This window comes from Pseudomonas plecoglossicida NBRC 103162 = DSM 15088 (assembly GCF_000730665.1).
GTDB lineage: Bacteria > Pseudomonadota > Gammaproteobacteria > Pseudomonadales > Pseudomonadaceae > Aquipseudomonas > Aquipseudomonas plecoglossicida.
Genome location: NZ_BBIV01000028.1, coordinates 1 through 56,759, shown reverse-complemented (window position 1 = coordinate 56,759; position 56,759 = coordinate 1). Strand labels below are relative to the sequence as shown.

At 63.1% G+C, this 56,759-nt stretch carries 48 protein-coding genes, 1 tRNA gene and 1 pseudogene (1 of these 50 running past the window's edge); 27 read left to right on the top strand and 23 right to left on the bottom strand.

The window, feature by feature from the left end; translation table 11 throughout:
- Positions 1–973, bottom strand: the beginning of a protein-coding gene (locus PPL01S_RS16510) for a hypothetical protein (protein ID WP_028625761.1). Its footprint begins 1,151 nt before the window's first position; 973 of the gene's 2,124 nt are visible here — the first part of the coding sequence; it begins with the start codon at positions 971–973; its stop codon lies beyond the left edge, outside the window.
- A gap of 68 nt (positions 974–1,041) precedes the next feature.
- On the opposite strand from PPL01S_RS16510, the gene PPL01S_RS16505 reads away from it, so the two are divergent.
- Positions 1,042–1,350, top strand: coding sequence for a 50S ribosome-binding protein YggL (locus PPL01S_RS16505; protein ID WP_016392238.1), 309 nt, complete (start codon positions 1,042–1,044; stop codon positions 1,348–1,350).
- Positions 1,351–1,387: 37 nt separating this feature from the next.
- On the opposite strand, the gene PPL01S_RS16500 is transcribed toward PPL01S_RS16505, so the two are convergent.
- The 6 genes from PPL01S_RS16500 to PPL01S_RS16475 form a co-directional block, all read right to left on the bottom strand.
- Positions 1,388–4,990: an ATP-binding protein gene (locus PPL01S_RS16500; protein ID WP_016392237.1), complete on the bottom strand. Its 3,603-nt coding sequence runs from the start codon at positions 4,988–4,990 to the stop codon at positions 1,388–1,390.
- A gap of 8 nt (positions 4,991–4,998) precedes the next feature.
- Complete coding sequence (locus PPL01S_RS16495) at positions 4,999–5,619, bottom strand: response regulator transcription factor (protein ID WP_016392236.1); 621 nt, start codon at positions 5,617–5,619, stop codon at positions 4,999–5,001.
- Positions 5,620–5,899: 280 nt separating this feature from the next.
- Entirely contained in the window at positions 5,900–7,231 is a 1,332-nt protein-coding gene (locus tag PPL01S_RS16490; RefSeq protein ID WP_016392235.1) for a deoxyguanosinetriphosphate triphosphohydrolase, read from the bottom strand.
- A gap of 100 nt (positions 7,232–7,331) precedes the next feature.
- A complete protein-coding gene (locus PPL01S_RS16485) occupies positions 7,332–7,661 on the bottom strand; it encodes a hypothetical protein (RefSeq protein ID WP_016392234.1) in 330 nt (109 codons plus the stop codon).
- Positions 7,658–8,032, bottom strand: a complete 375-nt coding sequence (locus tag PPL01S_RS16480; RefSeq protein ID WP_016392233.1) for a phage holin family protein — start codon at positions 8,030–8,032, stop codon at positions 7,658–7,660. Before PPL01S_RS16480 ends, PPL01S_RS16485 begins: the two co-directional genes overlap by 4 nt.
- 9 nt (positions 8,033–8,041) lie before the next feature.
- On the bottom strand, positions 8,042–8,356 hold the full coding sequence (locus PPL01S_RS16475; protein WP_016392232.1) for an ElaB/YgaM/YqjD family protein: 315 nt from the start codon (positions 8,354–8,356) through the stop codon (positions 8,042–8,044).
- Positions 8,357–8,680: 324 nt separating this feature from the next.
- Here PPL01S_RS16475 and PPL01S_RS16470 point away from each other — a divergent pair.
- The 5 genes and pseudogenes from PPL01S_RS16470 to PPL01S_RS16450 all read left to right on the top strand — a co-directional run bounded on the left by PPL01S_RS16470 (position 8,681) and on the right by PPL01S_RS16450 (position 11,638).
- Positions 8,681–9,476 (top strand): annotated as a pseudogene (locus PPL01S_RS16470) (ammonium transporter).
- A 71-nt stretch (positions 9,477–9,547) separates the two neighbouring features.
- The gene (locus tag PPL01S_RS16465) at positions 9,548–9,787 is read left to right on the top strand and encodes a glutaredoxin family protein (protein ID WP_016392231.1); all 240 of its coding nucleotides are present in this window, start codon (positions 9,548–9,550) and stop codon (positions 9,785–9,787) included.
- Between the two features lie 107 nt (positions 9,788–9,894).
- Positions 9,895–10,326, top strand: coding sequence for a D-Ala-D-Ala carboxypeptidase family metallohydrolase (locus tag PPL01S_RS16460; protein ID WP_016392230.1), 432 nt, complete (start codon positions 9,895–9,897; stop codon positions 10,324–10,326).
- A gap of 67 nt (positions 10,327–10,393) precedes the next feature.
- Positions 10,394–10,723, top strand: a complete 330-nt coding sequence (locus PPL01S_RS16455) for a hypothetical protein (protein WP_016392229.1) — start codon at positions 10,394–10,396, stop codon at positions 10,721–10,723.
- 30 nt (positions 10,724–10,753) lie between these two features.
- The gene (locus PPL01S_RS16450; RefSeq protein WP_016392228.1) at positions 10,754–11,638 is read left to right on the top strand and encodes a pseudouridine synthase; all 885 of its coding nucleotides are present in this window, start codon (positions 10,754–10,756) and stop codon (positions 11,636–11,638) included.
- A 135-nt stretch (positions 11,639–11,773) separates the two neighbouring features.
- On the opposite strand, the gene PPL01S_RS16445 is transcribed toward PPL01S_RS16450, so the two are convergent.
- Positions 11,774–13,339: a methyl-accepting chemotaxis protein gene (locus PPL01S_RS16445; RefSeq protein WP_016391318.1), complete on the bottom strand. Its 1,566-nt coding sequence runs from the start codon at positions 13,337–13,339 to the stop codon at positions 11,774–11,776.
- A 111-nt stretch (positions 13,340–13,450) separates the two neighbouring features.
- A complete protein-coding gene (acnA, locus tag PPL01S_RS16440) occupies positions 13,451–16,192 on the bottom strand; it encodes an aconitate hydratase AcnA (RefSeq protein ID WP_016391317.1) in 2,742 nt (913 codons plus the stop codon).
- Positions 16,193–16,410: 218 nt separating this feature from the next.
- Between acnA and rlmM the strand changes: the two genes are divergently transcribed.
- From rlmM to pdxB, 3 genes are all read left to right on the top strand, one after another.
- Complete coding sequence (gene rlmM, locus PPL01S_RS16435; RefSeq protein ID WP_016391316.1) at positions 16,411–17,475, top strand: 23S rRNA (cytidine(2498)-2'-O)-methyltransferase RlmM; 1,065 nt, start codon at positions 16,411–16,413, stop codon at positions 17,473–17,475.
- 532 nt (positions 17,476–18,007) lie between these two features.
- Positions 18,008–18,250, top strand: a complete 243-nt coding sequence (tusA, locus tag PPL01S_RS16430; RefSeq protein ID WP_008090850.1) for a sulfurtransferase TusA — start codon at positions 18,008–18,010, stop codon at positions 18,248–18,250.
- 60 nt (positions 18,251–18,310) lie between these two features.
- Positions 18,311–19,453, top strand: coding sequence for a 4-phosphoerythronate dehydrogenase PdxB (gene pdxB / locus PPL01S_RS16425; RefSeq protein ID WP_016391315.1), 1,143 nt, complete (start codon positions 18,311–18,313; stop codon positions 19,451–19,453).
- A 108-nt stretch (positions 19,454–19,561) separates the two neighbouring features.
- On the opposite strand, the gene PPL01S_RS25415 is transcribed toward pdxB, so the two are convergent.
- A complete protein-coding gene (locus PPL01S_RS25415; protein WP_016391314.1) occupies positions 19,562–19,735 on the bottom strand; it encodes a PA1571 family protein in 174 nt (57 codons plus the stop codon).
- Positions 19,736–19,884: 149 nt separating this feature from the next.
- Between PPL01S_RS25415 and PPL01S_RS16420 the strand changes: the two genes are divergently transcribed.
- Positions 19,885–21,648: an ABC transporter transmembrane domain-containing protein gene (locus PPL01S_RS16420; protein ID WP_028625760.1), complete on the top strand. Its 1,764-nt coding sequence runs from the start codon at positions 19,885–19,887 to the stop codon at positions 21,646–21,648.
- Between the two features lie 105 nt (positions 21,649–21,753).
- On the opposite strand, the gene PPL01S_RS16415 is transcribed toward PPL01S_RS16420, so the two are convergent.
- Together PPL01S_RS16415 and PPL01S_RS16410 are read right to left on the bottom strand one after the other, a co-directional pair.
- Positions 21,754–21,830: transfer RNA gene (locus tag PPL01S_RS16415), tRNA-Pro, on the bottom strand.
- A gap of 81 nt (positions 21,831–21,911) precedes the next feature.
- Complete coding sequence (locus PPL01S_RS16410) at positions 21,912–22,133, bottom strand: YgdI/YgdR family lipoprotein (protein ID WP_016391312.1); 222 nt, start codon at positions 22,131–22,133, stop codon at positions 21,912–21,914.
- Positions 22,134–22,307: 174 nt separating this feature from the next.
- On the opposite strand from PPL01S_RS16410, the gene moaB reads away from it, so the two are divergent.
- On the top strand, positions 22,308–22,847 hold the full coding sequence (moaB, locus tag PPL01S_RS16405; RefSeq protein ID WP_016391311.1) for a molybdenum cofactor biosynthesis protein B: 540 nt from the start codon (positions 22,308–22,310) through the stop codon (positions 22,845–22,847).
- Entirely contained in the window at positions 22,831–24,054 is a 1,224-nt protein-coding gene (locus PPL01S_RS16400; RefSeq protein ID WP_016391310.1) for a molybdopterin molybdotransferase MoeA, read from the top strand. The genes moaB and PPL01S_RS16400 overlap by 17 nt, the downstream gene beginning before the upstream one ends.
- Here the strand turns inward: PPL01S_RS16400 and PPL01S_RS16395 are convergent.
- Entirely contained in the window at positions 24,043–25,290 is a 1,248-nt protein-coding gene (locus tag PPL01S_RS16395; protein ID WP_016391309.1) for a glycosyltransferase family 4 protein, read from the bottom strand. The genes PPL01S_RS16400 and PPL01S_RS16395 overlap by 12 nt on opposite strands.
- A gap of 242 nt (positions 25,291–25,532) precedes the next feature.
- On the opposite strand from PPL01S_RS16395, the gene yegS reads away from it, so the two are divergent.
- On the top strand, positions 25,533–26,420 hold the full coding sequence (gene yegS / locus PPL01S_RS16390) for a lipid kinase YegS (protein WP_028625759.1): 888 nt from the start codon (positions 25,533–25,535) through the stop codon (positions 26,418–26,420).
- Here yegS and PPL01S_RS16385 read toward each other — a convergent pair.
- The 3 genes from PPL01S_RS16385 to PPL01S_RS16375 all read right to left on the bottom strand — a co-directional run bounded on the left by PPL01S_RS16385 (position 26,404) and on the right by PPL01S_RS16375 (position 28,724).
- On the bottom strand, positions 26,404–27,063 hold the full coding sequence (locus PPL01S_RS16385; RefSeq protein WP_016391307.1) for a response regulator: 660 nt from the start codon (positions 27,061–27,063) through the stop codon (positions 26,404–26,406). The two genes, yegS and PPL01S_RS16385, sit on opposite strands and share 17 nt — an antisense overlap.
- A complete protein-coding gene (locus tag PPL01S_RS16380) occupies positions 27,060–27,947 on the bottom strand; it encodes a sensor histidine kinase (RefSeq protein ID WP_016391306.1) in 888 nt (295 codons plus the stop codon). Before PPL01S_RS16380 ends, PPL01S_RS16385 begins: the two co-directional genes overlap by 4 nt.
- 330 nt (positions 27,948–28,277) lie before the next feature.
- Positions 28,278–28,724 carry an Hpt domain-containing protein gene (locus PPL01S_RS16375; RefSeq protein WP_016391305.1) on the bottom strand — a complete coding sequence of 149 codons (447 nt, stop codon included), beginning with the start codon at positions 28,722–28,724 and terminating at the stop codon, positions 28,278–28,280.
- A 354-nt stretch (positions 28,725–29,078) separates the two neighbouring features.
- On the opposite strand from PPL01S_RS16375, the gene PPL01S_RS16370 reads away from it, so the two are divergent.
- Together PPL01S_RS16370 and PPL01S_RS16365 are read left to right on the top strand one after the other, a co-directional pair.
- Complete coding sequence (locus PPL01S_RS16370) at positions 29,079–30,014, top strand: chemotaxis protein CheV (RefSeq protein WP_016391304.1); 936 nt, start codon at positions 29,079–29,081, stop codon at positions 30,012–30,014.
- Positions 30,015–30,070: 56 nt separating this feature from the next.
- A complete protein-coding gene (locus PPL01S_RS16365) occupies positions 30,071–30,874 on the top strand; it encodes an MOSC domain-containing protein (protein ID WP_016391303.1) in 804 nt (267 codons plus the stop codon).
- Positions 30,875–30,921: 47 nt separating this feature from the next.
- Here PPL01S_RS16365 and PPL01S_RS16360 read toward each other — a convergent pair whose 3' ends face one another.
- The gene (locus PPL01S_RS16360; protein ID WP_016391302.1) at positions 30,922–32,850 is read right to left on the bottom strand and encodes a transglycosylase SLT domain-containing protein; all 1,929 of its coding nucleotides are present in this window, start codon (positions 32,848–32,850) and stop codon (positions 30,922–30,924) included.
- Between the two features lie 221 nt (positions 32,851–33,071).
- On the opposite strand from PPL01S_RS16360, the gene PPL01S_RS16355 reads away from it, so the two are divergent.
- Complete coding sequence (locus PPL01S_RS16355; RefSeq protein WP_016391301.1) at positions 33,072–35,000, top strand: ATP-binding cassette domain-containing protein; 1,929 nt, start codon at positions 33,072–33,074, stop codon at positions 34,998–35,000.
- Positions 35,001–35,119: 119 nt separating this feature from the next.
- Here the strand turns inward: PPL01S_RS16355 and PPL01S_RS16350 are convergent, their stop codons facing one another.
- Positions 35,120–35,560 (bottom strand): universal stress protein, encoded by a 441-nt coding sequence (locus PPL01S_RS16350; RefSeq protein WP_016391300.1) that lies wholly within the window; start codon positions 35,558–35,560, stop codon positions 35,120–35,122.
- A gap of 109 nt (positions 35,561–35,669) precedes the next feature.
- On the opposite strand from PPL01S_RS16350, the gene PPL01S_RS16345 reads away from it, so the two are divergent.
- The 7 genes from PPL01S_RS16345 (at position 35,670) to PPL01S_RS16315 (ending at position 43,905) form a co-directional block, all read left to right on the top strand.
- Positions 35,670–36,107 (top strand): hypothetical protein, encoded by a 438-nt coding sequence (locus PPL01S_RS16345; protein ID WP_016391299.1) that lies wholly within the window; start codon positions 35,670–35,672, stop codon positions 36,105–36,107.
- A gap of 484 nt (positions 36,108–36,591) precedes the next feature.
- A complete protein-coding gene (gene fadB / locus PPL01S_RS16340; protein WP_028625758.1) occupies positions 36,592–38,739 on the top strand; it encodes a fatty acid oxidation complex subunit alpha FadB in 2,148 nt (715 codons plus the stop codon).
- A 31-nt stretch (positions 38,740–38,770) separates the two neighbouring features.
- Entirely contained in the window at positions 38,771–39,946 is a 1,176-nt protein-coding gene (gene fadA / locus PPL01S_RS16335; protein ID WP_003248768.1) for an acetyl-CoA C-acyltransferase FadA, read from the top strand.
- Between the two features lie 79 nt (positions 39,947–40,025).
- Positions 40,026–40,277 carry a DUF1653 domain-containing protein gene (locus PPL01S_RS16330; RefSeq protein WP_016391297.1) on the top strand — a complete coding sequence of 84 codons (252 nt, stop codon included), beginning with the start codon at positions 40,026–40,028 and terminating at the stop codon, positions 40,275–40,277.
- A gap of 100 nt (positions 40,278–40,377) precedes the next feature.
- The gene (gene topA, locus PPL01S_RS16325) at positions 40,378–42,990 is read left to right on the top strand and encodes a type I DNA topoisomerase (RefSeq protein ID WP_016391296.1); all 2,613 of its coding nucleotides are present in this window, start codon (positions 40,378–40,380) and stop codon (positions 42,988–42,990) included.
- Positions 42,991–43,105: 115 nt separating this feature from the next.
- Positions 43,106–43,621: a DUF6586 family protein gene (locus PPL01S_RS16320; RefSeq protein ID WP_016391295.1), complete on the top strand. Its 516-nt coding sequence runs from the start codon at positions 43,106–43,108 to the stop codon at positions 43,619–43,621.
- Between the two features lie 50 nt (positions 43,622–43,671).
- On the top strand, positions 43,672–43,905 hold the full coding sequence (locus PPL01S_RS16315) for a hypothetical protein (protein WP_016391294.1): 234 nt from the start codon (positions 43,672–43,674) through the stop codon (positions 43,903–43,905).
- Between the two features lie 39 nt (positions 43,906–43,944).
- On the opposite strand, the gene sulA is transcribed toward PPL01S_RS16315, so the two are convergent.
- Both sulA and lexA read right to left on the bottom strand, forming a co-directional pair.
- Positions 43,945–44,421 (bottom strand): SOS-induced cell division inhibitor SulA, encoded by a 477-nt coding sequence (gene sulA, locus PPL01S_RS16310; protein WP_028625757.1) that lies wholly within the window; start codon positions 44,419–44,421, stop codon positions 43,945–43,947.
- A 13-nt stretch (positions 44,422–44,434) separates the two neighbouring features.
- Entirely contained in the window at positions 44,435–45,043 is a 609-nt protein-coding gene (lexA, locus tag PPL01S_RS16305) for a transcriptional repressor LexA (RefSeq protein WP_016391292.1), read from the bottom strand.
- A 225-nt stretch (positions 45,044–45,268) separates the two neighbouring features.
- Between lexA and PPL01S_RS16300 the strand changes: the two genes are divergently transcribed.
- The 3 genes from PPL01S_RS16300 to nagZ are packed head-to-tail and all read left to right on the top strand — an operon-like array spanning position 45,269 to position 47,559.
- Positions 45,269–45,973, top strand: coding sequence for a TetR/AcrR family transcriptional regulator (locus PPL01S_RS16300; protein ID WP_016391291.1), 705 nt, complete (start codon positions 45,269–45,271; stop codon positions 45,971–45,973).
- Between the two features lie 40 nt (positions 45,974–46,013).
- A complete protein-coding gene (locus PPL01S_RS16295) occupies positions 46,014–46,538 on the top strand; it encodes a L,D-transpeptidase (RefSeq protein ID WP_028625756.1) in 525 nt (174 codons plus the stop codon).
- Between the two features lie 22 nt (positions 46,539–46,560).
- Positions 46,561–47,559, top strand: a complete 999-nt coding sequence (gene nagZ, locus PPL01S_RS16290; RefSeq protein WP_171817224.1) for a beta-N-acetylhexosaminidase — start codon at positions 46,561–46,563, stop codon at positions 47,557–47,559.
- Between the two features lie 95 nt (positions 47,560–47,654).
- Here the strand turns inward: nagZ and PPL01S_RS24720 are convergent, their stop codons facing one another.
- Genes PPL01S_RS24720 through mfd form a run of 3 tightly spaced genes read right to left on the bottom strand, consistent with a single transcriptional unit; the run spans position 47,655 to position 55,014 of the window.
- A complete protein-coding gene (locus PPL01S_RS24720) occupies positions 47,655–50,981 on the bottom strand; it encodes a DEAD/DEAH box helicase (RefSeq protein ID WP_016391288.1) in 3,327 nt (1,108 codons plus the stop codon).
- Position 50,982: 1 nt separating this feature from the next.
- Entirely contained in the window at positions 50,983–51,555 is a 573-nt protein-coding gene (locus PPL01S_RS16280) for a CsiV family protein (RefSeq protein WP_016391287.1), read from the bottom strand.
- A 9-nt stretch (positions 51,556–51,564) separates the two neighbouring features.
- Entirely contained in the window at positions 51,565–55,014 is a 3,450-nt protein-coding gene (gene mfd, locus PPL01S_RS16275; protein WP_028625754.1) for a transcription-repair coupling factor, read from the bottom strand.
- A gap of 168 nt (positions 55,015–55,182) precedes the next feature.
- Here mfd and PPL01S_RS16270 point away from each other — a divergent pair, with 168 nt between their 5' ends.
- Positions 55,183–56,646 carry a glyceraldehyde-3-phosphate dehydrogenase gene (locus tag PPL01S_RS16270; RefSeq protein ID WP_028625753.1) on the top strand — a complete coding sequence of 488 codons (1,464 nt, stop codon included), beginning with the start codon at positions 55,183–55,185 and terminating at the stop codon, positions 56,644–56,646.
- The last annotated feature ends 113 nt before the right edge of the window (positions 56,647–56,759 follow it).

The following is a 56,759-nucleotide window of genomic DNA, read 5'->3' as shown; positions in this document are numbered from 1 at the left end:
AAAAGAGGATTTCAACGGCTTCGGCATCGGTCACGTGCAAAGGGATGTTCGTGAGCAACTTCTCTTGAACGAGCGTGCCTTCTTCGTCTTCCGTCACCTTGGTCTCTGAGCCATGCTTGGTATCGGGCGGCGGGCGTCGAATTGGAGAGCTGATGCTTGCCCAGATAGTTGGCTTGCAGAGGCATTGCTCTACAGAGTTAAGGAATCGGTTCCAGTTTTTGATCTGAGACTGAGCGTCCAGCCCGGCTATCTTGGCATTGTTAAAATAGGAAATGGAGAACTCCTGCATGAACTGCTTAAGTCCCACCTCCGTTTTGAACCGGCTCAGTGGCCAGGAATGGTGGTGCTTGGCGAGGTAGTCAAACAGGATGTTCCATTCGCTACGGAATCTGCCCGTACGGTTCCGGAAATACTGCAGCAGCTCTTCGTAAACGTCCTGTACAAAAGTCCGGCCATAGGGGACGACCAGCTGGGCTAGACGCAGATATACAGCTGCCTGCCGTGGCTGTTGGATGTCCCAACCTTTCCAGTACCACTCGTGAAATTCGTTTGTGCGTGCTCGGATTGCAATGCACACCTCCGGGTCTGGTTTGAAAGTCCGGAAGTCCCATTCCAATCGGTGGTGGTCTGGGTATTTTGCTCTGGCTTCATTCAGCACTTGATAGAGGGTGCGGCAAAATTTGATGGGCTCTCTATCCGGCAGGACGATGAGTGCCTCTCCGGCCATTGCGGTAGTGAAGCCTTCCAGGATTTCCCGAATCTCGGGGGAGCGGAGCGTGTCCATTGTGACCCGATGGCCCATCACGTCGCAGTAGGCTTCAAGCGCCATCAGTTGAGGCCTGATGACGAAGCTTTTGAGATTGAGCGACTGACGTAACGACTCGGCAGATTGGAGGATCAGGTCTCCAACCTCGCCATCAATGGCGGTGAGGGGGTGTTGGCGGATGGCTGAGGTATTTTTGATAATTGTCATTTTTTCTAGAGATGATAATGTGGTCTGTAAGCCGCATTCTGTGGGCCTTTAGAGAATAATGACATGGCTTGCTAAGTAGTCAAATCCAGGAGCTGGGTTTCGAACTGAACCTGGGTTTCAAGGAAGACCTGTCTGACGAAGCCATCGATGCCTTCCTCGACGCCTTCCTGGCAGAAGCCATGGATGCCAATGGCCTGGACTACGTCGGCGGCGATGACTTCGGCCTGGTCTGCCTGGCCAACCGTGGCTCGGTCAGCGAAGAGCAGCGCGCTACCGTCGAAGCCTGGCTCAAGGGCCGCAACGAACTGACCACCATCGAAGTCAGCCCGTTGCTGGACGCCTGGTATCCGGAAAAGCCGATCAACCCGGCTTCCTGATGCACGCTTGAGTGCCGCCCGCCTGGGCGGCGCTCGATCAAGCCCCGGCCAGCGCCTTGGCCAGGGCTTTCTCCACGCGGCGCATATGCCGCGCCAATGCCTGCCGACGCAGTTTCAACTGTGCTACTGGCACATTCTCCTCGTTCATCGCCTCGCAGGCCGACATCATGCTGCGCGATTCCAGCATGCGTGCCGCGCTGAGGATCTTGTGCGCCTGTTCGCGCAGGGCAATGGCCTCGCGCTCGGGGTTCAGGGCCATCAGTTCGGTGAAATCCTCTTGCAGGCTCTGGTGCAGGGCCGTGAGCAACCGATCACGCTCGGCGGCATTGTCGCCTACGATGCTGCGCAGACCCTTCAAGTCGAACGGCCGTCGGGGGCCTGCCTGCTGCTCGCGTCGGGCGATAACGGCCAGGCGCTGGCTGAGGGTGCGCAGGCTGATGGGTTTGAGCAGGCAGTCGTCCATGCCGACACTCAGGCATTTCTGCCTGACTTCTGGCTGGGCATTGGCGGTGTAGCCGAGCAGGACGCAGGGTGGGCGTTCGCTACGGCGTTCTTCGGCGCGAATTGCTGCGGCCAGCTGGTAGCCGTTCATGTGCGGCATGTTGCAATCGAGCACCACGACATCGAACTGTCCTTCGCGCCATTGATCGAGGCCCTCGCGGCCGCCGCTGGCGGTGGCATGGCGCAGGCCCAGATAGCCTAGCTGCTGTGCCATCAGCAGCAGGTTGGCGGGATGGTCATCGATCACCAGCACATTCAGCTGCGGGTCGGGCACGTCGACATCGTCCTCCATTCGGGAAAGCAGTGGCGGCGCACCGACGCGCTGCAGGGGCAGGGTCAGGCGCACCTTGGTACCGAAATCCGGCAGGCTCTTGATGCTCAGCCTGCCACCCATCATTTCGCACAGGCTGCGGCAGATGGCCAAGCCCAGCCCTGTGCCTGCGCGGGCACTCTGGCTGTGCGGGTTGGCCTGGACGAACGGGTTGAACAGGCGCTGCAAGTCATCGTCATGAATGCCGATGCCGCTGTCGCGCACTTCAAGTGCCAGGCTTGTGCTGGCCGCAGGGCCTGCGTCGCGAAGGCTCAGGCAGACACGCACATGACCATGTTCGGTGAACTTGATGGCATTGCTGACCAGATTGCAGAGGATCTGCTTGAAACGCAGTGGGTCGAGCAGGGCATGGCAGCGGGCGCTTGGGTTGATGATCACTTCCAGTGCCAGGCCTTTCTGTCGCGCCTGGCCTTCGAATATTCGGCCCACCGACTCGACCAGTGCCGCCACTTCGACAGGCTCCGGTGCAAGGGTCAGATGGCCGGACTCGATGCGCACGATATCCAGGATATCGCCCATCAGCCCCAGCAGGTCTTTCGCCGAATGGTGGGCAACCTCCAGGGACATCGGGTCGACCTGGCCGTGATTGGCGCGTTTGACTGCCAGTTCAAGCATGCCGATCACCGCATTCATCGGCGTGCGGATCTCGTGACTGATGGTGGCCAGGAAGGTGCTCTTGGCCCGGTTGGCATCGTCGGCTTGCTGTTTGGCCTCACGCAGCTCCTGAACCAGCTTGCGGCGATCGCTGATGTCGATCCAGCCGCCGATGATGCCTTGCACCTCACCCAGTGAGTCGTGGTAAGGCAGGATCCAATGGTAGATGGTGATTTCCTGGTCCTTGAGCCGTAATGGGCGGTCGACCACCAGCGGTACGCCTGCGGCCATCACTTGCAGGTAATCGGCGTGGATCTGCCGGGTATACTCCGCGGCCGCGAACAGGCTGTCTTCGAGGCGCTTGCCCAGCACTTGATCGAGGCTTGCCTGCACGGCATCGAGGTAACTGGCGTTGCAGCTTTGCAAGCAACCATCTCGGTCACGCACGTACATGGGATGCGGCGTTCCGTCGAGCAGGGCCCCCATGAACTGCAACTGATCACTCAGGGCGCGTTCGGCGCGTTGGCGTTGCTTGATCTGGCGTCGCAAGCGGGCATTCCAGATCAGCGCCAGCAGCAGAAGCAGGCCGGTGCCCAGCAGCACTTGCATGGCCAGGCGGCGGAACCCTTCCCAACTGCTGTCGTCATGTCGGTTGAAGTCGCGCCAACGGTTGTTGATGCTTCCCATCTCTTCGGGCGAGATACTCAGCAAGGCTTTGTCCAGGATTGAGGCGAGCGCCTTGGCCTCGACGGTCGTGGCCATGGCGAAGTTGGCCGGCTCACTGCCGACCGTGCTGCGAATGACCAGGTCGGCATTGCCGGCCAAGGTAGGGTTGGCATCGATCAACGTGGTGATCACGCCATCGACGGCGCCACTGCTCAGCAATGCCATGGAGTAGAAGGGGCTTTCGGTCTCGATCCAGCCCGTTTGCGGATAACGGCTTGCCAGCCATTCGGCCACGGTGCTGTAGCGGGTGATCGCGATACGGTGCCCGCGCAGTTGTTCGAGCGATGCGTATTCAGCGTCTTGCGCGCGGGTCACCAGTACGTGGGGACTCTCGAGGTAGGGACGGCTCAGGTGCAGGCGTCGTTCGCGCATGCCCTCGACATCCAGGACGGCGATCAGGTTCACGCGCCCGTCTTCAAGGCGAGTGACCATGTCGGCAATACCGTTGGCCCGCTGCACTTCGAAACGCAGTCCGGTGCGCAAGCGAATGAGCTCCAGCAGGTCGGCGGCAATTCCACGGAAATGGCCCGTGCCGTCGAAATAGGACAGGGGGGCGGCCGTCTCGTCGATGGCCACCTGCATGATCGGATGGTCTTGCAGCCATTGGGCTTCGTCCGCGGTCAGGCTGAGTTTGCGATTGCTCAACAGCTGTTCGCCACCAGCACTCCAGCGCTTGAACAGGCTAGAGCGAATGGCGCTTGGCTGGTGGTCGAGGGCGGCGTTCACCAGCTCGAGCAGCAGCGTGTCCTGGGCCCGCATGGCGAAGCCGAAGCCGATATTCTCGTGCTCGCCGAAACTGGCCATGCGCAAGCGTGGCAGGTGGCCGCGGTTGAGTTGGTAGTGGGTCGAGAGGGTATCGCCAAGGAACACGTCGGCCTGCCCGAACGCGACAGCATTCAGGGCCTGGGATGAGGAGCCGAAGGCCAGCAGTTCGGCCTTTGGATAGGCTGCCAGGACGTTTTTGGTGGGCAGGTAATGATAAAGCATGCCCAGGCGCATGCCTTCCATGCCGGGATCGAGCGTGCGCGGCTCGTCCTCGCGGGTGACCAGTACCGGCTGGTCAATGGCATAGGCGTGCGAGAGGGCGAGCCCGTCGCTGGCGGCTTCATAGCCGTTGGCGCTGCCAAGCAGGTCGATGTCACCCCGCTTGAGCGCGGCCACGGCTTCTTGCCGGCTGGGGTAGCGCAGTACCCGGATCGGCAGCTGCAAGGCCTGCCCGATCAGGTTGGCATACTCGGCAGTCAGGCCCTGATAGTCGCGCCCGCCACTGGTGATGTCGAACGGTGGGTAATCGGGTGCCGATGTGCCCAGGGTCAGCTGTTGCCTTCCCTGCAGCCATTGCTTTTGCGGTGGCGTCAGCTGCAACCGTACCGATGAAGCCGCTGAGCGGGCCAGCAGGGAGTAAGGTGTGACCTCTTGCTCCAGTGCCTGGGTTGTGCCAGTGGCCAATGCCAGGCAAACCAGCAGGACGCCAATGAATCGCGCCATCGGCCACCTCAGACCAGTGCGTTGCGTTTGGCCATTTCGATGAGATCGACCAAGGTGTCGACCTGCAACTTCTGCATCAGGCGTTTCTTGTAGGTGCTGACGGTCTTGTTGCTCAAGAACATGCCGGAGGCAATTTCCTTGTTGCTTCTTCCCTGAGCGAAAAGTTGCAGGACCATCAGTTCTCGATCATTGACCTGACGGAATAGTCTGAGCTCGGCCTGCGCTGTTTCATGGCTGTTATGAACAACCTGGCTGGGGAAGTAGTTGTATCCGGCGAGTACGGCTTTTATCGCACTGAGCAGTTCACTGAGGTCTTCCTGCTTGCAGACATACCCGGCGGCGCCCGAGTGCATGCAACGCGGGGCGAACAGTGCGGGTGATTGCGCGGTGAGGATAAGCACCCTGGAAGGCAGGGCCATGGCCTGAAACCGAGACAGCACCTCCAGGCCGTCCAGCCTGGGAATACTGATATCGAGAATGACCAGGTCCGGGAGGGTTTCGCGAATCATCTGCATGGCGTCGACGCCATTGTCCGACTCGCCAACGATCTTGTAGTTCTGGTTCTCGAGCAACATACGGACGGCCAGGCGAATGACCGGATGATCATCGACGATGAATACGGTGTACATGTTCAAGTTCCCTGCGACGGGTGACGAAGGCAGGGCGCACCTTAACCCAGTTGGCTGTCGCCGGGGGTACGACGGGAGGCGAATTGCGCTTTAAGGGAAATTGCCTACAAGAGAAAGCAACTAACGCTACGAAATGTAATAAAACAATTCCGAGTAGACGCTGTTTTAAGGTGGGTTCGGATGAGGTTTGTTGGAAGGTGTTTAATGTTTAAACATCCTTTGTAGGAAGCATCCTACAAGAATGCCGCCGGCAAGTTTGGCCTGGCGGCATCGCACAGTTTCAGGTCGGGCTGGAGCGACCGGTCATTTCCCTGGCCATTTCGCTGGCGTAGCTGTCGGTCATGCCGGCGATGAAATCGATCATCCGCAAGAAGGATGTGTGCAGCGAGTCGTGCGGGCTGGGCGCATTGTTGCCGATCAGGTCGAGCACGCGACGGCTCTTGAACGACGGGGTGCGCCCGCCGTGTTGTTCAAGGGCGGCGGCGCAGAAGGTGTTGAGCAGGATTTCCAGGGTGGTGTAGGCACCGATCTCGTGCAGCGTCTTGCGTTTGTCCTGGAAGATCTTGTTGCGCGCCATGTCCTTGGCCTGCAGCACACAGCGCTTGGCCGGGCCGTGCATGTGCTCGACCAGATCCCCGCTCAACCGCCCAGCAAGCAGTGCTTGCTGTTGCTCGACGAACGCGTGCGCGGCCGCGTTGGTCAGGTGCTCGATGGCCTTGCCGCGCAAAATGGCCAGTTTGCGCCGGCGTGAGTCCGAAGGGCCGAGTTGGCGGTACGTCTCAGGCAGGTCGTCGCCGACCAGGTCGAGCAGCAGCGCTTCGACTTCGGCATAGTGCAGCAGCCCCATCTCCAGGCCGTCTTCCAGGTCGATCAGGGCATAGCAGATGTCGTCCGCGGCCTCCATCAGGTACACCAGCGGGTGGCGTGCCCAGCGTTGCTCTTCGAGCAGTGGCAGGCCCAGCTTGCGGGCGATCTGTTCAAGCAGCGGCAGTTCGCTCTGGTAGCAGCCGAACTTGTGTTTCTTGTAGCCCAGGGCATCGGCATGCCGTGCTGTCCAGGGGTACTTGAGGTAGGTGCCGAGGGTGGCGTAAGTCAGCCGGGTTCCACCATCGAACTGGTGATACTCAAGCTGGGTCAGCACGCGAAAACCCTGGGCATTGCCTTCGAAATTGAGAAAGTCGCCGCGTTCGTCATCAGTCATGCCATCCAGCCAGCCACGCCCCGCAGCCTGGTGGAACCAGTGGCGGATGGCGTCTTCGCCGGAGTGGCCGAACGGTGGGTTGCCGATGTCGTGGGCCAGGCAGGCGGACTGGATGATCATGCCCAGGTCGCTGGGCGCACACCAGTCGGGCAGGCTGTCACGCAGCGTTTCGCCCACGCGCATTCCCAGCGAGCGGCCGACGCAGCTGACTTCCAGGGAGTGTGTCAGGCGTGTGTGGATATGGTCGTTGCTGGAGACCGGGTGGACCTGGGTCTTGCGTCCCAGGCGGCGAAAGGCACCTGAGAAGATGATCCGGTCGTGGTCCTTGTGAAAAGGGCTTCGCCCCAGTTCTTCGGGGCTGTACAGGGCTTTGCCCAGACGTTCGCGGGTGAGCAGGGTATGCCAGTCCAAGGCTCGGTCTCCTATCGATCGAAGGACATAGCATCCTGCGTGGAGCAGGGCCGCGCAAGGGGCAGGTGGGCACCGCTGGCGATGCAGCGGCGCCAGTGGTTCAGGGGCGTCGCCCTGCTTGCAGGTAGAGGCGTACCAGCGGCAACAGGCTGCTGCCCAGGCGCACCAGGCGCGTCAGGTTACCGCTGCGCACGCCTTTGCCGGTCAGGTAGCCCAGCGCGACGACTGCACCGATGCCCCAGAGCGGCGCATGCTTGATGCCCAGCCCATCGTGCAGCGATCCGCCCATGCCGCGCAGCCGCTGCAGCGGTTGCAGCAATTGCCCCGATTCGTGGCGGATTTCCTGGCGATGCATCTCCAGACGCAAGCGCAGCAGGGCCTTGCGCAGCTCTCGTGGGTTACGGGTGTTCGGCAGTTCAGGCAGGCTCATGGCAACATTCGCTCCCGGTCCTTGGCAAGTTCTTCGAGGGTGGCACTGAATGGCGACGATTCGTCGAACACCGCCGCTTTCAGGCGCAGCCCGCAATACAGCGCGGCGAGGCCATAGAACACGCACAGGCCGATGATGCCGGCCAGGCGATAACTGTCCCACAGCAGCACCAGCAGCAGGCCTGAAAGAGCGGTCAGCAACAGCAGGGCGAACACCAGCGCCAGGCCTGCGAACAGCAGCAGGCTCAAGGTGCGTGCCTTCTGCTCCTGCAACTCGATGCCGAACAGTTCGATATGGCTGTGCAGCAGCCCCAGCAGTGCCGCGCCGAGGCGCTTGCCCGAGGCGCCGCTGGCAATGGTGTCATTCTCCATGGGGGCTCCTCAGCGCCGATTGGCCAGCAGGCCGATCAGCAGGCCGACACCGGCGGCGATGCCGATGGCCTGCCAAGGATTTTCCTGTACGTATTGTTCGGCGCTGCCCAGTGCCGCCTGGCCATGTTCTCGCACGGAGTCCTGGGTCAGTTGCAGGGTTTCGCGGGCTTGGCTCAGGCGCTCGTGGATCTGCTCGCGCAAGTCGTCGGCCTGGTCGCCAGCCAGGTTGGCCGTGTCGGCCAGCAGTTTCTCGGTATCACGGACCAAGGCCTGGAAGTCAGCCATGAGGATTTCTTGTGCAGTCTTTGCCGATTTGCTGGCCATGGAGCTCTCCCTGTGTAGGTGTGTGGTCTTTCGAGTTTGCCAAAGCGCCGAAGGTTCACTGTGGCGCTGGTATGGGCCTTGCTAGTCCTTGCGCAAAGGACCTTGCCACAACCCGGGGCGTCATTGCGGGTCGTGCGCCGATGCAGGGCGGAACATGCCCGGCGGATACCGATAAACCTTAACCCAATCCACGACAAACCGAAGAAAAAACCACGCAGGCTTCGCCCGATTCGGCAAGACGGGCTCGTAGGTCGGCACCGATTCGGTGCATGGATGCAGGTTCTTGAACTGTCCTGGTGCCTTTTCAGCAGGTCTGCCTCATTCATGGAAAACATGCACAGCGCGATGGACTCCCTCGTCCACGGTTCCAACACCCTGTTCATCCTCATGGGCGCCATTTTGGTGCTGGCCATGCACGCCGGCTTTGCCTTCCTCGAAGTGGGCACGGTGCGGCACAAGAACCAGGTCAATGCCTTGTCGAAGATCCTCAGCGACTTCGCCATCTCGGCATTGGTGTACTTCTTCATCGGCTACTGGATCGCCTACCGTGTGAGCTTCATGCAGCCGGCACCGCAGTTGGCGGCGGACCATGGCTAATTGCAAGGCGTCAGTGGCCTGGTGGCGATCAACTCGCTGATGGCCATGGTCGGCGGCACCCTGGCAGCCCTGCTGGCCGGGCGCAACGACCCAGGTTTCCTGCACAATGGGCCGCTGGCCGGGCTGGTGGCGATCTGCGCCGGCATCCGATCTGATGCACCCGGTCGGTGCGCTGGCCACCGGGCTGGTGGCGGGCGTGCTTTTTGTGTGGAGCTTCACTGCGGCGCAGAACCGCTGGAAGATCGACGATGTGCTGGGTGTCTGGCCGCTGCATGGGCTTTGCGGGCTGTGGGGCGGGATCGCCTGCGGCATCTTCGGGCAGTCGGTTCTGGGCGGCATGGGGGGTGTCAGCCTGGTCAGTCAGCTGCTTGGCAGCCTGGGTGGCGTGCTGGTGGCGCTGATTGGCGGCTTTGCCGTGTATGGCCTGATCCGCAGCGAGCATGGCCTGCGCTTGAGCCATGAACAGGAGTTCCAGGGCGCCGACCTGTCGCTGCACCGCATCGGTGCCACCAGCCAGGATTGAGCGAGTCAAGGTGCACGGTGGCCGGGAGGGACCTAGAATGGTCTCTCTCCAAGCCAACCGAGCCTTACTCCATGCTGCCTGAATGCCAACTCTTCGGCACCGTCGGCTGCCACTTGTGCGAAGTGGCCGAAGCTGTGCTGATGCCATTCGTCGAACATGGCTTGCTGATCGAGCTGGTCGACATCGCCGATAGCGAGGCGCTTTTCGAGCGCTATGGCTTGATCATCCCTGTTCTGCGCCGTAGTGATACCCGCGCCGAACTGCACTGGCCGTTCGATGCCGAACAGGTGGTGGCCTTCCTCGCGCAGTGATGGCACCAGGGGAGCTTTATCCCTGCTCCAGAGGGCGTGTTGCGTTGTGATGATCGAGTGCCCGGCGTGTTGACGCCGGCATTTTTCATGAATCATCAGGAATCGCCATGCTCATCACTCCTCATTTCACCCTTGATGAAATGACCGTTTCCCAGCTCGCTGCCAGGGAAGGGCTCGACAACACCCCGCCGCCCGAGGCGTACGCCAATCTGCAATTGCTGTGCAGTGCACTGGAACAGGTGCGCTCGCTGATGGGCGCACCGATCATCGTCAGCAGCGGCTATCGCAGTCCCGAACTCAACAAGCGCGTTGGCGGCGGGGTAGCGAGCCAGCATATGCAAGGGTTGGCGGCCGATTTCACGGTGCCGGGCGTGAGTCCGCGCAACCTGGTGCAACGGATCAGCGACAGCCGTGTGCCCTTCGATCAGTTGATCCTCGAGTTCGACCATTGGGTGCATTTGTCGGTTTCCCCGGGCGTACCGCGGCGTCAGGTGCTGACGGTCCGCAAAGGCACTGGCTATCTGCCTGGGCTGCAGTAAGCCACATTGACGGCGCCAGGAGTATGTTCGTATGCTGTATATAAATACAGTACCAAGAGGGAAGTCCATGCTCAACGTCGAGCAACTCAAGTACAGCGTCAACCGCATGCCGATAGCGCGCGTGCAAGACGCCGTGGTGGAGTTGCGCCTTGAAGGTCTGGTCACCGATGACCGAACGCCGTTCGGCAAGGTCCACTTCAACACCTGTTTCGCCGAAATCGAAGCTTTGTTCCAGCGCGCCGGCTATCACCGTGGGCTCGATGTGGTGGGGTACCAGGGCTTGCTGTATGCACTCTATGACCCTGGCCGCTGGGAAGCCGTGGAGGTGTTGCGCTGGCTGAAGCACCGCAGCGAGCGCAGGGGCGAGGCTGGTTGCGCTGTCGGGCTTGGAGGATAATGCCCGGCTCTGATCGATTCGAGTCTCGCCATGACCAGCCCCTTCGACCCCTCTCGCCAGCAAGCCAGCACGGTGTGCCTGCCACCTGGCAACTGGCCCACGGTACTCGATTGCCTGTGTGAGCACTTCAGCGCCATCGGCCGCGACCAGTGGCTCGACCGTTTTGCCCGGGGCCGGGTGCTTGACGCCCAAGGGCAGCCGGTCGCTGCCGACCTGCCTTACCGCCGCGGCATGCGCCTGCACTATTTTCGCGAAGTGGCCAATGAGCGGCCGATCCCGGTGGAGGAGACCATCCTGCACGTGGACGAGCACCTGGTGGTGGCCGACAAACCGCATTTTCTGCCGGTCACGCCGACGGGTGAGTACGTCGAGCAGACCTTGCTCCGGCGCTTGATCCGCCGCCTGGACAACCCGCACCTGGTGCCGCTGCACCGCATTGACCGGCATACCGCTGGCCTGGTGCTGTTTTCCGCCAATCCGCAGACCCGCAGCGCCTACCAGCGGCTGTTCCCGGAGCGGCGTATCGACAAACGATACCAGGCCATCGCCGCGGCCATGCCCCAGCGCCATTTCCCGTTGGTTCACAGAAGCCGACTGGTGCATGGCGAACCGTTCTTTCGCATGCATGAGGTGGAGGGGGCAGACAACAGCGAAACCCTGGCCGAGGTGCTGGAGAAGCACGGCGAGCTGTGGCGCTATGGCCTGTCGCCGGTTACCGGCAAGACCCACCAGTTGCGAGTGCACATGGTGGCCCTGGGGGCGGGCATCTGCAATGATCCGTTCTATCCCGAGCTGCTCAAGGAAGACGACGATTACCAGCGGCCATTGAAACTGTTGGCGCACAGCCTGCGCTTCGACGACCCGTTGACGGGCGAAGAGCGTTACTTTGAAAGCCGCCTGACGCTGGATTGGTAGGCGGTTGCTGGCCGTGATGGCCTCATCGCCGGCAAGCCGGCTCCCACAGAGATATCAGTGCCTTTGAGATCAACGCTGTACCTGTAGGAGCCGGCTTGTCGTGGCGACGAACCGCGGCGATGAGGCCACCCGAGGCTAGCGGTTGAAGCGCTCTACCAGTGAATACTGACCACCGACCGTGGTGCTCAGCGCTTCACTCAGCAGCGCCGAATGCTGCGCCTGTTCGGCGGTCTGGTCGGCCAGTTGGGCGATGGTGCTGATGTTGCGGCTGATCTCGTCCGCCACGGCGGTCTGTTCTTCGGTGGCGGCGGCAATCTGGGTGGCCATGTCGGTGATGTTGGCCACTGCCTCGCTGATGCCGACCAGGGCCTGATCGGCCTGCATGACTCGCTCGACACCTTCCTGCGCCTGGCGATGGCCGCTTTCCATGGTCTGCACGGCATTGTTGGCGGTCTGCTGCAGCTTGGCGATCAAGCTGTGGATCTGCCCGGTGGATTCGGCGGTACGCTGGGCCAACTGACGCACTTCGTCGGCGACCACGGCAAAGCCACGGCCCATTTCGCCCGCGCGGGCCGCTTCGATGGCCGCGTTCAGCGCCAGCAGGTTGGTCTGGTCGGCAATACCCTTGATCACATCCACCACGCCGCCGATCTCGTCGCTGTCCTTGGCCAGCTGGGTCACGGTGGCACCGGTCTCGCCCACTGCGCTCGACAGGCGCTCGATGGCGTCGCGGGTTTCCCCGGCGATCTGCCGGCCCTGGGCGGTCAGGCGGTTGGCCTCCTGGGTGGCATCGGCAGTGCGTTGCACATGGTTGGCCACTTCCTGGGTGGTGGCGGCCATCTGGTTCACAGCGGTGGCGACCTGTTCGGTCTCTACCCGCTGGCGCTCCAGCCCCGAGGAACTCATGTGGGCCAGGTCATCGGACTGGCGTGCTTGATCGCTCAGGTGTTCGGCGCTGTCCTGCAGGCGCGTCAGGCAGGTCTTCAGGCGCGCATCCTGGCTGAGCATGGCCATTTCCAGACGCGCCTGGACACCGCGGCTGTCGGTGTACATCTGCGCGATCAGCGGGTCGGAGGTGGTCTGTTCGGCCAGGCGCAGCAGGCGCTTGAGCCCCCGTTGCTGCCAGCCCAGGCCCAGCAGGCCGAGCGGCACCGACAGGCCGGCAGCCAGGGCGAAGCCCCAGGAATGGCCCAGCCAACTGCCGATCAGGAAACCGACCTGGCTGACCAGGATGAACGGCAGCCAGTCCTGCAGGACCGGAAGCCATTGGTCCCGGCGCGGAATGGCCGTCTTGCCCTGGTTGATGCGCTGGTACAGCGCCTCGGCGCGGCGGATCTGCTCGGCGCTGGGCTTGACTCGCACCGACTCGAAACCGACCACCTGGTTGTTGTCGAAGATGGGCGTGACGTAGGCGTTGACCCAGTAATGGTCGCCAGACTTGCAGCGGTTCTTGACGATGCCCATCCACGGCAAGCCTTGCTTGAGGGTTTGCCACATGTGGGCGAACACTGCCGACGGAACGTCGGGGTGGCGCACCAGGTTGTGCGGCGCACCGGTCAGCTCCTCTCGCGAGAAACCGCTGATCTCGATGAACGCATCGTTGCAGTAGGTGATCACACCCTTGGCGTTGGTGGTGGAGATCAACCGTTGTTGGGCGGGGAAGGTCCGCTCGCGTTGGGTAATCGGCTGGTTGTTACGCATGGGTCGTGTAATCCGCAAGGCTTTCGAAGGGTATCGGCAGGCTGGCGGTTTCATTGAATGAATATTTGCGGGCGCCGGGTGAAAAGGGGCCGCAGGGCAGCCCCAGCGGCGTCAGCTCGCGATCAGTTGGCGCAACACATAGTGCAGGATGCCTCCTGCCTTGAAATATTCCACTTCATTGAGGGTGTCGATCCGGCACAGCACCTCGATCTGCTGCTGTTGCCCATCTTCGCGGGTAATGCGCAGGGGCAGGCTCATGCCAGGTTTGAGGTGCGCGCCAGCGAGCCCCAGTACGTCGATCTGTTCCTTGCCGGTCAGCCCCAGTTGCTTGCGGTCGTGCCCGGCCTTGAACTGCAGGGGCAGCACGCCCATGCCTACCAGGTTGGAACGGTGGATGCGCTCGAAACTCTCCGCCAGCACGGCCTTGACCCCCAGCAGGTTGGTGCCTTTGGCTGCCCAGTCGCGGCTGGAGCCAGTGCCATACTCCTGGCCGGCGATCACCACCAGAGGGGTGCCCTCTGCCTGGTAGCGCATGGCCGCGTCATAGATCGACAGCTTTTCGCCCGTGGGCGCGTGCAGGGTATTGCCACCTTCCTCACCCGCGAGCATTTCGTTGCGGATGCGGATGTTGGCGAAGGTGCCACGCATCATCACCTCGTGGTTGCCGCGCCGCGAACCGTAGGAGTTGAAGTCCCGTGGCTCCACGCCCTTGCTGCGCAAGTAGCGCCCGGCGGGGCTGTCGGCCTTGATGTTGCCGGCCGGGGAAATGTGGTCGGTGGTCACCGAGTCGCCAAGCAAAGCGAGGATGCGGGCGCCCTGGATATCGGTGATTTTCGGCAACGGGCCGGCGATCTCGTCGAAGAACGGTGGATGCTGGATGTAGGTGGAATCGTCCTGCCAGACATAGGTGGCCGCTTGTGGCACCTCGATGGCCTGCCATTGGGCATCGCCAGCGAACACCTCGGCGTACTCCTTGTGGAACATCGCGGTGTCGACCCTGGCCACTGCAGCGGCAATTTCCTGTTGGCTGGGCCAGATGTCGCGCAGGTAGACCGGTTGGCCATCCTTGCCGATGCCCAGCGGTTCGCAGGTCAGGTCCAGGCGCACGCTGCCCGCCAGGGCATAGGCCACCACCAGCGGCGGCGAGGCCAGCCAGTTGGTCTTGACCAGCGGGTGTACGCGGCCTTCGAAGTTGCGGTTGCCTGAAAGCACCGAAGCGACCGTCAGGTCGGCGCTGGCGATGGCCTGCTCGATGGCCTCGTCCAACGGCCCCGAGTTGCCGATGCAGGTGGTGCAGCCATAGCCCACCAGGCCGAAGCCGAGCTGGTCCAGGTAAGGTGTAAGCCCGGCAGCCTCGTAATAGTCGGTGACGACCTTGGAGCCGGGCGCCAGCGAGCTCTTGACCCAGGGTTTGCGTTGCAGGCCCTTTTCCAGGGCTTTTTTCGCCACCAGGCCGGCCGCCATCATCACGCTGGGGTTGGAGGTGTTGGTGCAGGAGGTGATCGCCGCGATCACCACGGCGCCATCGCGCAGGGTGTAGGTCTGGCCCTGGTAGCTGTAGTCGATCTCGCCGGCCTGGTCGGCATTGCCGACGGCCACGCCACCGCCACCTTCGCTTTCCAGTCGGCCGACCTCCTTGGCCAGCGGTTTGGGCTGCAGTTCGATGAAGTGGTCGAAGGCTTGCCTGACCTGACCCAGGGCAACCCGGTCCTGTGGCCGTTTCGGCCCGGCCAGGCTGGCTTCTACGTCGTTCATGTCCAGCGCCAGGGTATCGCTGAACAGCGGCTCCTGCCCTGGCAGGCGCCACAGGCCCTGCGCCTTGCAATACTGCTCGACCAGTTGCACCGTTTCGCTCGGCCGTCCCGACAGGCGCAGGTAATCGAGGGTGACCTCATCGACCGGGAAGAAGCCACAGGTAGCGCCGTATTCGGGCGCCATGTTGGCGAGGGTGGCACGGTCGGCGAGGGGCAGGTCGGCCAGGCCGTCACCGTAGAATTCGACGAACTTGCCGACCACGCCCTTCTTGCGCAGCATCTGCGTGACGGTCAGCACCAGGTCGGTGGCGGTGATGCCCTCTTTGAGCTTGCCGGTGAGCTTGAAGCCGATCACTTCAGGGATCAGCATCGACACCGGCTGACCGAGCATCGCGGCCTCGGCCTCGATGCCGCCCACGCCCCAGCCGAGCACGCCCAGCCCGTTGATCATGGTGGTGTGCGAGTCGGTGCCGACCAGGGTGTCGGGGAAGGCGTAGGTGCGGCCGTCCGCTTCACGGGTCCAGACCGTGCGCCCGAGGTATTCAAGGTTGACCTGGTGGCAGATGCCGGTGCCTGGCGGTACCACCCGGAAGTTGTCGAATGCGCTCTGCCCCCAGCGCAGGAAGGCGTAGCGTTCACCATTGCGTTGCATCTCGATGTCGACGTTCTCGCTGAACGCCTGGGGCGTGGCGTAACGGTCGACCATCACCGAGTGGTCGATCACCAGGTCCACTGGCGACAGTGGGTTGATCCGCTGCGGGTCGCCACCGGCCTTGGCCATGGCGGCGCGCATGGCGGCCAGGTCGACCACTGCCGGCACGCCGGTGAAGTCCTGCATCAGCACCCGTGCCGGGCGGTACTGGATCTCGCGATCGGAACGGCGCTCCTGCAGCCAGCCGGCGAGGGCGCGCAGATCGTCGGAGGCAACGGTTTCACCGTCTTCCCAGCGCAGCAGGTTTTCCAGCAGCACCTTGAGCGACATGGGCAGGCGCTGCAGGTCGCCAAGTGCTCGCGCGGCCTCGGCGAGGCTGTAGTAGTGGTAAGTGTGGTCAGCCACCTTCAAGGTCTTGAGGGTGTTCAGGCTATCGAGCGAGGGCATTGCCAACTCCTTCTGCACCGGTGCCCGGCATCTGTGGATGGCCGGTGTCACCGCTCTGTTTCGGCCCGCACGGCACGGACCTGGCTGAAAGGTCAGGTTAGACCGCTTTGGTATCCCTGACCCTTTTCTGGACCGGCGGGGCGTGTCGCGGGTTCCGAACTTCCTTTATCATCGCCGCCCTGCCGGCGCCCGTGGCGCCAGCCGTAGTGGAGTGAGAAATGAGTACCCTGTTCATGCATTGCCGGCCCGGCTTCGAGGGCGAGGTCTGCGCCGAAATCAGCGAACATGCCGCACGGCTGGGGGTTGCCGGCTATGCCAAGGGCAAGGCGCAGAGCGCCTGTGCCGAGTTCGTCTGTGCCGAAGCCGACGGTGCCGAACGGTTGATGGTGCTACTGCGCTTCGGCCAACTGATCTTCCCGCGCCAGTGGGCGCGGGGCAGCTTCATCGAACTGCCCGAGAGCGATCGCATCAGCGTGCTGCTCGAGCACCTCGCCGGGCAGCCGCAGTTCGGCAGCCTGTGGCTGGAAGTGGTGGACAGCAACGAAGGCAAGGAGCTGTCGACGTTCTGCCGCAAGTTCGAGGTGCCATTGCGCAAGGCCCTGGAAAAGGCCGGGCGCCTGGTCGATGACGCCAGCCGTCCCCGCCTGCTGCTGACCTTCATCAGCGGTCGACGGGTGTTCGTCGGTGTGGCCGAGGCCAACAACAGCGCGTTGTGGCCGATGGGTATCCCGCGCTTGAAGTTCCCGCGCGAAGCGCCCAGCCGCTCGACCCTCAAGCTGGAAGAGGCCTGGCACCAGTTCATCCCGCGTGAGCACTGGGAGCAGCGCCTGGGTGACGACATGACCGGTGTCGACCTGGGGGCATCGCCTGGTGGCTGGACTTACCAGCTGGTGCGCCGCGGCATGCTGGTCACCGCCATCGACAACGGTCCGATGGCCGAAAGCCTGATGGACACTGGCCTGGTCCAGCATCTCATGGCCGATGGTTTTACCTGGCAACCGAAGCGGCCGGTGGACTGGATGGTCTGTGACATCGTCGAGAAGCCGGCGCGGACTACCGCGTTGATCGAGACCTGGCTGGGCGAGGGCCTGTGCCGTGAGGCGGTGGTCAACCTCAAGTTGCCGATGAAGCAGCGTTATGCCGAGGTGCGGCGCTTGCTCGACCGCATGGAAGCGACGTTCAAGGCGCGCAAAGTCAAAGTGTCGATTGCCTGCAAGCAGCTGTATCACGACCGTGAGGAAGTGACCTGCCATCTGCGCCGACTGGATTTGAAACCACGGTAATACGCTGCTGCCGCAGCGCTTGCTCTTGCTTCGGCTTTTGCTTCTAAGCGCGCGATAGTCCAGGCGCCGCAGATTGCGACTTCAGGAGGCCAAAAGCCAAAAGCTCAGGCGGTGGTTGCGATGTGCTTGAACATATCCATTTGCCAAGGCGACGCTGAATCACCTTTCCGCCCTTACGGCGGGTCACTTTTTGGCAAACGCCCCAAAAAGTAACCAAAAAAGGCTGGCTCCTGCATCCGGCCCCTGCGCTTCGCTCCGGGGTTCCCTCGCTCCGGTCTTGCTCCCGGGAGGACCGCGCTGCAGGCCCCATCCTGGGGCCCAGCGCTTGACGGGCATCCATGCCCGTCACCTCCCTCCGCAAGACCTCCGCTCGGCCTCCTGAAGTCGCAATTGGCGGTGACTGAACTACCGCGCTCCTAAAAGCAAAAGCGAAAGCAAGGCAGGGCGTGTTGCGCTGTGCGCCGCCGCTACAGGTGGCTATTGGACCGCGCCACGCTATGCGCCACAATAGCGATCATTTGCGGAGCCCCCCATGACTGAATTCACCCCAGACGCGATCCTCGATGCCACCGGCCTGAACTGCCCGGAGCCGGTCATGATGCTGCACCAGCACGTGCGCAACCTGGCCGCCGGTGGCCTGCTGAAGGTCATCGCCACCGACCCCTCGACCCGGCGCGACATTCCCAAGTTCTGCAACTTCCTTGGCCATGAGCTGCTGCAGCAGCAGGAAGAGGCGGGCACTTTCCTCTACTGGATCCGCAAGAAAGCCGACTGAGCCGCGCTGGAACGCGCCCGCCGTAGCGCCTACACTGCGTTCCCCTGACAGGAGAGCGCCATGCTGATAGTTGCCGACGAGAATATCCCGCTGCTCGATGCCTTCTTCGAAGGCTTCGGCGAGATCCGCCGATATCCTGGCAGGAGCCTGGACGCCGCCAGTGTCAAAGACGCCGATGTGCTGCTGGTACGTTCGGTGACCAAGGTCGACCGGCAGCTGCTCGAAGGCAGCAAGGTGCGCTTTGTCGGTACCTGCACCATCGGCACCGATCATCTGGACCTCGACTATTTCGCCGAAGCCGGCATCCACTGGAGCAGCGCCCCGGGCTGCAATGCCCGCGGCGTCGTCGACTACGTGCTGGGTAGCGTGTTGACCCTGGCCGACCTGGATGGCGTGGCCTTGCCAGGGCGCACCTATGGCGTGGTCGGTGCCGGCGAAGTCGGCGGCCGCTTGGTGCGTGTGTTGCACGGCCTGGGCTGGAAGGTGCTGGTGTGCGACCCGCCGCGTCAGGCCAGCGACGGCGGCGACTTCGTCAGCCTCCAGACAATCCTCGAACAGTGCGACGTGATCAGCCTGCACACGCCGTTGCAGCGTGACGGCGAACACCCGACCTGGCACCTGCTGGGCACTGAGCAACTGGCCTGCCTGCGTCCTGGCGCCTGGCTGATCAACGCCAGCCGGGGCCCGGTGGTGGACAACGCGGCCTTGCGCGAACTGCTGCTGGAGCGCGAGGACGTGCATGCCGTGCTCGATGTGTGGGAAGGCGAACCTCAAGTCGACCTGCAGCTGGCCGACCTGTGCACCTTGGCCACGCCGCATATCGCAGGTTACAGCCTGGACGGCCGTCAGCGCGGCACGGCGCAGATCTATCAGGCGCTGTGCCGCTTCCTCGGCGAAACGGAGCGGGTGCGACTGGCCGACCTGCTGCCCAGGGCGCCGTTGGCGCAGATCGAACTGGATGACCAGGCCGACCTGGGCTGGGCGCTGGCGACCCTGTGTCGTGCGGTGTATGACCCTCGCCGCGACGACGCCGATTTTCGCCGTAGCCTGAGTGAGGATGTCGCCGAGCAACGGGCGGCGTTCGACCAGTTGCGCAAGCATTATCCGCCGCGCCGCGAGATCGAGGGGTTGGTGGTGCGGGTGCGTGGGGAGGCACCGCAATTGGTGCAGATGGTCAGTGCCTTGGGCGCGGCGGTGGTCTGACCAGGACTTCTCTGGTGTCAGGGCTGGCCCTGTCGCCGGCTTGCCGGCGACAGGGCCCGGCACATAAAAAAACCCGGCAAACGTGCCGGGTTTTGAGAAATTCGCGGCTCAGCCCTTGCGAACCTTCTCGCTCCGACTGTCCTCCAGCTTCTTGCAAGCCTGCTGGATCATCTGCTCGGTAATCGGAACCTCACGCCCCTGGGTATCGATGATCGAACCGCAGGCCTTCGGTGGTGAGTTGCTCTGGCTCTTCGGCGTATCGCTGCCATGCTGCAAGCTCATTCGCTGTCTCCTCATCAGGTCCAGTAACAGGCCACAGTCCAACAGAAAGCTTGGCAAACCTCCAGTGCTCCCTTAGACCGTTGGGCTATAGCCACAGGCACGGCACATGAGTGATAGGCTGCAGTTTTCCTGCTGCCGTGGTCGCTGCCATGCCTCGATCGGTCCCGTTTCGCCAACGCCGCGCCGTGCGCCTGGGCTGGCAATTCATCCGTCCTTACCGTAGCCGGGTCCTGCTGGCCTTGTTGGCCCTGGTGGTGACTGCGGCCATCACCCTGTCCATGGGCCAGGGCATCCGCCTGCTGGTCGACGAAGGCTTCATGACCCGCTCGGCGCACCAGCTCAACCAGACCATCGGCCTGTTCCTGCTGCTGGTGCTGGCGCTTGCGATTGGCACCTTCAGCCGTTTCTACCTGGTCTCATGGATCGGCGAGCGCTGCGTGGCCGATATCCGCAGGGCCGTGTTCGACCATCTGATCGGGTTGCATCCCGGTTTCTTCGAGGACAACCGCAGCTCGGAAATCCAGTCACGGCTGACCACCGACACCACGTTGCTGCAATCGGTGATCGGCTCTTCGCTGTCGATGTTCCTGCGCAACCTGCTGATGGTTGTCGGTGGGGTGGTGCTGTTGTTCATCACCAACGCGAAGCTGACCAGCATCGTGGTGCTGGCCTTGCCGCTGGTGCTCGCGCCGATCCTGCTGTTCGGACGGCGCGTGCGCAGCCTGTCGCGGCAGAGCCAGGACCGGGTGGCCGATGTGGGCAGCTACGTAGCTGAAACCCTGGGGCAGATCAAGACCGTTCAGGCCTACAACCACCAAGGGCACGATCGCCAGTTGTTCGCTGCGACGGTCGAGGCGGCCTTCGCCGTGGCCCGGCGGCGCATTGCCCAGCGTGCCTGGCTGATCACCCTGGTCATCGTGCTGGTACTCGGTGCGGTAGGGGTGATGCTGTGGGTGGGGGGCATGGATGTGATCGCCGGGCGTATTTCTGCAGGTGACCTGGCAGCATTCGTGTTCTACAGCCTGATCGTCGGCAGTGCCTGCGGCACCCTGAGCGAAGTGATCGGGGAGCTGCAGCGCGCTGCCGGCGCGGCCGAGCGCATCGCCGAACTGCTGGCGGCGCGCAGCGCGATCCTCGCGCCCGAGCAAGCAGTTGCGCCGGCTCGCCAGCGCGGCGCTGGGCGAATCGAGTTGCAGCAGGTCGGATTTGCCTACCCTTCGCGGCCCTCGGTGGCTGCCATCGATAATCTGGACCTGGTCATCGAGCCCGGCCAGACCCTGGCCCTGGTGGGGCCGTCGGGTGCGGGCAAGTCGACCTTGTTCGACCTGCTGCTGCGCTTCTACGACCCGCAGCGCGGACGCATACTCCTCGATGGCGTGCCGCTCACCGCGCTGGACCCCCGCGATCTGCGCCGACAGTTCGCCCTGGTGGCACAAAACCCCGCACTGTTCCGTGGCACCGTCGAGGCCAACATTCGCTACGGCCGGCCAGAGGCAACCATGGCCGAAGTCGAGGCGGCGGCCCACGGCGCCCATGCCGACGAATTCATCCGACAGTTGCCGCAGGGTTACCAGACACCATTGGGCGAGGGCGGTGTCGGGCTGTCGGGCGGCCAGCGGCAACGCCTGGCGATAGCCCGCGCGCTGCTGGTGGATGCGCCCATCCTGTTGCTGGATGAAGCCACCAGTGCCCTCGATGCGCAGAGCGAATACCTGATCCAGCAGGCTCTGCCTAGCCTGATGGCCGGCCGCACCACGCTGGTCATCGCCCACCGCCTGGCCACGGTGCAGCATGCCGACCGGATCGCGGTCATCGACCACGGAAGGTTGGTGGCGGTGGGAAGCCATCGTCAGTTGATCGAGGAAAGCCCGTTGTATGCCCGCCTGGCTGCATTGCAGTTTTCCAGCGGGTGACCCGCCACAAGCCGGGCAGGCTCACCAGCAATGCTTTGCAAGGCGCACAGCATTTTCTCGGGCCCAACAAAAAGCCCGCACAAGGCGGGCTTTTCGAGAAGGATCTGGTCGGAGAGACAGGATTCGAACCTGCGGCCTTCTCGTCCCGAACGAGACGCGCTACCTGGCTGCGCTACACTCCGATGAACGAAATCCTACTGCATCGCATTTTTGAGCGCAAGCCCTTGTTGTTAAAAGGGCTTATGTCCAGAACAGCGTCTGGATCAGAGCTCTTTGACGGTGCGCACCTGGTCCTTGTTCAGGCGCGTGCGCTTGCCGTCAAGCTGCTCGAATTCGTAGAAACCGGAATCTTCGTCGTAGGAAGGGGTGTCCACTGCCTGGATTTCACGGCCGTCGTTGAGGGTAATCACGGCCGGCGAAGAGCAGCCTGCGAGCGCACCGATACCAAGGGCGAGCAGGAAGGCGGGAAGAGTCCGTTGAATCATCGTGTTTCTCCAGTGCAAGGGTGCTAGATGACTTTATGACGCGAGGCGTCTGCGCAAGTTCCTTCGCTGTTCAGCATAGACCCGGTGGCGGCTTGTTGACCTGGATCTGCAGGGCAGGCCGTTCGCTGGCTGTGATATAAAATGCGCCATCCACTTTTCCTGCGACGGACAATCATGAAAGCCAAGGCAGATACCCCCTTCGTGGCGCTGAACATCGCCGTGCTGACGGTCAGCGATACCCGCACCTTTGAAACCGATACGTCCGGCCAGCTGTTCGTCGATCGCCTGAGTGCCGCAGGCCACCAGTTGGCAGCGCGCGTGCTGCTCAAGGACGACCTCTACAAGATCCGCGCCCAGGTCGCCACCTGGATCGCCGACGACAACGTGCAGGTCGTGCTGATTACCGGTGGTACCGGCTTTACCGGCCGCGACAGCACGCCAGAGGCTGTCGCCTGCCTGCTGGACAAGCAGGTCGAAGGTTTCGGCGAGCTGTTCCGGCAGATCTCGGTGGCCGACATCGGCACCTCCACCGTGCAGTCGCGGGCCCTGGCCGGCCTCGCCAACGGCACCCTGGTGTGCTGCCTGCCGGGTTCGACCAATGCCGTGCGCACCGGCTGGGAGGGCATCCTCGCCGAACAGCTCGACGCTCGTCATCGCCCGTGCAATTTCGTGCCTCACCTGAAGCAGGTTGCGGCCTGTGAAAGCCGTGGCTGAGGCGCCGCAAGCACGGCCGTTGATGCCGGTGGAAGAGGCCCTGGAGCGCTTGCTGGCCCTGGCTGAGGCGGCGCCGATCAAGGACATCGAGCACGTTTCGTTGGCCGATGCCGAAGGCCGGGTGCTGGCGACCGACCTGGTCGCCGCGCTCGACCTGCCGCCGTGGCCGAACAGCGCCATGGATGGTTATGCCCTGCGCCTGGCCGATCACGGCGAGCCTTTGCCGGTGAGCCAGAGGATTTTCGCCGGCCACGCGCCCGACCCCTTGCAGCCTGGCACCTGTGCGCGGATCTTCACTGGCGCGCCGCTGCCTGCCGGTGCCGACTGCGTCGAGATGCAGGAAAACACCCAGGTGCTGGAGGATGGCCGGGTTCGCTTCCTCGAACCCCTGCAGCCAGACCAGAACGTTCGCCCGCAGGGCCAGGAAACGCGCAAAGGCGAGCAGGTGATGGCCGCTGGCACTCGGCTGGGGCCGATCGAACTGGGCCTGGCTGCGACCTTGGGGCAGGCCCATCTGCAGGTGGTGCGGCGGGTGCGCGTGGCGGTGCTGTCGACCGGCGACGAACTGGTCGAACCGGGCCTGCCGCTGGGCCCGGGGCAGATCTACAACAGCAACCGGCGCCTGTTGGCCAGCTGGCTGCAGCGTCTGGGCTGCGAAGTACGGGACATGGGTATCCTGCCCGATGACCTGGCGCGTACCCGCGAGTGTCTGGCCAGCCTGGGCGATGTCGATCTGATCCTGTCCACCGGGGGTGTTTCGGTGGGCGAAGCCGACTACCTGGGTGCTGCACTGCGCGAAGCAGGCGAGCTGGCCCTGTGGAAGCTGGCGATCAAGCCGGGCAAGCCGCTGACCTTTGGCCATTACCAAGGCGTGCCGGTGATCGGCCTGCCGGGCAATCCAGCGTCGACGCTGGTCACCTTCGGCCTGCTCACACGCCCCTACCTGCTGCGTCGCCAGGGAGTGGTGGCGGTCGCGCCGCTGCGGTTCGATGTGCCAGCCGGTTTCGATTGGCCCAAGGCCGGTACTCGGCGCGAGTATCTGCGCGCCCGCATCGACGATGGCCAGGTGCGGATCTACAAGAACCAGAGCTCTGGCGTGCTGCGTAGCGCCGCCTGGGCCGAAGGCCTGGTAGAGGTGCGTGAAGGCAGTACGCCGAAAGTGGGTGACAGTCTGCCTTTCATCCCGTTGAGCGAGCTACTCGGTTGAGCGACCGACCCAGTCGGCACTGCGCCGCATGGCGTCGGCCGGTGCCGACTGGGTCAAGCGCATGTGCACGGTCTCCAGTTGCTGCGCAGCCACGCTCCAGTCGTGGCGTTGCCGGGCAAACTGGCGGCCGGCCTCGCTCAACTGGCACATGCGCCAAGGCTGGTTGAGCAACTGGGTGATCAACAGCGCCAGCTGGCCGCTGTCGTCGCTGCCCAGGTAGTGCTCGCCGTTGTTCAGCGCAAGGCCTGAAACGCCCTTGCCCGTGGTGATCACCGGCAGCCCGGCGGCCATGGCTTCAAGGATTTTCACCTTGGACCCGCCGGCGTATCGCAATGGCGCGAAGAACAGCGCCGAACGACGTTGCAGTTCGCGCAGGTCGGGGCGATAGCCGATCCATTCGATGCGGGGGTCGTTCCAGTGGAGTTTCCAGCTGGCCGGCAGCGCATGCCCGGCAATCGCCAGGCGTACCGCCGGGTTGCTCATCCATACCTGCGGCAGGATTTCTTCCAGTGCCCATTCGATGGCTTCGAGGTTGGCGCCGTACTCGAAGTTGCCAACGAACAATAGGCGCTGGCTGTGCAGGGCCGGGCGCACATCCTGGTAGTAGTCGCAATCCACGCCGTTGACCACCACGTTCACTGGCCGCCCGCTGACCTGGCTGATCAGTTCGGCGTCGTGCGCGCTCACCGCCACCACCTCGTTGGGCTGGCGCAGCACGCGTTGCTCCCAGCGACGATAGCGCCAGCGGTCGAAGGCATTGAGCGGCCGCAGCCACAGCGGCAGACGATCGTGGCAGGCAGCGCCCATCACTGACTCCAGGGTGTGCTCGCTGAGCAGGTAGGGCAGGCCGTGGGCCTGGAGGGCCTTTTCGAACGGCTGGAAGCTGTAGCTGTGTTCGATCTGGATGACATCCCACGGCTCGTCGAGCAATTGCTCGAAGCGGTGCCGCAGGCAGGGCGCCAGGCCATTGATGATTGCGCGCATCGGGTAGTCGATGATCGGCGAGGCCAGCAGGTTGAGGGGGCTGTGCAGGGCCCGCCTGGGCAGCACGATCAGGCGTTCGACCAGCGGTTCGAGGACTTCGCGGGTAGCATCGCTCAGGGGAATCTTGGACTGCACCAGCAAGGTGATCCGGTGACCATGCTGCGCCAGGGCGCGCAGCAGGTGGTATTGCCGGGTCTTGCTGCCGCTGGTGGTGGGCCAGGGCAGGTAGGGCAGTGTCCAGAGAATGCGCATGACCCGGAATCCTCGCTGATGACCGCAGACAAAAAACGCGCCCTGCGCAATCAGCTGTTGCCGGGACGCGTCCGTAGCTATCAGTAAAGCGCACGATATCGCCTTCGCCCAGCCAGGCCAGCCTGAAAGCATCATCATCACAGGCCGATGACGCTGCAGCAGCGAATGTTCGAATGGCATGCAGCAATCTGCCCGTGGCTGTGGTCGAGATCTGCACCGAAGGTTTTCCATGGAGAGGCGCAATGCAAGCGCGCAAGGCGATGCTGATCCTGCATGGCAAGCAGGCAATGAACGAAGACGTGCGTCAGGGCGTGATGGCCATGCGCGAGCGCGGCTGGACGCTGGATGTACGCGTCACCTGGGAAGGTGGGGATGCCCAGCGCCTGGTCGGCGAAGCGTTGGCCGCAGGCTACAGCCACCTGATTGCCGGAGGCGGCGATGGCACCTTGCGCGATGTGGCCGAAGCCATGGGCCAGGCGGGCACCGATGCCAGCCTGGCCCTGCTGCCGCTGGGAACAGCCAACGATTTCGCCAAAGCTGCCGGGGTTTCGTTGCAACCTGGCGAAGCCCTGGCATTGCTCGAGCTGCCGCCCAGGCCGATCGACCTGGGGCGGGTCGGCGATCAATGGTTCCTCAACATGGCCACCGGTGGTTTCGGCAGCCAGGTCACCGCCAATACGTCCGAAGACTTGAAGAAAGTGCTGGGCGCGGCAGCCTACCTGTTCACCGGCCTGACGCGCTTCAGTGAACTCCAGACTGCAGCCGTGGAGGTCGCCGGGCCGGGTTTCCAATGGCAAGGCGAACTGCTGGCGCTGGGCATCGGCAATGGCCGTCAGGCTGGGGGTGGGCAGGTATTGTGCCCGGACGCGCGCATCGATGACGGCCTGCTGGACATTGCCATCCTGCCGGCACCGCAGGAGATGGTAGGGGCACTGCGCGAATTGTTGGCGGGGGAGGGGCTGTTCGTGCGTTCACGCCTGCCCTGGGTCGAAATCAAATGCTCCCAGGGCTTGGACATCAACCTCGATGGTGAACCCTTGCAGGCTGACAGCTTGCGGTTCGAAGCCTGTCCCTCGGCATTGCGCCTGCATGTGCCGGCGAACTCGCCGCTGTTCAGTCATCCAGGCTGATGATCTTTTCGCGCACGGCGAACAGCACCAGACCGGCCACGTCGTAGATCTGCAGGCGTTTCATGATTTGCGAGCGATGGGTTTCCACGGTCTTGATCGACAGACCAAGGCCGCTGGCGATTTCGCGTGTGGACTTGCCGCGCACGATGAGGCGCAGGATTTCCAGTTGCCGAGCGGTCAGGTTGTGGCGGTCGGCATGGGCTTGCTTGCCACGCTGAGTGCGCGTCAGTGCCTGGTTGATCACGGTATGTGCGATGGCCGGGCTGAGGTAGCGTTCGCCACTGCGCAGGGCCGTCAGTGCCTGTTCCAGTTCGGTGGAAGTGGCATCCTTGAGCAGATAGCCATGGGCGCCGCTTTCCAGCGCGCGCATGATCAGTTCCGGGTCGGTGTGCATGGACAGGATCAGCACCCTGCAGGTATGGCCATTGGCGCGCAGGAGGGTGAGGGCATCCAGGCCGCTGGTCGAGCGCATGGAAATATCGAGCAGGACGATGTCGGGTTCCAGCGACTGAGCTTGCTCGAGCAACTGATCGCCGTCATCGGCCTCACCAACCACGATGTACCCAGGAATATCGGACACCAGGGCACGTACCCCGGCGCGAATCAGTGAGTGGTCATCCACCAGCAGCAGTCTACAGGTCATGGCGAAAGCGGGGTCCTGGCGCGTTCTTGAGTGCGTGGCGGCCACGGGAACAAAGCATCGATCCGCGTGCCCAGGCCGAGTTGGCTGGTAATTTCCAGGCTGCCCTTGAGCGCGGTGGCGCGCTCCAGCATGCCCGCCATGCCGCGTTGACCCGCCTCGGCAGGGTTGGCTGCCGGGATGAACCCCAGGCCATCGTCCTGGATCGACAAGGTCAGCCCGGCAGAGCTGCGCTGCAGGCGGATGGTCAAGTTGCGTGCCTGGGCGTGGCGCAGCATGTTGGTGACGGCTTCCTGGGTGATACGGAAGGCGGCCATGGCGACCTCTTCCGATACTCCGCCCAGGCGCTGATGGCACTCCAGGCTCCAGTGCACATCGCTGCTTTCCAGGGTGCGCAGCAGATGTGCACGCAGGCTTGCCTCGAGGCCGAGGCTGGCCAGCTGCCGTGGGTTGAGCAGCGCCGACACGTCACGCACCTTGCTCAGCGAGTCTTCCAGCGTGCTGCGCAACGTCGTGCAGTGCGTCTGCAATTCACCGGGCATGCGCCGCTGCAGCCAGTCCAGCTGCAATTTGGCGGCCGTGAGCAACTGACCGATGTCGTCATGCAATTCACGGCTCAGGTGCTGGCGTTCGCTTTCCTGCACCTTGAGCATGCGATCGGCCAGTTCCGCCGGCCGCAGGCTGATCGACCTGGCGCCCTGGCGCAGGTGCCAACAGATGCCGAGGGTGGCGACCAGTTGCAACAGCAGCAGGCCGGCCGGCAGGGTCTGCGTGAGCGCCCATGCGGCATTGGCCAGCAATGACACCACGCACAGCAACGCCATGGTCCAGCGCAGCAAGCTGTCGCGGGAGCAGCGACGCAGAGGGATCTTCAAGCGTGGAAACATAGATTGGGAAGCCACTGAAGTCTTGCTGATGGAGGCCTTGCACATGTCTACCAGAGACTTTGGCGGCGAGCTTTCAAGAATTGGCGAGCGCACGTTGAAAGCATTTCATATACGGGTGGCCGGTGATTGTTTAGCGCACATGGTATCACTTCGCACAGCGTTGGTCGCGGCCGCCAATGCTTTGAAACATCAGGAAATACAGGTAGATCGTGGGTCTTGCCTTTGCTCGCTGATGACAATATGCCCTGACTGGCGCAGCGCTTGCGACCCGTCGATCCGACGATAGATGGACATGAAACGCTAGTGGGCGGCTGAATCCGTATCGGATGGTCAGTTCGGGCCGTTTTCCTGGCGGGGCGCACACGTTTGCGGCACGGGTTGACCCAGGGATTCTGCAAGTTCGGCCAACAGTGCTGCCTGCTCGCTGGTATCCAGGGCGAGCCGCCCGGTGCGCACATCCAGCAGCTCCAGTTGCCAGGCAAGCAGTGTCAGGCAGGCTTCCAGCGCAGGCAGCGCTTCGGGGTGCAGGCGCATGTTGCGGCAGGCTGGCGAGAGCAGTTGTTGCAGGGCGTCCGCGTACTGGGCGACTTCGCTCAGGTTCAGGCCGCTGGCCCGTCGGGCGAGGGTGTCGAGGGTGTGTTCGAGGCAGTGACAGGCGTCCGGGTCATTGGCGATCAGCTCCAGGTGCTGAAGACATTCCTGGGACTGGGTCAGCAGGACCTGCGCATCCAGCAGAAATTCCTGGAAGCCGCTGTTGTTGAAGACGGTGCTGTCCATGATGCCACTCCGGCGCGTAGGGCTGGAGCAGGGGGTTGGCGACGTCAAGTCGATCGCTAGCAAAAGCCTGACTCCATTCATGCAGTGAGAATGGCGTCACATTAATGGCTAAAGGATATCGCGAACATCAGGTTGCACCCGACTGCCTCTAGGGGTTTCCCTGATGGCTGCTTAGGGTGTAACTGCTGCTCGCAGGACTGGATCCAACAGGGCGATGTCTCGCAGTAAAGCATGATGGTAATGTGATATCAATCATCTGTGCGGCATTTTCCAGTGAGGGTCAAGGTGCGTGCGAAGCCGCCGATACAGGGACACAGAAATCACCTTTTCCCACTCAAGCCCGGGGGTTTTCCAATGGCTGGCATTCTCGACACGGTAGACCAACGCACGCAACTGGTGGGGGAGAATCGCCTGGAGATTCTCATGTTCCGCCTGACCGGTCGCCAGCTGTTCGCCATCAACGTGTTCAAGGTTCAAGAGGTGCTGCAACTGCCCAAGCTGACCTTGATGCCCCAGCGTCATGCGTTCGTCTGCGGTGTGGTCAACCTGCGCGGCCAGACCCTGCCGGTCATCGACTTGTCCCAGGCCATCGGCATGCGACCGCTGCAGCCCGGGCCGAACAGCACCATCATCGTCACGGAGTACAACCGCTCGGTGCAGGCATTTCTGGTCGGTGGTGTCGACCGCATCGTCAACATGAACTGGGAAGCCATCATGCCACCGCCTTCGAGCGCCGGCCGCCAGCACTACCTGACCGCCATCACCAAGGTAGAGGAGCAATTGGTGGAGGTGATCGATGTGGAGAAGGTGCTGGCTGAAATCGTGCCGTACAACGCCAGGGTCTCGGGCGACAAGCTCGCCGATCCGGTGCTGGCGCGTGCCCGTGGGCGAGAGGTACTGCTGGTGGATGATTCCAGTGTGGCCCTGGCGCAACTGCGTGGCACCCTGTCGCAACTGGGGATGAAGCTGCATGTGGCCAGCGATGGCCTCAAGGCCCTGCGCATGCTCAAAGGGTGGGCTGACGCCGGTGAGGATGTGTGTGAAAAGCTGCTGATGGTCTTTACCGATGCCGAAATGCCGGAAATGGACGGTTACCGGCTGACCACCGAGATCCGCAGCGATGCTCGCCTGCGCAAGTTGCACGTTGTGCTCCATACCTCGTTGTCGGGCAGCTTCAACGAGTCGATGGTGAAAAAAGTCGGTTGCGACAACTTCCTCTCCAAGTTCCAGCCTGATCGTCTGGTCGACGTGGTCAAGCAACGTCTGCTGCTCGATACCGCCATGGCGTGATCCTTGCGTCTGCCAGGTATAAGCTTGGCTTTTGGCCAGGCAAGAGGCAGGCAAGGATGTTTCTGAGCGAGTTGTATCGGTACCCGGTGAAGTCAGGGCAGGCACAGCGCCTCGAGCGCTCGCCGGTCAGCCTTCTGGGGTTGCACGGCGATCGACGCTGGATGGTGGTCGAGGAAGAGAACGGACGTTTCCTTACCCAGCGTGCCTGGCCACGGCTAAGTCAGCTCAAGGCCCATGAGGACGAGGCTGGCGTATTGTTGCTGGAAGCGCCGGGGCAGCCGCCGCTGCAGGTGGCGGTGCCCGCCGAGGATGACAGCTTGCGCGGGGTGACCATCTGGCGCGACACCTTGCGTGTGCCCGATGCGGGCGACGAGGCCGCGGCCTGGTTGTCGCAGCTGCTCGGCAAGCCGGTTCGCCTGGTTCACTGTCCCGAACAACGTGCGCGTTACCTGCCCAACGGCTACGGCCTGAACAGTGATCGTGCGGCGTTTCCCGATGGTTTCCCTTTGCTGCTGATAGGGCAGGGTTCGCTGGACGAGCTGAACCGGCGGATTGGTCGGCCCATGGAAATGCTGCGCTTTCGGCCGAATCTGGTGGTTCAGGGAGCCGAGCCATTCGCCGAGGATGGCTGGAAGCGGATTCGCATTGGTGATCTGGTGTTTCGCGTGCTCAAACCCAGTGTGCGGTGCATCTTCACCACGCTCGATCCCACGACCGGGGAACGCAGCCCGGACCGCGAGCCGCTGACTACCTTGAAAACCTTCCGGGAGAAAGAGGGGGATATCCTGTTCGGGCAGAACCTGGCCGTGGATGGGAATGGCTGGCTGGAAGTGGGGATGGAAGTCGAAATTCTGGAGTGATGACAGCCCCTATCGCCGGCTTGCCGGCGATAGGGGCTCAGCCGAAATCACATGTCATCGAAGTACCGCTCGTGCCAGTCCACCAGCGGCTGCGGCGCATTGAGTTTCTGCCCGTAGATCACCGAGTACGACAGCACGTTCTGCACATACTGGCGCGTCTCGTCGAACGGAATCGACTCCACCCACACATCGAAGCTCAGGTGCTTGGCACCCTTGAGCCACTGGCGCACGCGCCCCGGTCCGGCGTTGTACGCCGCCGATGCCAATACCCGATTGCCATTGAACTGGCTGTGCACCTGGCTCAGGTAGGCCGCACCCAGCTGAATGTTCTTGTCCGGGTTGAATACCTGCTGGGGCGAGGCCAGCGGAATGCTGAACTTGCGTGCGGTCTCCTTGGCAGTGGCCGGCATCAGTTGCATCAGGCCGCTGGCGCCGACACTGGAACGTGCGTCTTCCATGAACGCGCTTTCCTGGCGCGTGATGGCGAACACCCAGCTCGAATGCAGGCCTCGCACCTTGGCTTCGCGCACCAGGGTGTCACGGTGGGCCATCGGGAAACGGATATCCAGATCGTCCCAGTACTGCGCCTGGCTGATGGTGCGAATCGCCGGGAAATACCAGCGCAGGTCGTAGGCCAGGCGTGCCTGGGCGACCATCTCGTCACGGGTGAAATGACGGCTGACGTGGTACCACTCGCGGCGGCCTTCGACGATCTGCCCGCGGGCATGGAATTCCAGGGCGCGCTGGACACCTGGGGTATTGCGCACCTTGTTGACCAGCGCCGGGCTCAGTACCAGCGGTTTGTTGTTCAGCTGGTACGGCGTCTGCGCCCGGTCGGCGGCGAGGAAGCCATAGAAGTCGCGCTCGCGCGCCACGTTCTTGTACAGCAGCGGAATCTGCGGGTTGTTCGGCTGGGCCAGCTCCAGGCTGCGCGCCTGCCAGTATTTCCAGCGGTTGCTGCTGGCCAGGTCCTGCGGCAGGCGCTTGGTCAGCTCGTAGGCATCTTCCCAGCGGCCCAGGCGCAGCAACAGCCTCAGGCGCCACTCGCTGACGGTGTTGTCGCGCAGTTCGGGGTCGTAGCGGGTCATCAGGTCGAGGGCCCGCGGGTCGTAGCGGCGCGCCAGGGTCAGGCCGATCTCGCGGGCGATGGCAACCTTCTCGTCGCGGGAGAAGTGCATGCGCTGGGCGTAATCGTCGAGCAGCGCCATGGCCCGTTCAGGGTCCTGGCGAGCCAGGCGGCGCAGGCCGAGGCTGACCACGTCGGACATCGCTTCGTTGACCGGCGTGAAGCGCGACGGCTGGTTGAGCAGTTCGGGCTTCTGTGCCACATCGATCAGCAGTCGACCTTGCGGGCCGAGGGTGGTGAGGCCTTGGACCAGACTGTTGGCCAGGCTGTAGTTGCGCGCCTGGGCCGCCAGCTTGGCGCGGTTCCAGCGCTTGGCCTCGGTCAGTTGTCCTTCGGCGGCCCACATGCCGAACAGGGTGTCGCAGGCGGCCGGTTGCGACTTGCCGACGTTCCACAGCTTTTCGGCGCTGGCGAAGCCCTCGGCACGCTTGCCGTGGCTTAGTTCGTACTGGCCATTGAGGCAGTCCAGTTCGGTGAAATTGAGCTTGGGGTCGTAGTACTTGGCGAAGGTGTTCCACTCGCCACGTTCTGCTTCCCAGCGCAACCAGCGCAGTTTCATCCAGTTGGCCTGGGGCAGGTCGCCGTGCTTGGCGAGGAAACCTTCGATTTCCTCGTTGCTGGCGGTCTTGAGGCGTGCGGTGAGTTCGTCGTAGGCCAGGTAGGGCGTCAACGGATAGTCGCGCAGGGCCTGGGCATAGCGCAGGTAAGGGCCTTTGTCGCCCTTGGCCAGTGCACGCTTGGCCTCGTCATAGTACTGGCGCTGCAGGGTGAGGTCGGTGGCCTGCGCCACGCCGGCGGTAGCGGCGGTAAGCAGCAGGCAGGAAGCAATCTGTAACAGGCGGCTGCGCATGATACGTCCGGGCAGTTGAACCATGGGGAAGTGACGGCGGAGCCAGCACTGTTGGAAGCAATTGCATTAGCTTAGCCGTTTGCCGGCAGCGGGTGAAAGCACTGTGCTTGTATCAAGGCGTTAACACCGACCGGATGTCGCAATACCCTGGCAACGCCGTCGACTTAATGCCGGAATGGGCCAACTCAGGTAGAATGCGCGCCCGCTTTATGGAGACGAACATGACCCTGCTCAAATTCAGCGATGTGTCCCTCGCATTCGGCGCGATGCCGCTGCTGGACAAAGTGTCCTGGCAGATCGCCCGTGGCGAGCGGGTGTGCATCATCGGCCGCAACGGTACCGGCAAGTCCAGCATGCTGCGCCTGGTAAAGGGCGAGCAGAAGGGCGATGACGGTGAGATCTGGCGCGCCCCCGGCCTGAAGATCGGCGAACTGCCGCAGGAGCTGCCGGTTGCTGACGAGCGCACCGTGTTCGACGTGGTGGCCGCAGGCCTGGATGGCGTTGGCGAGTTGCTTGCGCAATTCCACCACCTCAGCCAGAACATCCAGGGCGACGATGACCTGGACAAGCTCATGCACGTGCAGCACGAGCTCGAAGCCCGCGACGGCTGGCGCCTGCAGCAAGTGGTGGAAAGCACCCTGAGCCGCCTGCAGCTGCCGGCCGACAAGACCTTGGCCGAGCTCTCCGGTGGCTGGCGCCGCCGCGTGCTGCTGGCCCAGGCACTGGTGTCGGAACCCGACCTGCTGCTGCTCGACGAGCCGACCAACCACCTGGACATCGGTGCCATCGCCTGGCTCGAAGAGGCCCTGCGCGGCTTCAACGGCGCGGTGCTGTTCATCACCCACGACCGCTCCTTCCTGCAGAACCTGGCCACGCGCATTCTCGAACTGGACCGCGGCGGCCTGATCGACTGGAACGGCGACTACGCCAGCTTCCTGGTGCACAAGGAGGCCGCACTGGCCGCCGAGGAAACCGCCAACGCGCTGTTCGACAAGCGCCTGGCCCAGGAAGAAGTGTGGATCCGTCAGGGCATCAAGGCCCGTCGCACCCGTAACGAAGGCCGTGTACGCGCCCTCAAGGCCTTGCGTGTCGAGCGCAGTGAGCGCCGCGATCGCCAGGGCAAGGCGAACATCCAGATCGAGGCGGCGGAGAAATCCGGCAAGCAGGTCATGGTGTTGGAGAACGTCAGCTTCCATCACGCTGAAGGGCCGATGCTGGTCAAGGACTTTTCCATGGTCCTGCAGCGTCAGGACCGCATTGGCCTGCTGGGTGCCAATGGTACCGGCAAGACCACCTTGCTCAAGCTGATGCTCGGCGATCTGGAGCCCACTTCGGGCAAGGTCGAGCGCGGCACCAAGCTGGAAGTGGCCTACTTCGACCAGATGCGTCATCAGCTCGATCTGGAAAAGACCGTGATCGACAACCTGGCCGAAGGCCGTGACTTCATCGAGATCGACGGTCAGAACCGTCATGTGCTCAGCTATCTCGGCGATTTCCTGTTCAGCCCGCAGCGTGCCCGCACGCCGGTCAAGGCGCTGTCGGGTGGCGAACGCGCGCGCCTGCTGCTGGCCAAGCTGTTCAGCAAGCCAGCCAACCTGCTGGTGCTGGACGAACCGACCAACGACCTGGACGTGGAAACCCTCGAGCTGCTGGAAGAAGTACTGTCCAACTACAAGGGCACCGTGCTGATGGTCAGCCACGATCGGGCCTTCCTCGACAATGTCGTCACCAGCACCTTGGTGTTCGAGGGCGAGGGCAAGGTACGCGAGTATGTGGGTGGCTATGAAGACTGGATCCGCCAGGGCGGCTCGCCGCGCCTGCTGGGCGTGACCGAAAGCAAGGGTGGCAAGTCCGAGCTCAACAGCGCCGTGGTCGAGAAGCAGGAAGTGCAGGCAGCGCCGGCGCCAGTGGCAGCCGCGGCCGATGCCTCGAAGAAGAAACTCAGCTACAAGCTGCAGCGAGAGCTGGAGATGTTGCCGGGGCAGATCGACGCAGTCGAACAGCGCATGGCAGTCGCTCAGGAAGAGGTCAATGCGCCGGGCTTCTATCAGCGGCCGATCGAGGAGACCTCTGCGGTGCTGGCGAAGCTGGAGCAGATGCAGGGCGAGCTGGATGTGCTGGTAGAGCGTTGGGCTGAGCTGGAAGGCTGAGTTCGACCTCATCGCCTCATCGCCGGCAAGCCGGCTCCCACAGGTGCTCCGCATTTTTCTGAATGTGCGCAAACCCTGTGGGAGCCGGCTTGCCGGCGATAGAGCCAGTACAGGCTATATCACTCCTTCTTCTGCAACCGCACCGCCAGCACATCGCACGGCGCCCCATGCAGCACATCATTGGCCGTGGAGCCGAGCAGCAACGCCAGGCCGTGCCGGCCATGGCTGCCCACCACGATCAGGTCGCAGTTCTGCTCCTTGGCCAGTTGGTGGATTTCCTGACGTGGCTGGCCGTAGGTGAGGTGCGAATCGCCACGGTTGATGTCGGGATATTTGTTGAACAGCCGGTCCATGCGCTCCTTGGCCTGGTCGAACTGCTGCTGTTGCAGTTGCGACAGGTCCATCGGTACATCGCCGCCAAAGGCCATGGCCATCGGTTCGACGATATGCACCAGCGAAACCTTGGCACCGGTCGGTTCGGCGAGCTTCATGGCACGTTTGATCACCGGGTCGCACTCTTCGGTGAGGTCGACGGCGACCAGAAGATGTTCGTAGGACATGAGCTGTACTCCTGACAATCGCGTTAGTAGAAGTATGGTCGCTTTCGGGCAGGTCTTCCGTGAAACCGAGTAACCCGCTCATTTGCAACGCTTTATGGAATCTACAGATATGACGGTATGGCTGGTGGTGTCAATCCTTGCGCTGATTCTCAGTCCGCTTTCCTGGCTGCGCCTTTCGCGCAAACAGGGCGAGCAGATGAGCCTGCGCCTGGAAGCGCGGCGCATGGGCCTGGCCATGCAGCTAGCGCCCCAGAAGTGGCCGCACTGGCTGGAAAACGAACCGCCCAGCCCGTGCCCGCAGTACCATCGGGCGCGGCGTCGGGGGCATGAAGACAGCTGGTGTTACTGGCAGGTCAGCCCTGGTGTCTGGTGGAACCAGTGGCGTGAGGTGTGCGAGGAGCCGCGCCTGTGCGAGGTGTTCGCCCGCCTGCCGCAGACCGTCTACAAGGTCGAGGCCGACACCCGCATGATTGCGCTCTACTGGAGCGAACGCGGTGATAAATCTGTGTTGCAGGATATTGCTCACGCCTTCGAAACCCTCGCTTGACAGCATTTCAACGACAAAGCGGCAACCTGGCAGCGCCCTTGGGGGAGGTGTCAGGTTGCCGCTTTATCGTTTCTGCAGTGCAGAAAAGGCCAGGCAGGCCGGGAATTTCATGGAGCGATAGGCAGTGTAGCCAGCTTTCTCGCGCTGCATGAAATAAAGGCAGCACTGGGCAACTTTTGTGGTCAATCGCTGACATGAATGATCAGTGATCACTGTCATCAGGTTTTGCACCCGTCCGATGGAAAATGACCGCAAAGTCGCGTTTTCAACGCGCTTTCGACCATTTGACAACGCTGATCTTTTCGGAGAATGTGTGCATACCCAAATCAAACGGGCGTATGAATTGAGCGTTTGTATGTCACACCGCTCGTTCATGATCCCGACTAGCGCGCTAACGGGTGTGCCTGGGTGAGGGCAGCGATGGGCTGCTTTCCACCAGCGTTCGGCGTGTACAGTTCAGCTTCCATATCGTGGAGATCAGTTGATGATTTACGAAGGTAAAGCCATCACGGTTAAGGCTCTTGAAAGCGGCATCGTCGAACTGAAGTTCGATCTCAAGGGTGAGTCCGTCAACAAGTTCAATCGCCTGACCCTGGACGAACTGCGCCAGGCCGTCGAAGCCATCAAGGCCGACGCCTCGGTGAAAGGTGTGATCGTCAGCAGTGGCAAGGACGTGTTCATCGTCGGCGCCGACATCACCGAGTTCGTCGATAACTTCAAGCTGCCCGAGGCCGAGCTGGTTGCCGGCAGCCTGGAAGCCAACCGCATCTTCAACGCCTTTGAAGATCTCGAAGTGCCGACCGTGGTGGCCATCAACGGCATCGCCCTGGGTGGCGGCCTGGAAATGTGCCTGGCGGCCGACTACCGCATCATGTCCAGCAGCGCCAAGATCGGCCTGCCGGAAGTCAAGCTGGGGATCTACCCAGGCTTCGGCGGTACCGTGCGCCTGCCGCGCCTGATCGGTTCGGACAACGCCATCGAGTGGATTGCCTCCGGCAAGGAAAACCGTGCCGAAGACGCCCTCAAGGTCGGTGCCGTCGACGCGGTGGTCGCCCCTGAGCTGCTGCAGGCCGGTGCCCTCGACCTGATCAAGCGCGCCATCAGCGGCGAGCTGGACTACAACGCCAAGCGTCAGCCCAAGCTGGAAAAGCTCAAGCTCAACGCCATCGAGCAGATGATGGCATTCGAGACCGCCAAGGGCTTCGTCGCCGGCCAGGCTGGCCCGAACTACCCGGCACCGGTCGAAGCCATCAAGACCATCCAGAAGGCCGCCAACTTCGGCCGTGACAAGGCCCTGGAAGTCGAGGCGGCAGGTTTTGCCAAACTGGCCAAGACTTCGGTCGCCGAGAGCCTGGTCGGTCTGTTCCTGAATGACCAGGAGCTCAAGCGCAAGGCCAAGGCCCACGACGAGATCGCCCACGACGTGAAACAGGCTGCCGTGCTCGGCGCCGGTATCATGGGCGGTGGCATTGCCTACCAGTCGGCTGTCAAAGGCACGCCGATCCTGATGAAGGACATCCGTGAAGAGGCCATTCAGCTGGGCCTGAACGAAGCGTCCAAGCTGCTTGGCAAGCGTGTCGAGAAGGGCCGCCTGACGCCGGCGAAAATGGCCGAGGCACTCAATGCCATTCGCCCGACCCTGTCCTATGGTGATTTCGCCAACGTCGACATCGTCGTCGAGGCCGTGGTCGAGAACCCGAAGGTCAAGCAGGCGGTACTGGCGGAAGTGGAAGGCCAGGTGAAGGAAGACGCGATTCTCGCTTCCAATACCTCGACCATCTCCATCAACTTGCTGGCCAAGGCGCTCAAGCGCCCTGAGAACTTCGTCGGCATGCATTTCTTCAACCCGGTGCACATGATGCCGCTGGTCGAAGTCATCCGTGGCGAGAAGTCCAGCGATGTGGCTGTTGCCACCACCGTGGCCTACGCCAAGAAAATGGGCAAGAACCCGATCGTGGTCAACGACTGCCCGGGCTTTTTGGTCAACCGCGTTCTGTTTCCGTACTTCGGCGGCTTCGCCAAGCTGGTCAGCGCCGGCGTCGACTTCGTGCGCATCGACAAGGTCATGGAGAAGTTCGGCTGGCCGATGGGCCCGGCCTACCTGATGGACGTGGTCGGCATCGACACCGGCCACCATGGCCGCGACGTGATGGCTGAAGGCTTCCCGGATCGCATGAAGGATGAGCACCGCTCCGCTGTCGACGCCCTGTACGAGGCCAATCGCCTGGGTCAGAAGAACGGCAAGGGCTTCTACGCCTACGAGACCGACAAGCGCGGCAAGCCGAAGAAAGTCTTCGACGCCACCGTGCTCGACGTGCTCAAGCCGGTGGTCTTCGAGCAGCGCGAAGTCACTGACGAAGACATCATCAACTGGATGATGGTGCCGCTGTGCCTGGAGACCGTGCGCTGCCTGGAGGACGGCATCGTCGAAACGGCTGCCGAAGCGGACATGGGCCTGGTCTACGGTATTGGTTTCCCTCCCTTCCGCGGTGGTGCGCTGCGCTACATCGATTCGATCGGTGTCGCCGAATTCGTCGCCCTGGCCGACCAGTACGCCGATCTGGGGCCGCTGTACCACCCGACCGCGAAGCTGCGCGAAATGGCCAAGAATGGCCAGCGCTTCTTCAACTGAGCGGCCAACGAGTTAGAGCGAGAGAAATGATATGAGCCTGAATCCAAGAGACGTGGTGATTGTCGACTTCGGTCGCACCCCGATGGGCCGCTCCAAGGGTGGCATGCACCGTAACACCCGCGCCGAAGACATGTCGGCGCACCTGATCAGCAAGCTGCTCGAGCGCAACGGCAAGGTCGATCCGAAAGAGGTCGAGGACGTGATCTGGGGCTGCGTCAACCAGACCCTGGAGCAGGGCTGGAACATCGCCCGCATGGCGTCGTTGATGACCCAGATCCCGCACACCTCGGCCGCCCAGACCGTCAGCCGCCTGTGTGGCTCGTCGATGAGCGCGCTGCACACCGCCGCCCAGGCGATCATGACCGGCAACGGCGATGTGTTCGTGGTCGGCGGCGTCGAGCACATGGGCCACGTCAGCATGATGCATGGCGTCGACCCCAACCCGCACCTGTCCTTGCACGCTGCCAAGGCGTCCGGGATGATGGGCCTGACCGCCGAGATGCTGGGCAAGATGCACGGCATCACCCGTGAGCAACAGGACCTGTTCGGCCTGCGTTCGCACCAGCTGGCCCACAAGGCCACTGTCGAAGGCAAGTTCAAGGACGAGATCATCCCGATGCAAGGGTATGACGAGAACGGCTTCCTGAAGGTGTTCGACTTCGACGAGACCATTCGCCCGGAAACCACCCTGGAAGGCCTGGCTTCGCTGAAGCCTGCGTTCAACCCCAAAGGTGGTACCGTCACCGCCGGTACTTCGTCGCAGATCACCGACGGTGCCTCGTGCATGATCGTCATGTCCGGCCAGCGCGCCATGGACCTCGGCATCCAGCCGTTGGCCGTGATCCGCTCGATGGCCGTGGCGGGTGTCGACCCGGCCATCATGGGCTACGGCCCGGTGCCGTCGACCCAGAAAGCCCTCAAGCGCGCCGGCCTGACCATGGCCGACATCGACTTCATCGAGCTCAACGAAGCCTTCGCTGCACAGGCCCTGCCAGTGCTGAAAGACTTGAAAGTGCTCGACAAGATGGATGAGAAGGTTAACCTGCACGGCGGCGCCATTGCGTTGGGCCACCCGTTCGGTTGCTCCGGTGCGCGGATTTCCGGCACGCTGCTCAACGTCATGAAGCAGAATGGCGGAACTCTGGGTGTCGCCACCATGTGTGTCGGTCTCGGCCAAGGCATCACCACTGTCTTCGAACGCGTCTGATCGCGTTGCAAGGCAGCAGCCGGGGCCTCGTGCCCCGGTTTTTGTTTTTTACGGAATTTGTTTCAAGAGGATTGGCGACATGCAGATACAGCCAGGCGTATACCGGCATTACAAAGGGCCTGAGTACCGTGTCTTCAGTGTTGCACGGCACTCCGAGAGCGAAGAGTGGATGGTCTTCTACCAATGCCTGTATGGTGATTACAGCTATTGGGTAAGGCCACTTTCGATGTTCCGGGAGTCGGTCGAGGTTGACGGCGAGCAGGTGCCACGCTTTGCTTTGGTCAAGGCCGAAGAGGGGCTGCCTGGTGTGCCTGGCAAGTCGCACGCGTGAACGACCGCGCTTGACCTCACTCTTTTGCCACTATATATAGCGGTGCCGCGTCCGGCACCTGACGCGTTTCTCATCTTCAGATTCAGGAATACTCCGATCCATGGGCAAATCGCTGGTCATTGTGGAATCCCCGGCCAAGGCCAAGACCATCAACAAGTACCTGGGCAACCAGTACGTGGTGAAGTCGAGTATCGGCCACATCCGTGACCTCCCCACCAGCGGTTCGGCCAGCGCCAGCAAAGAGCCGGCCGCCAAGCGGGGCAAGGCTGCTGCGGGTGAGGCTCCGGCCCTGTCGCCAAAAGAGAAGGCCCGTCGCCAGCTGGTGGCGCGCATGGGCGTCGACCCCGATCACGGCTGGAAGGCCAAGTACGAGATCCTGCCTGGCAAGGAAAAGGTGATCGAAGAACTGCGCCGCCTGGCCAAGGATGCCGACACCATCTATCTCGCAACCGACTTGGACCGCGAAGGGGAGGCCATCGCATGGCACCTGCGCGAAGCCATCGGCGGCGACGACAGCCGCTACAAGCGCGTGGTGTTCAACGAGATCACCAAGAAAGCCATCCAGGAGGCCTTCTCGCAGCCAGGCGAGCTGGACATCGACCGCGTCAATGCCCAGCAGGCACGCCGCTTCCTCGATCGCGTGGTGGGCTACATGGTCTCGCCGCTGCTGTGGGCCAAGATTGCCCGTGGCCTGTCCGCCGGTCGCGTGCAGTCGGTGGCGGTGAAGCTGGTGGTCGAGCGTGAGCGCGAAATCCGTGCCTTCAACCCGGAAGAGTACTGGGAAGTGCACGCTGACCTTGGCACTGCCAAGAACGCCAAGGTGCGCTTCGAAGTGGCCCGCGAGAAGGGCGAGGCCTTCAAGCCGCTCAACGAAGCCCAGGCCATGGCTGCCCTGGAAAAGCTCAAGGCTTCCAGCTACAGCGTGGTCAAGCGCGAAGACCGCCCGACCAGCAGCAAGCCTTCGGCACCGTTCATCACCTCCACCCTGCAGCAGGCGGCGAGCAATCGCCTGGGCTTCGGGGTGAAAAAGACCATGATGATGGCCCAGCGCCTGTACGAGGCTGGTTACATCACCTACATGCGTACCGACTCGACCAACCTGTCGGCTGACGCCCTGGACATGGCGCGCAGCTACATCGAGCGCGAGTTCGGCAAGCAGTACCTGCCGGAAGCGCCGCTGGTGTATGGCAGCAAGGAAGGCGCCCAGGAGGCGCACGAGGCGATTCGCCCGTCCGATGTCAACACCCACCCGACCAAGCTCAGTGGCATGGAGCGTGACGCCGAGCGCCTGTACGAGCTGATCTGGCGCCAGTTCCTGGCTTGCCAGATGCCGCCGGCGCAATACCTGTCCACCAGCGTCACCGTGGCCGCTGGCGAGTTCGAGCTGCGCGCCAAGGGCCGTATCCTCAAGTTCGACGGTTACACCCGCGTGCTGCCGCAGCAGAGCAAGCCGGGCGAAGACGATGTACTGCCGGAAATGGCTCAGGGCGAGGCGCTGAAGCTGATCCAGCTCGACCCGAGCCAGCATTTCACCAAGCCGCCTGCGCGCTTCACCGAAGCCAGCTTGGTCAAGGAAATGGAAAAGCGTGGCATCGGTCGTCCGTCGACCTACGCGGCGATCATTTCCACCATCCAGGACCGTGGCTACGTCACCCTGCACAACCGTCGTTTCTACTCCGAGAAGATGGGTGACATCGTTACTGAACGTCTCTCGGAAAGCTTCTCCAACCTGATGGACTACGGCTTCACGGCCGGCATGGAGGAGAACCTCGACGACGTGGCCCAGGGCGAGCGCGACTGGAAGCACGTGCTCGATGAGTTCTACGGTGATTTCAGCAAGAAGTTGCTCAATGCCGAGTCTGCTGAAAACGGCATGCGCGCCAATCAGCCGACCATGACCAACATTCCGTGCAAGGAATGTGGTCGCCCGATGATGATTCGTACTGCCTCCACGGGCGTGTTCCTCGGCTGCTCCGGCTACAGCCTGCCGCCGAAAGAGCGCTGCAAGGCCACCGTCAACCTGGTGCCGGGAGATGAGATTGCCGCCGACGACGAGGGCGAATCCGAATCCCTCGTGCTGCGTGGCAAGCACCGCTGCCCGATCTGCGCCACGGCGATGGATGCCTACCTGCTCGACGAGAAGCACAAGCTGCACATCTGCGGTAACAACCCGGATTGCGCAGGCTACGAGATCGAAGAGGGCAGCTACCGCATCAAGGGCTACGAAGGGCCGAGCCTGGAATGCGACAAGTGCGGTAGCGAGATGCAGCTCAAGACCGGCCGTTTCGGCAAGTTCTTCGGTTGCACCAACCCGACGTGCAAGAACACCCGCAAGCTGCTCAAGAGCGGTGAGGCAGCGCCACCGAAGATGGACAAGGTGGAGATGCCTGAGCTCAAGTGCGAGAAGGTCGATGATACCTACGTGCTGCGTGACGGTGCTTCGGGGTTGTTCCTGGCCGCCAGCCAGTTCCCCAAGAACCGCGAAACGCGTGCGCCGCTGGTGCTGGAAATTCTCCCGCACAAGCATGAGATCGATCCGAAGTACCACTTCCTCTGTGATGCGCCGCAGAAGGACCCGGAAGGGCGTCCGGCAGTGATCCGCTACAGCCGCAAGACCAAGGAGCAGTACGTGCAGTCCGAGGTCGATGGCAAGCCGACTGGCTGGAAGGCCTTCTACGACGGCAATGCCTGGAAGGTCGAAGACAAGCGCTGATTCGTCGGTGCCAGCAAATGGGGCCGTTTCGCACCCCATTTCATTGATGACAAGCACACCCCGATCCTTGAAACTGCAGGTATTCGCCCTTCAGCCTTCAAGGAGGCCACCCGACATGGCCCAGGAACTCTACACCCGCACCAACCAGAAGTTGTTTTTCGCCGGCCTTGCCCTGGAATCCATGGCCAAGGCCGCCGACAGCCAGGCAATGAATGCCCAGGGCCTGGTCCAGGCCGAGCGCGAATCAGCGTTGTTCCACCTGTATGGTGCCTTGCTGGGGTTGTGTCACGAGATCGCTGGCTATTACCGCCTGCCGACGTCGCCGAGTGTCGAACAGTTGCTCGCCGACGATGCCCTGAGCGCCATTGCCATCCCTGAAGTCGCTGAGTTGCTGGAGTTGGCCCGCCAGAGGGAGACTTGGCTGGCGCAACTGCTCGGCGCTTATGCCGATTTGTTCCGACCACCGGTCGCGAAAAAAGCAGCGAAAACCGACGTTACCCAGCCTTTGATTCAGGCCATCAACCTCGACGAAGCCGAGCAGCCTGCTCTATCGCGTGAGCAGCTGGAAAGCTGGCGCAGTGATTTGAAAGGTTTGGTGAGACGTTTCCGTGACGCGTTGAGTGAGTGCTGAGAGTCGCTACGGCTGGTACACTACTGGCCTTTCGTGGAGAACAGCCCTATATGTCTACGTCGTTTCTGGAAATTGTCGAGTTGCCTGATGGCCGGATCGAACTGCGTCGCGCCGAGGATGAAGGCTGCCTGGTAACCCTGGATTTCTCGGAAGACGCCAAGGCATTCCTGCAGGGCCAGCATGTCGAAGTCGCCAAGGCCATGCTGAGCGTTGGTGTGCAGATGGCTGGCCGCCTCATGGATGGCGAGCTGGAGCGCGACGAAGGGCCGCGCGTGCTGCACTAAGGCTTCATCGAGTTTGAATTTGCAGGCAAAGCCTGAACATCAGCCAAGGCGGATGTTCAGGCTTTTTGCGTTTCCGGCACTGGCGGCGCGTACCAGTTGTTGACGTGCCGTGGCGTTGACGCTGCCAAGCCAGCTCACCACAGTGTGGCTGCGCCCCAGGCGCAAGGCTTCGCAGGCCAGTTGCAGTGCGTTCTGGTTGCCACGCGGCTGCAACAGCAGGATACGCTCGCGGTTCAAACCTGCATCGCGCAGCCAGGCCTGGGTCAGGCTGGCGGGCGGGGCGATCAGGGTCAGCCACCGGGCCTCCTGCTCTTCGCTCAATTCGCGCAGCACCGGCGCCAGCAGGCTCTGGCAATGTTCGGGTGCGCCACGCAGGGACAGTTCGCTGAACAGCTCCGGTCGGCTGCTTTTACGTGCCTGCTCGGTGGCCTTCAGGCCTGGCAGAACCGGTTGTGCAAGAAAGGCTTCGAACAAGGGAAGCTGGACCTGCTGTTGCGCTTGGATGAACTGCTGCATGACGCCTCCTGGTTCAGCGGCGAATGACGCCGACACTCAAACCCTCGATCACCAGTTCCTGTTCTTTCAGGTCGACTTCGATAGGGGCGAATTCGGGGTTTTCAGCGATCAGCCAGACCTTGCTGCCTTCGCGCTTGAAGCGCTTGACGGTCACTTCATCGCCGATACGGGCAACGACGATCTGGCCATTGCGGGCCTCGCGGCAGGTGTGCACTGCCAGCAGGTCGCCGTCGAAGATGCCGACGTCCTTCATGCTCATGCCGTGTACACGCAGCAGGTAGTCGGCGCGGGGGTGGAAGAAGGTCGGGTTGATGTTGCAGGATTGTTCGATGTGCTGCTCGGCCAGAATCGGTGCGCCGGCCGCAACGCGACCGATGATCGGCAGCCCGCTGTCTTCGCGCTTGGCTTCCACACCCGGAATGCGGATGCCACGGGAGGCGCCGGGGGTCATCTCGATGGCACCCTTGCGAGCGAGGGCCTTCAGGTGTTCTTCTGCGGCGTTGGGAGACTTGAAACCGAGCTCCTGGGCAATTTCCGCACGGGTGGGCGGGAAGCCGTTTTCTTCGAGGCAGCGTTTGATGAAAGCCAGGATTTCGGCTTGGCGTGGCGTCAGTTTCAACATGGCGAGCGCTCTGTCTTTTTGTACAGTGACTGGGATTATATACAGTGCTGGATGCGCTGCAAGCGCCAAAGCGCAGATAAAAGCTGCAATCGGCGCATATTGTGGCTTGCAGCCCGCAGCCAGGCGCATTTAAATGGCGACCGCCCGGTCAGCTGGCCTTGACAGTTTCAGGGCTGAAACGTATGTTTCAAACACTTGTTTGTATGTCTGTCTGCCGGAGTATTCATGGCCCAATCGGAAACCGTTGAACGCATTCTCGATGCTGCCGAACAGCTGTTCGCGGAAAGGGGGTTCGCGGAAACCTCGTTGCGGTTGATTACCAGCAAGGCGGGCGTCAATCTGGCGGCGGTCAACTACCATTTCGGTTCGAAGAAAGCGTTGATCCAGGCCGTCTTCTCGCGCTTCCTCGGCCCGTTCTGTGCCAGTCTCGAACGCGAACTGGAGCGGCGCCAGGCCAAGCCTGAGCAGAAGCCCAGCCTCGAAGAGCTGCTGGAGATGCTGGTCGAACAGGCCCTGGCAGTACAGCCGCGCAGCAACAATGACCTGTCGATCTTCATGCGCCTGCTGGGCCTGGCGTTCAGCCAGAGCCAGGGTCACCTGCGTCGCTACCTGGAGGACATGTACGGCAAGGTGTTCCGCCGCTACATGCTGCTGGTCAATGAGGCGGCGCCTCGTATCCCGCCGCTGGAGCTGTTCTGGCGCGTGCACTTCATGCTCGGTGCTGCGGCATTCAGTATGTCGGGGATCAAGGCCCTGCGCGCCATCGCCGAAACCGATTTCGGCATCAATACGTCGATCGAGCAGGTGATGCGCTTGATGGTGCCGTTCCTGGCGGCGGGCATGCGCGCCGAAAGTGGCGTTACCGACAACGCCATGGCCTCGGCCCAACTGCGCCCCCGCAGCAAGACCAGCGCCACCGCCAAGGCCTGAAGGCTGGGCGGGGCAGGGCGCTTGGGCTAAGCTAGCGCCCATGCCTGACCTCGATTTCCTGCACATCTCTCTCGCCGACCAGCGCCTCTATGGGTTTGCCCATGGGGAGCTGCGTGTGCGCATCGAGGTGTCTACCGCGCGCAATGGCGCTGGCGAGCGCAAGGGTTCGGGTTGTACTCCGCGTGGCCTGCATCAGGTGCGGGCGAAAATTGGCGCGAGCCTGCCGCTCAAGGCCGTGCTGTGCGGCCGACGCTGGACCGGTGAGGTGTGGTCGCCAGCGTTGCACGCGCAGCACCCCGGGCGTGACTGGATCCTGACCCGCATCCTCTGGCTCAGCGGTTGCGAGCCTGGCGTCAATCGCCTGGGTGCGGTGGACACCTTTCGTCGTTACATCTATCTGCACGGCACGCCAGACTCGGAACCACTGGGTCTGCCGCTATCCCATGGCTGCATACGCCTGCGCAACACCGATCTGCTTGGCCTGTTCGAGCGTGTCCCGGCGCATTGCCCGGTACGCATCGACGAGGCCGCCTGCCCCCAGTGGGCCTCCATTGGTTTGAAATGAAGGATTGCCTATGACCGTCAGCCTGCAAGGCTCCCTGATGGTGGATATCGCCGGTAAATGGCTGACCGCCGAAGACCGCCAGCTCCTGCGCCAGCCAGAAGTGGCCGGCCTGATCATCTTTGCCCGCAACATCGACAGCCCGCGCCAGGTGCGCGAGCTGTGCACCTCGATCCGTGCCATCCGCCCTGACCTGATCCTTGCCGTCGACCAGGAAGGTGGTCGCGTGCAGCGCCTGCGTCAGGGCTTTGTGCGCCTGCCGGCGATGCGTGCGATCGCTGACAACGCCAATGCCGAATACCTGGCCGAGCAGTGCGGCTGGCTGATGGCCACCGAGGTGCTGGCCGTCGGCCTGGACCTGAGCTTCGCCCCGGTTCTCGACCTTGATCATCAGCGCAGTGCCGTGGTCGGCAGCCGTGCCTTCGAAGGCGACCCGCAGCGTGCCACGCAACTGGCGGGTGCGTTCATTCGCGGCATGAACGCGGCGGGCATGGCCGCTTGCGGCAAGCACTTCCCGGGGCATGGCTGGGCGGAAGCGGACTCGCACGTGGCGATCCCCACCGACGAGCGTAGCCTGGAGCAACTGCGTCAGGCCGACCTGGTGCCGTTCACCCGCCTGAGCGGGCAACTGGCGGCGGTGATGCCAGCGCACGTCATCTATCCGCAGATCGACAACCAGCCTGCCGGCTTCTCGCGTCGCTGGCTGCAGGACATCCTGCGCGGCGAGTTGGGCTTTGAGGGTGTGATCTTCAGTGATGACCTGTCCATGGCCGGGGCACATGTGGTCGGCGATGCGGCGAACCGTATCGAGGCGGCCTTGAGCGCGGGTTGCGACATGGGCCTGGTGTGCAATGACCGGGCGGCAGCGGAGCTGGCATTGGCTGCGGCGCAGCGCTTGAAGGTCAAGCCTTCGCCACGGATTGCGCGGATGCGCGGGCAAGGTTTTGCCTGTACCGACTATCGCCAGCAGCCGCGTTGGCTGGAGGCTTTGGGGGCGTTGAAGGACGCGCAGTTGATCGACTGATCCCAAACCCCATCGCCGGCAAGCCGGCTCCCACAAGTATCCTCACTGCCCTTGAAGTGTGGGAGCCGGCTTGCCGGCGATGAGGTCGCAGAGCACTAGCGCCCACGCTTTCCGGGCAACGGCGCAAACAGGGCGTCGATTTCCTCATCCCCAAGCCGCCACTGCCCGGCCTGCCCACCATCGAGCAGGCTCGCCGCCAGCGCGGCTTTCTCCTGCTGCAATTGCTGGATCTTCTCTTCCACCGTGCCCCGGGTAATCAGCTTGAACACGAACACCGGCTTGTCCTGGCCGATGCGGTAGGCGCGGTCGGTGGCCTGGTTTTCGCTGGCCGGGTTCCACCACGGGTCGAAGTGGATCACCGTGTCCGCCGCCGTCAGGTTCAGGCCGACGCCACCGGCCTTGAGGCTGATGAGGAAGACTTCGCTGGCACCCTGCTGGAATCGCTGCACCGGGGTGCGCCGGTCGCGGGTGTCGCCTGTGAGCAGGCTGTAGCGGATCTTGCGTTTTTCCAGCTCCTGCTCGATCAATGCCAGCATCGAAGTGAATTGTGAGAACAGCAAGACCCGCCGTCCTTCGCTGAGCAGTTCGTCGAGCATCTCCAGCAGTGCGCCGAGCTTGCCCTTGTCGGCCTGGTTGCCTTTGCTCTCCACCCCTTTGACCAGGCGCAGGTCGCAGCACACCTGGCGCAGCTTGAGCAGTGCGTCGAGGATCACGATCTGGCTGCGTGACGCGCCGTTGCGGGCAATCTCGTCGCGTACCTTCTTGTCCATCGCCACCCGCACTGCCTCGTAGGTGTCGCGCTGGGCGTCGCTGAGCTCGACCCAGTGGACCATTTCGGTCTTGGCTGGCAACTCGGTGGCCACCTGTTCCTTGGTGCGGCGCAGCAGGAAGGGGCGAATGCGGGTGACCAGGTGGGCCAGGCGCTCGCCGTCGCCATGGCGCTCGATCGGCGTGCGGTAGTCCTGGTTGAAGCGTTTGACCTCACCCAGCCAGCCGGGCATCAGGAAATGGAAGATCGACCACAGCTCGCCCAGGTTGTTTTCCATCGGCGTGCCGGTCAGGCACAGGCGCTGGTCGGCCTGCAGTTCGCAGACAGCGAGGGCCGCCTTGCTGGTGCTGCTCTTGATGTTCTGTGCTTCATCGAGCACCAGCACGCTCCAGGGTTGCTCGCTCAAGTGCGCCAGGTCCCGCTGCACAAGGGCATAGGTCGTGAGCACCAGGTCGTACTCGCCCAGCTTGGTGAAATGCTTGCTGCGGCCAGGGCCCTGCAGGGCCAGCACGCGCAGTTCGGGGGCGAAGCGTTGAGCCTCGTCCAGCCAGTTGGGTACCAGGCTGGTGGGCATCACCGCCAGGGCAGGGCTGCTCAGGCGCCCGTGCTGCTTTTCCAGCAGCAGGTGGGCGAGGGTCTGCAGTGTCTTGCCCAGGCCCATGTCATCGCCGAGGATCCCTCCCGTGCCCATTTCGCGCAGAGCCTGGAGCCAGTTGAGGCCTTGTTGCTGATACGGCCGCAAGGTGGCATTGAGCCCGGCGGGCGGTTCGACCTGCAGGTCGCGGGCATCACGCAGGCGCCGGCCCAGGTCGCGCACATGGGCACCACCTTCCCAGTGCAGGGGCAGGTGTGCGATGTCGTTCAGGCGCGCCGCATCGGCACGGTCCATGCGCAGGCTCGGGCCGGCGGCGTCTTCGTGCAGGTACAGCTCGCCAAGGGTGCCCATCACCGCCTTGATCCGCCCGTAGGGCAAGGCGACGCGCAGCGCCGGGCTGTCCACCCGACCGCGGTTGAGGTCGATCAGCAGGTGCTCGTCGTCACTGCGGCGAGCCAGTTCGCTGGCGCGCAGCAGTTCCGGGTTGCTGCGCAGCAGCTGCAGGACGATTGGCAGCAGGCTGTGGCGCTGGCCGTCGACGACGATACCCAGCTCCAGGTCGAACCATTCGTGGCCCGGCGCTTCGTCGATGCTGGCGTACCAGTCGTCGACTTCCTGCAGGTTGAAGGCGAAGTCGCGGTGGATGTCGATGTTCCAGCCCGCTTCGCGCAAGCGCGGCAGGCCATCGCGGGCGAAACGCAGCCAAGCTTCGTCGTCGGGCAGTTGAAGCATTTCGCCGGCGCTGTCGGGCAGCGCCTTGCTCTGCCGGGTGGCAGCTTTGAAGCCGAGGTCGCGCAGGGCCTTGCGCAGGGCTTGTTCAGCCTGGGGCTGGCGGCGGATGCGCTGGCTGGTGACGCCGACCAGGCGGGTCAGTGGCTTGTCGTCGCTGCTGCTGGCGCGCAGGCCATCGTAGTCGAACGACAACGCCGCGCGATGCTGCATCTGGCGCTGCATGCGGCCGCTCTTGGGCATGTAGGCGCTGAATTCGAGGCTGCCGAGGGTCAATCGGCCCTTTGGCTCGATGGATTCGACCTGCTCGGTGCTGACGGCCGTGGGTGTGGGGACTTGGCGATTCAGGGCGTTCAATCGGTGACTCAAGGGGACGACCAGGTGTTCGGGGACGGTGGGTGCACGCGCAAGCTGGCTGGCAATGAAGGGGTCGAGGTCATGACGCAACTTGCCCGTCAGATGTCCCTTTTTGTCTACGTAGTACATGGGTTCGACAGGCAAGGCCTGCAACTGCAACTGATCATCGTGGTACCAGGCACCGCGATAGCAGCCCGTGTCGAGCCTGATCCAACGGAATTCGGCGTGCAGGTCTGGCCCGAGCGCCAGTGGCACGAGGTCTTCCTCGTACAGCAGGCGCCCGGTGGCCAGGGCATATCCGAGCATCTCTGCGCCCTGTTTGCCCTCCAGCGGCACCACGGGCGCGATCGTCTTGCTGCGGGCATCGATCAGGCGTAACAGCCGCGCATCGTCTTCGGTCACGTAGCGTGGGGTGTAGTAGATCAACTCGGGCATCGAGGTGATTCGGCCGATCTTCAGGGTCCCATCGGCTTGTCGGGTCCCTTTGATTGCTTCCAGTTGGCAGTGCTCGTGCTCCATCCGGATGCGGTAATAGATCGCCGGCCCTTTGCGCACGGGTTCGCGCGTGGTTGTGGGTTGGGAGGGCGATTCGAGCGCCTGGACCCACTGGTTCAGGTCCGGGGGCAGCGACAATGCGGCCTGCTCTTGCGTGATGGGGGCATCGAGGCCGCTGTCGCTGTCCTGCAGATGGAACAGTGTTGCGACGCAGTGTTTGCAATTGAGGCCGACCGGGCAGGAGCAGCGCCCGAGCACACGCAGGTCGCCGCCGTTCAATACCAGGTGAATCGTCTGGTGATAGGTCTGGCCCGCCGACCCCTCGCACGTCGATTCGATGGTCTTTTCGTCCAGCGACAGGATTCTGGTGCGCGCCTGCGCAGCGTAATTCCGGCCTCGGGCCAGTGCCCCGGCTTCGATGAAGTCGACCCAGTCCGGATTGGCCCTCAACAATTGCTGCGCATTGGTCGCGCTCACATCACTGCTCCATCATCTCCGGGTCCATCGCCGGCATTTTCGGCGCGCCTGGCGCAGTGACCTTCAACAGCAGTGCCAGGTGGCCACCGTCCATGAACGTCAGCTGGCCGCCTTTCATGTTGCTGTTGGTCTGCTTGAACTGCTCGCTCTGCAGCACGTTGCCGTTGCTATCGAGCTGGTTGACCCAGAAATTGGCCTCGACCGCGATGAAGCGGCCTTCGGTGAGGCTCAGGTTGCCTTCGATCGGGAAGTGGCCGAAGCGCTCCTCGCCGGCGCCCAGGGCGATGCGGCTGGGCTCGCTGCCGACCTGCTGCTGCCAGGCCTTGTGCAGCAGCACGGTGTAGTCGGCGGTGGCTTGCAGGCGGGTGGTTTCGTCTTCCAGCGCCAGCGGGCGTTCGGCGCCCTTGTCCAGGCGCGGGGCGCCGGCGCTCCAGTCTTCCGGGGCGTACTGGCTGGTGAAGGCGGGCACGCTGTTCTGCCGCACGAGGATCATTTCCACCTGATACAGGCCTTCGGCGAAGGCGGCTGGCGCGAACAGCGCAAGCAACAAGGTCAGGCAACGGATGGCACGCATGTTTCTTCCTTAGGCGGTTTGTGGGGTCAGGCGCTCGAACAGCGCTTCCAGGGTGTTGAATCGTTCGTCGGGGCGTTCCATCGGCACCAGGAAGCGGAATTGGGTCGCGCCTTCGAACTTGTAGCGTTTGGGCTGGCCCTGGATCAGCTTGATCAGGGTCAGCGGGTCGACCGGGGTTTCGGCCTCGAATTCGAGCTTGCCGCCGTTGGGGCCGGCATCGACCTTCTTGATGCCAAGCTTTTCCGCCTGCAGCTTGAGCTGGGTCAGGCGCATCAGGTTCTTGGTCGGCTCGGGCAGCAGGCCGAAGCGGTCGATCATTTCCACCTGCAGGTCCTTGAGGCCCTCTTCGTCCGCCGCCGAGGCAATGCGCTTGTAAAGGATCAGCCGCGCATGCACATCCGGCAGGTAGTCCTCGGGGATCAGCGCCGGCAGGCGCAGGTTGATCTCCGGGCCGCCGCCCAGGGGTTGTTCGAGGTTCGGCTGGTTACCCTTGCGGATGGCCTTGACCGCGCGCTCGAGCATTTCCATGTAGAGGGTGAAGCCCACGGCCTGGATCTGCCCGCTCTGGCCTTCGCCAAGCAGCTCGCCGGCACCGCGGATTTCCAGGTCGTTGGTGGCCAGGACGAAGCCTGCGCCGAGGTCCTGGGTGTTGGCGATGGCCTCCAGGCGTTTCTCGGCGTCGCTGCTGACCTTTTGCCGCGCAGGCGTCAGCAGGTAGGCATAGGCCTGGTGGTGGCTGCGCCCGACCCGGCCGCGCAGCTGGTGCAGCTGGGCCAGGCCGAACTTGTCGGCGCGCTCGATGACGATGGTGTTGGCGCTGGGCACGTCGATGCCGGTCTCGATGATGGTCGAGGCGATCAGCACGTTGAAACGCTTGTGGTAGAAGTCGCTCATCACCTGTTCCAGTTCACGCTCGCGCATCTGCCCGTGGCCGATGCCGATACGCGCTTCCGGAACCAGTTCGGCGAGGTCGGCGGCGCACTTCTCGATGGTCTTCACATCGTTGTGCAGGTAGTACACCTGGCCGCCGCGCAGCAGTTCACGCAGCAGGGCTTCCTTGACCGTGCTGTTGTTGTGCTCCATGACGAAGGTGCGCACCGACAGGCGTCGTGCCGGCGGCGTGGCGATGATCGACAGATCGCGCATGCCGGCCACGGCCATGTTCAGGGTGCGCGGGATCGGCGTGGCGGTCAGGGTAAGGATGTCGACTTCGCTGCGCAGGGCCTTGAGCTGCTCCTTCTGGCGCACCCCGAAGCGGTGCTCTTCGTCGATCACCACCAGGCCCAGGTCCTTGAAGCGCACGTCATCCTGCAGCAGCTTGTGGGTGCCGATGAGGATGTCGATCTTGCCTTCGGCCAGCTCGGCGGCAGCGTTGGCCACTTCCTTGGCCGACTTGAAGCGGCTCATCACCTCGACGGTCACCGGCCAGTCGGCGAAGCGGTCGCGGAAACTGTTGTAGTGCTGCTGGGCGAGCAGGGTGGTTGGCACCAGTACGGCCACTTGACGACCGCTGTGCACGGCAATGAAGGCCGCGCGCATGGCCACTTCGGTCTTGCCGAAGCCGACATCGCCACACACCAGGCGGTCCATCGGCTTGGCGGCGAGCATGTCGGCGCGCACCGCTTCGATGGCGTTCTGCTGGTCCGGGGTTTCCTCGAAGGGGAAGCCGGCGCTGAAGGTGGCATAGTCGGCGGCCGGATCGGCGAAGGCATAGCCCTTGCGTGCGGCGCGGCGGGCGTAGATGTCGAGCAGCTCGGCAGCCACGTCGCGCACCTGTTCGGCGGCCTTGCGCTTGGCTTTCTGCCAGGCTTCGGAACCCAGTCTGTGCAGTGGCGCCAGGGCGTCGTCGCTGCCGGTGTAGCGGGCGATCAGGTGCAGGTTGGCGACCGGCACGTAGAGCTTGGCGCCCTCGGCGTACTCCAGGGTCAGGAACTCGGCGGCCTGGCCGTCGATCTCCAGGGTGGCCAGGCCCAGGTAACGCCCCACGCCATGGTCGATATGCACCACCGGGGCGCCTTCACGCAGTTCGGTGAGGTTCTTGATGACCGCATCGTTGGCCGCTTCGCCACGCTTGTCGCGGCGTCGGCGCTGCATCACGCGCTGGCCGAACAGCGGGCTTTCGGCGACCAGGGCGATGGCTGGGTCATCCAGCAGCAGGCCTTCGTCGAGCGGGGCGATGGTGATTGCCAGGCGTTCCTTGCCGGTAATGAAGTCAGTCCATCCTTCGACTGTCTGCGGCCTCAGCTTGAGGCGTTCGAGCAACTCCAGCAGCACCTCGCGACGGCCCGCCGACTCGGCGGTGAACAACACCCGGCCAGGGAACTGGTCGAGGAATTCGGACAACGCCGCCAGCGGCTGGTTGGCCTTGGCTTCGATCGCCAGGTTGGGCAGGGCGCGGGCCGGGAAGCGCTCGCGACCAGCACCCGGCTCCACGTCGTCGGCGCTGACCACCACACGCGGCCACTGCTTGAGCCGGGCGAAGCAGTCTTCCACCGGCAGGAACAGTTCGGCAGGTGGCAGCAGCGGCCGGGTCAGGTCACCGCGGCGGTCCTCGTAGCGCCCGCGCACGTCGTTCCAGAAGTGCTCGGCGGCCTGCTCGACGCCCGGCAGGGAGAACACCTGGGTGTCGCTGGGCAGGTAGTCGAACAGGGTCGAGGTGTCTTCGAAGAACAGTGGCAGGTAGTACTCGATGCCGGCGGGAATGATGCCGCTGGCCAGGTCCTGGAAGATCGCGCTGCGGCGGAAGTCGACGTCGAACCGCTCGCGAAAGCGTGCCTTGAAGCGCGTGACTTCTTCCTTCTGCATGGGGAATTCGCGCGCCGGCAGCAGGCGGATCGAGTCGACCTTGTCGATCGAACGCTGGGTCTCCGGGTCGAAGGTGCGCAGGGTCTCGATCTCGTCGTCGAACAGGTCGATGCGGTAGGGCAGCTTGCTGCCCATCGGGAACAGGTCGATCAGCGCCCCGCGCACGGCGAACTCGCCATGTTCGTAGACCGTGTCGACGCAGCGGTAGCCACTGGCTTCCAGGCGCTTGCGCATCTGCTCCACGTCGATGGTCTGGCCCACGTCCAGCACCAGGCTGCTGCCGAGCAGAAAGCGCGTCGGCGCCAGGCGGTGCAGGGCGGTGGTGATGGGTACGACGAGGATGCCATGGCTCAGCTCCGGCAGCCGGTAGAGGCTGGCGATGCGCTGGGAGATGATGTCCTGGTGCGGCGAGAACAGGTCGTAGGGCAGGGTTTCCCAATCCGGGAACGGCAGCACCGGCAGGTCCGGGGCGAAGAAGCGCAGTTCCTGCTCCAGGCGATCTGCGGCCTGGCTGTCGGCGGTCAGCAGCAGGGTGAAGCGACCCGCGTTGCTGGCGGCCTCGGCGATGGCCAGGCTGAGGGCGGCACCAGGCAGGTTGCCCCAGGTTTGTTTGCCGGCCGTGGCCGACATTTGCGGTAGGCGCAGAACTGACACGGGAGATTGCACTCCAAGCGTTGCGGCAAAGAGATCGATTGTACCGGTGCCGGTGCGTGCTGTCAGGCTCGAAAGGGGCTAGAGCACGGGCTTGGCATCCAGCGACAGGCGCTCATTGCCGGTTACGCGCTGGGGCGTCATAATGTAGCCCCTTTTTTCTGTCCCTACATGTGGAAGGTTCCCGTGACTCAGAAGCCCGACCAGTGTCTTGGTGAGTGGATCGATCGTGAAGCGCTTGCTGAAGCCATGATCCCGCTTATCGGTCAGCTCTACCGCAACAACAACGTGGTGAGCTCGATCTACGGCCGCAGCCTGATCAACCGTTCGGTTATCTCGATCCTCAAGGCCCACCGCTTTGCGCGTCATCGTCAAGCCGACGAAACCGAACTGTCCGTCCACGAGACATTCCCTCTGCTCAAGGCCATGAGCGAGCTGAAACTGGGCGCCGCTTCGGTCGACCTGGGCAAGCTGGCGAACAAGTTCAAGCAGGAAGGCAACGGCCGCAGCGCCGAGCAGTTCGTGCGTGAAGAACTGGCCGAAGTGGTTGGCCAGCAGAACGCTTCGGCGCGCAAGGGCACCGACGTCGTGCTGTACGGTTTCGGCCGCATCGGCCGCCTGCTGGCGCGCATCCTGATCGAGAAGACCGGTGGTGGCGACGGCCTGCGCCTGCGCGCCATCGTCGTGCGCAAGGGCGCCGAGAACGACCTGGTCAAGCGTGCCAGCCTGCTGCGTCGTGACTCGGTGCACGGCCCGTTCGATGGCACCATCACCATCGACGAAGCCAACAACACCATCACCGCCAATGGCAACCTGATCCAGGTCATCTACGCCAAGAGCCCGAGCGAAGTCGACTACACCCAGTACGGCATCGAGAACGCGCTGATCGTCGACAACACCGGTGTATGGCGTGACGCCGACGGCCTGGGCCAGCACCTGGCCTGCCCGGGCGCTGCCCGCGTGATCCTCACCGCACCTGGCAAGGGCGCGCTGAAGAACATCGTGCACGGCATCAACCACGGCGACATCGCCGCCGATGACAAGATCATCTCGGCTGCCTCCTGCACCACCAACGCCATCGTGCCGGTGCTCAAGGCCATCAACGACCAGTACGGCATCGTCAATGGCCACGTCGAAACCGTTCACTCGTTCACCAACGACCAGAACCTGATCGACAACTTCCACAAGGGCAGCCGTCGTGGCCGTGCCGCGCCGCTGAACATGGTCATCACCGAAACCGGTGCTGCCACCGCAGCCGCCAAGGCACTGCCAGTGCTCAAGGGCAAGCTGACCGGTAACGCCATTCGCGTGCCGACGCCTAACGTGTCGATGGCCATCCTCAACCTGAACCTGGAAAAGGGTACCAGCCGCGAGGAAATCAACGAGTACCTGCGCCAGACCGCCATGCACTCGGAACTGCACAAGCAGATCGACTATGTCAGCTCGCAGGAAGTGGTTTCGACCGACTTCGTTGGCTCGCGCCACGCTGGTGTAGTGGACGCCGAAGCGACCATCGCCAACGACAACCGCGTTGTCCTGTACGTCTGGTACGACAACGAGTTCGGTTACAGCTGCCAGGTGGTTCGCGTGATGGAAGAGATGGCCGGTGTGAACCCGCCAGCGTTTCCGCGCTGATCCGCTTGTAAGGCAATGAAAAAACGGGAACCTTCGGGTTCCCGTTTTTTTTGCCGGCGTGGGTTGTGTGGCGCCTGTGAGATCGAGCGCCGCCCGCGCGGCGCATCGCGAGC

Excerpts from the sequence above, each read along its gene's own strand:
- PPL01S_RS16500 (WP_016392237.1), bottom strand. The coding sequence starts at position 4,990 with ATGGCGCGATTCATTGGCGTCCTGCTGGTTTGCCTGGCATTGGCCACT.
- PPL01S_RS16495 (WP_016392236.1), bottom strand. The coding sequence starts at position 5,619 with ATGTACACCGTATTCATCGTCGATGATCATCCGGTCATTCGCCTGGCC.
- PPL01S_RS16485 (WP_016392234.1), bottom strand. The coding sequence starts at position 7,661 with ATGAGCCTGCCTGAACTGCCGAACACCCGTAACCCACGAGAGCTGCGC.
- PPL01S_RS16480 (WP_016392233.1), bottom strand. The coding sequence starts at position 8,032 with ATGGAGAATGACACCATTGCCAGCGGCGCCTCGGGCAAGCGCCTCGGC.
- PPL01S_RS16475 (WP_016392232.1), bottom strand. The coding sequence starts at position 8,356 with ATGGCCAGCAAATCGGCAAAGACTGCACAAGAAATCCTCATGGCTGAC.
- PPL01S_RS16465 (WP_016392231.1), top strand. The coding sequence starts at position 9,548 with ATGCTGCCTGAATGCCAACTCTTCGGCACCGTCGGCTGCCACTTGTGC.
- PPL01S_RS16460 (WP_016392230.1), top strand. The coding sequence starts at position 9,895 with ATGCTCATCACTCCTCATTTCACCCTTGATGAAATGACCGTTTCCCAG.
- PPL01S_RS16455 (WP_016392229.1), top strand. The coding sequence starts at position 10,394 with ATGCTCAACGTCGAGCAACTCAAGTACAGCGTCAACCGCATGCCGATA.
- PPL01S_RS16450 (WP_016392228.1), top strand. The coding sequence starts at position 10,754 with ATGACCAGCCCCTTCGACCCCTCTCGCCAGCAAGCCAGCACGGTGTGC.
- PPL01S_RS16445 (WP_016391318.1), bottom strand. The coding sequence starts at position 13,339 with ATGCGTAACAACCAGCCGATTACCCAACGCGAGCGGACCTTCCCCGCC.
- acnA (WP_016391317.1), bottom strand. The coding sequence starts at position 16,192 with ATGCCCTCGCTCGATAGCCTGAACACCCTCAAGACCTTGAAGGTGGCT.
- rlmM (WP_016391316.1), top strand. The coding sequence starts at position 16,411 with ATGAGTACCCTGTTCATGCATTGCCGGCCCGGCTTCGAGGGCGAGGTC.
- tusA (WP_008090850.1), top strand. The coding sequence starts at position 18,008 with ATGACTGAATTCACCCCAGACGCGATCCTCGATGCCACCGGCCTGAAC.
- pdxB (WP_016391315.1), top strand. The coding sequence starts at position 18,311 with ATGCTGATAGTTGCCGACGAGAATATCCCGCTGCTCGATGCCTTCTTC.
- PPL01S_RS25415 (WP_016391314.1), bottom strand. The coding sequence starts at position 19,735 with ATGAGCTTGCAGCATGGCAGCGATACGCCGAAGAGCCAGAGCAACTCA.
- PPL01S_RS16420 (WP_028625760.1), top strand. The coding sequence starts at position 19,885 with ATGCCTCGATCGGTCCCGTTTCGCCAACGCCGCGCCGTGCGCCTGGGC.
- PPL01S_RS16410 (WP_016391312.1), bottom strand. The coding sequence starts at position 22,133 with ATGATTCAACGGACTCTTCCCGCCTTCCTGCTCGCCCTTGGTATCGGT.
- moaB (WP_016391311.1), top strand. The coding sequence starts at position 22,308 with ATGAAAGCCAAGGCAGATACCCCCTTCGTGGCGCTGAACATCGCCGTG.
- PPL01S_RS16395 (WP_016391309.1), bottom strand. The coding sequence starts at position 25,290 with ATGCGCATTCTCTGGACACTGCCCTACCTGCCCTGGCCCACCACCAGC.
- yegS (WP_028625759.1), top strand. The coding sequence starts at position 25,533 with ATGCAAGCGCGCAAGGCGATGCTGATCCTGCATGGCAAGCAGGCAATG.
- PPL01S_RS16385 (WP_016391307.1), bottom strand. The coding sequence starts at position 27,063 with ATGACCTGTAGACTGCTGCTGGTGGATGACCACTCACTGATTCGCGCC.
- PPL01S_RS16380 (WP_016391306.1), bottom strand. The coding sequence starts at position 27,947 with ATGTTTCCACGCTTGAAGATCCCTCTGCGTCGCTGCTCCCGCGACAGC.
- PPL01S_RS16375 (WP_016391305.1), bottom strand. The coding sequence starts at position 28,724 with ATGGACAGCACCGTCTTCAACAACAGCGGCTTCCAGGAATTTCTGCTG.
- PPL01S_RS16370 (WP_016391304.1), top strand. The coding sequence starts at position 29,079 with ATGGCTGGCATTCTCGACACGGTAGACCAACGCACGCAACTGGTGGGG.
- PPL01S_RS16365 (WP_016391303.1), top strand. The coding sequence starts at position 30,071 with ATGTTTCTGAGCGAGTTGTATCGGTACCCGGTGAAGTCAGGGCAGGCA.
- PPL01S_RS16360 (WP_016391302.1), bottom strand. The coding sequence starts at position 32,850 with ATGCGCAGCCGCCTGTTACAGATTGCTTCCTGCCTGCTGCTTACCGCC.
- PPL01S_RS16355 (WP_016391301.1), top strand. The coding sequence starts at position 33,072 with ATGACCCTGCTCAAATTCAGCGATGTGTCCCTCGCATTCGGCGCGATG.
- PPL01S_RS16350 (WP_016391300.1), bottom strand. The coding sequence starts at position 35,560 with ATGTCCTACGAACATCTTCTGGTCGCCGTCGACCTCACCGAAGAGTGC.
- PPL01S_RS16345 (WP_016391299.1), top strand. The coding sequence starts at position 35,670 with ATGACGGTATGGCTGGTGGTGTCAATCCTTGCGCTGATTCTCAGTCCG.
- fadB (WP_028625758.1), top strand. The coding sequence starts at position 36,592 with ATGATTTACGAAGGTAAAGCCATCACGGTTAAGGCTCTTGAAAGCGGC.
- fadA (WP_003248768.1), top strand. The coding sequence starts at position 38,771 with ATGAGCCTGAATCCAAGAGACGTGGTGATTGTCGACTTCGGTCGCACC.
- PPL01S_RS16330 (WP_016391297.1), top strand. The coding sequence starts at position 40,026 with ATGCAGATACAGCCAGGCGTATACCGGCATTACAAAGGGCCTGAGTAC.
- topA (WP_016391296.1), top strand. The coding sequence starts at position 40,378 with ATGGGCAAATCGCTGGTCATTGTGGAATCCCCGGCCAAGGCCAAGACC.
- PPL01S_RS16320 (WP_016391295.1), top strand. The coding sequence starts at position 43,106 with ATGGCCCAGGAACTCTACACCCGCACCAACCAGAAGTTGTTTTTCGCC.
- PPL01S_RS16315 (WP_016391294.1), top strand. The coding sequence starts at position 43,672 with ATGTCTACGTCGTTTCTGGAAATTGTCGAGTTGCCTGATGGCCGGATC.
- sulA (WP_028625757.1), bottom strand. The coding sequence starts at position 44,421 with ATGCAGCAGTTCATCCAAGCGCAACAGCAGGTCCAGCTTCCCTTGTTC.
- lexA (WP_016391292.1), bottom strand. The coding sequence starts at position 45,043 with ATGTTGAAACTGACGCCACGCCAAGCCGAAATCCTGGCTTTCATCAAA.
- PPL01S_RS16300 (WP_016391291.1), top strand. The coding sequence starts at position 45,269 with ATGGCCCAATCGGAAACCGTTGAACGCATTCTCGATGCTGCCGAACAG.
- PPL01S_RS16295 (WP_028625756.1), top strand. The coding sequence starts at position 46,014 with ATGCCTGACCTCGATTTCCTGCACATCTCTCTCGCCGACCAGCGCCTC.
- PPL01S_RS16280 (WP_016391287.1), bottom strand. The coding sequence starts at position 51,555 with ATGCGTGCCATCCGTTGCCTGACCTTGTTGCTTGCGCTGTTCGCGCCA.
- PPL01S_RS16270 (WP_028625753.1), top strand. The coding sequence starts at position 55,183 with ATGTGGAAGGTTCCCGTGACTCAGAAGCCCGACCAGTGTCTTGGTGAG.